Annotated in this window: 58 protein-coding genes, 1 tRNA gene and 1 pseudogene (1 of these 60 cut by a window edge); 23 read left to right on the top strand and 37 right to left on the bottom strand. The window is 62.2% G+C overall.

Annotation, left to right across the window (positions count from 1 at the left end; all coding sequences use genetic code 11):
* A protein-coding gene (tgt, locus tag A3736_RS09725; protein WP_067682367.1) for a tRNA guanosine(34) transglycosylase Tgt crosses the window boundary here: on the top strand, positions 1-7 show its end. 1,121 nt of this gene lie to the left of the window's left edge; only the last 7 of its 1,128 coding nucleotides appear in the window; its start codon lies off the left edge, out of view; its stop codon occupies positions 5-7.
* Between the two features lie 42 nt (positions 8-49).
* On the opposite strand, the gene A3736_RS09720 is transcribed toward tgt, so the two are convergent.
* Together A3736_RS09720 and rpsD are read right to left on the bottom strand one after the other, a co-directional pair.
* Entirely contained in the window at positions 50-1,534 is a 1,485-nt protein-coding gene (locus tag A3736_RS09720) for a diguanylate cyclase domain-containing protein (protein WP_067682340.1), read from the bottom strand.
* Between the two features lie 165 nt (positions 1,535-1,699).
* Positions 1,700-2,314, bottom strand: a complete 615-nt coding sequence (gene rpsD / locus A3736_RS09715) for a 30S ribosomal protein S4 (protein WP_067682337.1) — start codon at positions 2,312-2,314, stop codon at positions 1,700-1,702.
* A 209-nt stretch (positions 2,315-2,523) separates the two neighbouring features.
* On the opposite strand from rpsD, the gene A3736_RS09710 reads away from it, so the two are divergent.
* Positions 2,524-2,835: a chorismate mutase gene (locus A3736_RS09710; RefSeq protein WP_233999338.1), complete on the top strand. Its 312-nt coding sequence runs from the start codon at positions 2,524-2,526 to the stop codon at positions 2,833-2,835.
* Here A3736_RS09710 and A3736_RS09705 read toward each other — a convergent pair.
* The 12 genes from A3736_RS09705 to A3736_RS09650 all read right to left on the bottom strand — a co-directional run bounded on the left by A3736_RS09705 (position 2,825) and on the right by A3736_RS09650 (position 14,695).
* Positions 2,825-3,553, bottom strand: coding sequence for an RNA methyltransferase (locus tag A3736_RS09705; protein WP_067682334.1), 729 nt, complete (start codon positions 3,551-3,553; stop codon positions 2,825-2,827). The two genes, A3736_RS09710 and A3736_RS09705, sit on opposite strands and share 11 nt — an antisense overlap.
* Before the next feature lies 1 nt (position 3,554).
* Positions 3,555-4,043 (bottom strand): transcriptional regulator NrdR, encoded by a 489-nt coding sequence (nrdR, locus tag A3736_RS09700; RefSeq protein WP_067682331.1) that lies wholly within the window; start codon positions 4,041-4,043, stop codon positions 3,555-3,557.
* An 8-nt stretch (positions 4,044-4,051) separates the two neighbouring features.
* Positions 4,052-4,270: a hypothetical protein gene (locus tag A3736_RS09695; RefSeq protein ID WP_067682328.1), complete on the bottom strand. Its 219-nt coding sequence runs from the start codon at positions 4,268-4,270 to the stop codon at positions 4,052-4,054.
* Positions 4,271-4,281: 11 nt separating this feature from the next.
* On the bottom strand, positions 4,282-5,613 hold the full coding sequence (gene glyA, locus A3736_RS09690) for a serine hydroxymethyltransferase (protein ID WP_082851424.1): 1,332 nt from the start codon (positions 5,611-5,613) through the stop codon (positions 4,282-4,284).
* Position 5,614: 1 nt separating this feature from the next.
* On the bottom strand, positions 5,615-6,052 hold the full coding sequence (gene rpiB / locus A3736_RS09685; protein WP_067682325.1) for a ribose 5-phosphate isomerase B: 438 nt from the start codon (positions 6,050-6,052) through the stop codon (positions 5,615-5,617).
* Positions 6,053-6,101: 49 nt separating this feature from the next.
* Positions 6,102-6,452, bottom strand: coding sequence for a response regulator (locus tag A3736_RS09680; protein ID WP_197465574.1), 351 nt, complete (start codon positions 6,450-6,452; stop codon positions 6,102-6,104).
* Positions 6,449-7,864, bottom strand: a complete 1,416-nt coding sequence (locus A3736_RS09675) for a PAS domain-containing protein (protein WP_082851422.1) — start codon at positions 7,862-7,864, stop codon at positions 6,449-6,451. Before A3736_RS09675 ends, A3736_RS09680 begins: the two co-directional genes overlap by 4 nt.
* A gap of 128 nt (positions 7,865-7,992) precedes the next feature.
* Positions 7,993-8,940, bottom strand: coding sequence for a PAS domain-containing protein (locus A3736_RS09670; RefSeq protein ID WP_067682322.1), 948 nt, complete (start codon positions 8,938-8,940; stop codon positions 7,993-7,995).
* Positions 8,941-9,574: 634 nt separating this feature from the next.
* The gene (rpoD, locus tag A3736_RS09665; protein ID WP_067682319.1) at positions 9,575-11,596 is read right to left on the bottom strand and encodes an RNA polymerase sigma factor RpoD; all 2,022 of its coding nucleotides are present in this window, start codon (positions 11,594-11,596) and stop codon (positions 9,575-9,577) included.
* Positions 11,597-11,651: 55 nt separating this feature from the next.
* Positions 11,652-13,514, bottom strand: a complete 1,863-nt coding sequence (dnaG, locus tag A3736_RS09660) for a DNA primase (RefSeq protein ID WP_067682316.1) — start codon at positions 13,512-13,514, stop codon at positions 11,652-11,654.
* Positions 13,515-13,562: 48 nt separating this feature from the next.
* Positions 13,563-14,246 (bottom strand): hypothetical protein, encoded by a 684-nt coding sequence (locus tag A3736_RS09655; RefSeq protein WP_082851421.1) that lies wholly within the window; start codon positions 14,244-14,246, stop codon positions 13,563-13,565.
* Positions 14,243-14,695, bottom strand: a complete 453-nt coding sequence (locus tag A3736_RS09650) for a GatB/YqeY domain-containing protein (protein ID WP_067682345.1) — start codon at positions 14,693-14,695, stop codon at positions 14,243-14,245. The genes A3736_RS09655 and A3736_RS09650 overlap by 4 nt, the downstream gene beginning before the upstream one ends.
* A gap of 152 nt (positions 14,696-14,847) precedes the next feature.
* On the opposite strand from A3736_RS09650, the gene carA reads away from it, so the two are divergent.
* From carA to greA, 4 genes are all read left to right on the top strand, one after another.
* Complete coding sequence (gene carA / locus A3736_RS09645; RefSeq protein ID WP_067682313.1) at positions 14,848-16,026, top strand: glutamine-hydrolyzing carbamoyl-phosphate synthase small subunit; 1,179 nt, start codon at positions 14,848-14,850, stop codon at positions 16,024-16,026.
* Between the two features lie 77 nt (positions 16,027-16,103).
* Positions 16,104-16,649 carry a hypothetical protein gene (locus A3736_RS09640; protein WP_156502064.1) on the top strand — a complete coding sequence of 182 codons (546 nt, stop codon included), beginning with the start codon at positions 16,104-16,106 and terminating at the stop codon, positions 16,647-16,649.
* Complete coding sequence (gene carB, locus A3736_RS09635; RefSeq protein WP_067682307.1) at positions 16,650-19,988, top strand: carbamoyl-phosphate synthase large subunit; 3,339 nt, start codon at positions 16,650-16,652, stop codon at positions 19,986-19,988.
* A 112-nt stretch (positions 19,989-20,100) separates the two neighbouring features.
* A complete protein-coding gene (gene greA, locus A3736_RS09630; RefSeq protein WP_067682304.1) occupies positions 20,101-20,568 on the top strand; it encodes a transcription elongation factor GreA in 468 nt (155 codons plus the stop codon).
* On the opposite strand, the gene A3736_RS09625 is transcribed toward greA, so the two are convergent.
* The 6 genes from A3736_RS09625 to A3736_RS09600 form a co-directional block, all read right to left on the bottom strand.
* Entirely contained in the window at positions 20,561-20,998 is a 438-nt protein-coding gene (locus A3736_RS09625) for a GNAT family N-acetyltransferase (RefSeq protein ID WP_255362980.1), read from the bottom strand. The genes greA and A3736_RS09625 overlap by 8 nt on opposite strands.
* Before the next feature lie 82 nt (positions 20,999-21,080).
* Positions 21,081-21,311, bottom strand: a complete 231-nt coding sequence (locus tag A3736_RS09620) for a DUF4170 domain-containing protein (protein WP_067682301.1) — start codon at positions 21,309-21,311, stop codon at positions 21,081-21,083.
* Positions 21,312-21,439: 128 nt separating this feature from the next.
* A complete protein-coding gene (locus A3736_RS09615) occupies positions 21,440-21,970 on the bottom strand; it encodes a hypothetical protein (RefSeq protein ID WP_067682298.1) in 531 nt (176 codons plus the stop codon).
* Between the two features lie 39 nt (positions 21,971-22,009).
* The gene (locus tag A3736_RS09610) at positions 22,010-22,357 is read right to left on the bottom strand and encodes a hypothetical protein (protein ID WP_067682295.1); all 348 of its coding nucleotides are present in this window, start codon (positions 22,355-22,357) and stop codon (positions 22,010-22,012) included.
* Entirely contained in the window at positions 22,357-22,830 is a 474-nt protein-coding gene (locus A3736_RS09605) for a phage holin family protein (RefSeq protein ID WP_082851420.1), read from the bottom strand. The genes A3736_RS09610 and A3736_RS09605 overlap by 1 nt, the downstream gene beginning before the upstream one ends.
* 13 nt (positions 22,831-22,843) lie before the next feature.
* Positions 22,844-23,479 (bottom strand): hypothetical protein, encoded by a 636-nt coding sequence (locus A3736_RS09600; RefSeq protein WP_067682290.1) that lies wholly within the window; start codon positions 23,477-23,479, stop codon positions 22,844-22,846.
* A gap of 156 nt (positions 23,480-23,635) precedes the next feature.
* Between A3736_RS09600 and eno the strand changes: the two genes are divergently transcribed.
* Positions 23,636-24,925, top strand: a complete 1,290-nt coding sequence (eno, locus tag A3736_RS09595; protein WP_067682287.1) for a phosphopyruvate hydratase — start codon at positions 23,636-23,638, stop codon at positions 24,923-24,925.
* Positions 24,926-24,955: 30 nt separating this feature from the next.
* Here the strand turns inward: eno and ribH are convergent, their stop codons facing one another.
* From ribH to A3736_RS09580, 3 genes are all read right to left on the bottom strand, one after another.
* On the bottom strand, positions 24,956-25,378 hold the full coding sequence (ribH, locus tag A3736_RS09590) for a 6,7-dimethyl-8-ribityllumazine synthase (RefSeq protein WP_067682284.1): 423 nt from the start codon (positions 25,376-25,378) through the stop codon (positions 24,956-24,958).
* A 4-nt stretch (positions 25,379-25,382) separates the two neighbouring features.
* Positions 25,383-26,627 carry a 3,4-dihydroxy-2-butanone-4-phosphate synthase gene (gene ribB, locus A3736_RS09585; RefSeq protein ID WP_067682281.1) on the bottom strand — a complete coding sequence of 415 codons (1,245 nt, stop codon included), beginning with the start codon at positions 26,625-26,627 and terminating at the stop codon, positions 25,383-25,385.
* A 107-nt stretch (positions 26,628-26,734) separates the two neighbouring features.
* Positions 26,735-27,355 (bottom strand): TetR/AcrR family transcriptional regulator, encoded by a 621-nt coding sequence (locus A3736_RS09580; RefSeq protein ID WP_067682278.1) that lies wholly within the window; start codon positions 27,353-27,355, stop codon positions 26,735-26,737.
* 137 nt (positions 27,356-27,492) lie between these two features.
* Between A3736_RS09580 and A3736_RS09575 the strand changes: the two genes are divergently transcribed.
* The 4 genes from A3736_RS09575 (at position 27,493) to A3736_RS09560 (ending at position 34,844) form a co-directional block, all read left to right on the top strand.
* Positions 27,493-28,671, top strand: coding sequence for an efflux RND transporter periplasmic adaptor subunit (locus A3736_RS09575; RefSeq protein WP_067682275.1), 1,179 nt, complete (start codon positions 27,493-27,495; stop codon positions 28,669-28,671).
* A 3-nt stretch (positions 28,672-28,674) separates the two neighbouring features.
* Positions 28,675-31,947, top strand: a complete 3,273-nt coding sequence (locus tag A3736_RS09570; protein ID WP_067682272.1) for an efflux RND transporter permease subunit — start codon at positions 28,675-28,677, stop codon at positions 31,945-31,947.
* Positions 31,944-33,383 (top strand): efflux transporter outer membrane subunit, encoded by a 1,440-nt coding sequence (locus tag A3736_RS09565; protein ID WP_067682269.1) that lies wholly within the window; start codon positions 31,944-31,946, stop codon positions 33,381-33,383. The genes A3736_RS09570 and A3736_RS09565 overlap by 4 nt, the downstream gene beginning before the upstream one ends.
* Before the next feature lie 537 nt (positions 33,384-33,920).
* Entirely contained in the window at positions 33,921-34,844 is a 924-nt protein-coding gene (locus A3736_RS09560) for a CPBP family intramembrane glutamic endopeptidase (RefSeq protein WP_067682266.1), read from the top strand.
* A gap of 129 nt (positions 34,845-34,973) precedes the next feature.
* Here the strand turns inward: A3736_RS09560 and A3736_RS09555 are convergent, their stop codons facing one another.
* Together A3736_RS09555 and A3736_RS16730 are read right to left on the bottom strand one after the other, a co-directional pair.
* Entirely contained in the window at positions 34,974-35,333 is a 360-nt protein-coding gene (locus tag A3736_RS09555) for an EthD domain-containing protein (RefSeq protein WP_067682263.1), read from the bottom strand.
* A gap of 19 nt (positions 35,334-35,352) precedes the next feature.
* Positions 35,353-36,186 carry an antibiotic biosynthesis monooxygenase gene (locus tag A3736_RS16730; RefSeq protein WP_197465573.1) on the bottom strand — a complete coding sequence of 278 codons (834 nt, stop codon included), beginning with the start codon at positions 36,184-36,186 and terminating at the stop codon, positions 35,353-35,355.
* A gap of 122 nt (positions 36,187-36,308) precedes the next feature.
* Between A3736_RS16730 and A3736_RS09545 the strand changes: the two genes are divergently transcribed.
* Positions 36,309-37,019: an IclR family transcriptional regulator gene (locus tag A3736_RS09545; RefSeq protein ID WP_082851418.1), complete on the top strand. Its 711-nt coding sequence runs from the start codon at positions 36,309-36,311 to the stop codon at positions 37,017-37,019.
* Positions 37,020-37,153: 134 nt separating this feature from the next.
* Here A3736_RS09545 and A3736_RS09540 read toward each other — a convergent pair whose 3' ends face one another.
* Entirely contained in the window at positions 37,154-38,032 is an 879-nt protein-coding gene (locus tag A3736_RS09540; RefSeq protein WP_067682257.1) for an MBL fold metallo-hydrolase, read from the bottom strand.
* Between the two features lie 71 nt (positions 38,033-38,103).
* On the opposite strand from A3736_RS09540, the gene A3736_RS09535 reads away from it, so the two are divergent.
* From A3736_RS09535 to A3736_RS09505, 8 genes are all read left to right on the top strand, one after another.
* Positions 38,104-38,415 (top strand): helix-turn-helix transcriptional regulator, encoded by a 312-nt coding sequence (locus A3736_RS09535; protein WP_067682254.1) that lies wholly within the window; start codon positions 38,104-38,106, stop codon positions 38,413-38,415.
* Between the two features lie 4 nt (positions 38,416-38,419).
* Positions 38,420-38,938, top strand: a complete 519-nt coding sequence (locus A3736_RS09530) for a rhodanese family protein (protein ID WP_067682249.1) — start codon at positions 38,420-38,422, stop codon at positions 38,936-38,938.
* Between the two features lie 7 nt (positions 38,939-38,945).
* Positions 38,946-39,725 (top strand): sulfite exporter TauE/SafE family protein, encoded by a 780-nt coding sequence (locus A3736_RS09525; RefSeq protein WP_067682246.1) that lies wholly within the window; start codon positions 38,946-38,948, stop codon positions 39,723-39,725.
* A 181-nt stretch (positions 39,726-39,906) separates the two neighbouring features.
* On the top strand, positions 39,907-40,083 hold the full coding sequence (locus tag A3736_RS17105; RefSeq protein ID WP_156502062.1) for a hypothetical protein: 177 nt from the start codon (positions 39,907-39,909) through the stop codon (positions 40,081-40,083).
* A complete protein-coding gene (locus A3736_RS09520) occupies positions 40,065-40,529 on the top strand; it encodes a hypothetical protein (RefSeq protein WP_067682243.1) in 465 nt (154 codons plus the stop codon). The genes A3736_RS17105 and A3736_RS09520 overlap by 19 nt, the downstream gene beginning before the upstream one ends.
* Positions 40,526-40,741 carry a hypothetical protein gene (locus A3736_RS09515; RefSeq protein WP_067682240.1) on the top strand — a complete coding sequence of 72 codons (216 nt, stop codon included), beginning with the start codon at positions 40,526-40,528 and terminating at the stop codon, positions 40,739-40,741. Before A3736_RS09520 ends, A3736_RS09515 begins: the two co-directional genes overlap by 4 nt.
* A gap of 87 nt (positions 40,742-40,828) precedes the next feature.
* Positions 40,829-42,364 (top strand): hypothetical protein, encoded by a 1,536-nt coding sequence (locus A3736_RS09510; protein ID WP_067682233.1) that lies wholly within the window; start codon positions 40,829-40,831, stop codon positions 42,362-42,364.
* A 386-nt stretch (positions 42,365-42,750) separates the two neighbouring features.
* Positions 42,751-43,818: a tyrosine-type recombinase/integrase gene (locus A3736_RS09505; protein WP_067682230.1), complete on the top strand. Its 1,068-nt coding sequence runs from the start codon at positions 42,751-42,753 to the stop codon at positions 43,816-43,818.
* A 57-nt stretch (positions 43,819-43,875) separates the two neighbouring features.
* Here the strand turns inward: A3736_RS09505 and A3736_RS09500 are convergent.
* From A3736_RS09500 to A3736_RS09475, 6 genes are all read right to left on the bottom strand, one after another.
* Positions 43,876-43,951 (bottom strand) — tRNA-Lys (locus A3736_RS09500).
* A gap of 120 nt (positions 43,952-44,071) precedes the next feature.
* Positions 44,072-45,187, bottom strand: coding sequence for a rod shape-determining protein RodA (gene rodA, locus A3736_RS09495; protein WP_067682227.1), 1,116 nt, complete (start codon positions 45,185-45,187; stop codon positions 44,072-44,074).
* Positions 45,184-47,325, bottom strand: a complete 2,142-nt coding sequence (mrdA, locus tag A3736_RS09490; RefSeq protein WP_067682224.1) for a penicillin-binding protein 2 — start codon at positions 47,323-47,325, stop codon at positions 45,184-45,186. The genes rodA and mrdA overlap by 4 nt, the downstream gene beginning before the upstream one ends.
* An 8-nt stretch (positions 47,326-47,333) precedes the next feature.
* Complete coding sequence (gene mreD / locus A3736_RS09485) at positions 47,334-47,879, bottom strand: rod shape-determining protein MreD (RefSeq protein ID WP_369815442.1); 546 nt, start codon at positions 47,877-47,879, stop codon at positions 47,334-47,336.
* A gap of 8 nt (positions 47,880-47,887) precedes the next feature.
* Positions 47,888-48,778 carry a rod shape-determining protein MreC gene (gene mreC, locus A3736_RS09480; RefSeq protein ID WP_067682218.1) on the bottom strand — a complete coding sequence of 297 codons (891 nt, stop codon included), beginning with the start codon at positions 48,776-48,778 and terminating at the stop codon, positions 47,888-47,890.
* 34 nt (positions 48,779-48,812) lie between these two features.
* Complete coding sequence (locus A3736_RS09475; protein WP_067682215.1) at positions 48,813-49,856, bottom strand: rod shape-determining protein; 1,044 nt, start codon at positions 49,854-49,856, stop codon at positions 48,813-48,815.
* A gap of 196 nt (positions 49,857-50,052) precedes the next feature.
* Between A3736_RS09475 and mutL the strand changes: the two genes are divergently transcribed.
* Positions 50,053-51,882, top strand: coding sequence for a DNA mismatch repair endonuclease MutL (gene mutL / locus A3736_RS09470; RefSeq protein ID WP_067682212.1), 1,830 nt, complete (start codon positions 50,053-50,055; stop codon positions 51,880-51,882).
* A gap of 92 nt (positions 51,883-51,974) precedes the next feature.
* Here the strand turns inward: mutL and A3736_RS09465 are convergent, their stop codons facing one another.
* Complete coding sequence (locus tag A3736_RS09465; protein ID WP_067682209.1) at positions 51,975-52,409, bottom strand: hypothetical protein; 435 nt, start codon at positions 52,407-52,409, stop codon at positions 51,975-51,977.
* Between the two features lie 589 nt (positions 52,410-52,998).
* Here A3736_RS09465 and A3736_RS09460 point away from each other — a divergent pair.
* Entirely contained in the window at positions 52,999-53,493 is a 495-nt protein-coding gene (locus A3736_RS09460; protein WP_067682206.1) for a hypothetical protein, read from the top strand.
* 4 nt (positions 53,494-53,497) lie between these two features.
* On the opposite strand, the gene A3736_RS09455 is transcribed toward A3736_RS09460, so the two are convergent.
* Both A3736_RS09455 and A3736_RS09450 read right to left on the bottom strand, forming a co-directional pair.
* Positions 53,498-53,959 (bottom strand): MaoC family dehydratase, encoded by a 462-nt coding sequence (locus A3736_RS09455; protein WP_067682204.1) that lies wholly within the window; start codon positions 53,957-53,959, stop codon positions 53,498-53,500.
* Positions 53,960-54,004: 45 nt separating this feature from the next.
* A complete protein-coding gene (locus tag A3736_RS09450) occupies positions 54,005-55,003 on the bottom strand; it encodes an SDR family oxidoreductase (RefSeq protein WP_067682201.1) in 999 nt (332 codons plus the stop codon).
* A 77-nt stretch (positions 55,004-55,080) separates the two neighbouring features.
* Here A3736_RS09450 and A3736_RS09445 point away from each other — a divergent pair, with 77 nt between their 5' ends.
* Positions 55,081-55,308: a hypothetical protein gene (locus A3736_RS09445; protein WP_156502060.1), complete on the top strand. Its 228-nt coding sequence runs from the start codon at positions 55,081-55,083 to the stop codon at positions 55,306-55,308.
* Here A3736_RS09445 and pth read toward each other — a convergent pair.
* The gene (gene pth / locus A3736_RS09440) at positions 55,305-55,874 is read right to left on the bottom strand and encodes an aminoacyl-tRNA hydrolase (protein ID WP_067682194.1); all 570 of its coding nucleotides are present in this window, start codon (positions 55,872-55,874) and stop codon (positions 55,305-55,307) included. The genes A3736_RS09445 and pth overlap by 4 nt on opposite strands.
* Positions 55,875-55,888: 14 nt before the next feature.
* A pseudogene (locus A3736_RS17615) lies at positions 55,889-56,200 on the bottom strand (topology modulation protein); the annotation flags it as partial.

The following is a 56,200-nucleotide window of genomic DNA, read 5'->3' as shown; positions in this document are numbered from 1 at the left end:
CAAATAATCGGGTCCGTCGGAGCGACGCCCCGGGTGAATGCCGAAAGCGTCAGGCCGCTTGCGAGACTGAGTCCGTGGCCGCTTCACGCGGTAGCCAGATATCGCGTCCCCGGTCGCTGAGCACGGCGCTGCCGCGCCTGCGCTCCTTCGCCTTGTAAAGCGACTGATCGGCCATATGAGTCGCGCGTTCGCGATCGATCATGGTATCGCGAAGTCGGACCGCACCGATCGTCCCACTGACCATGAAGGTGGAATCGCCGCTCGGTGACAGGCGCAACTGATCGAGCAGACGCTGAATGACCGGTTCGAGGTCGGCAACGAGAGCGGGATCGGTGATGAGCAGCACGAATTCGTCACCACCCAGCCGCGCGGCGAAGCTGTCATTGAGCCACGGCGCGCTCAGCACCTGGGCGGTCTTGACCAGCAATTCGTCGCCGACGGCGTGGCCGAAACGATCGTTCGCTTCCTTGAAACGATCGAGATCGATCAGAAGCAACGCGACGTCGCTTCCCGATGCGAGCGGCGCATAGGTTTTGGCATCGAAGCTTTCATTGAATCGGCGTCGGCTCGCAAGTCCGGTCAACTCGTCGGTGTTGGCCTTATGGATCAACGCCTGTTCGAGGCGATAGCGTTCCGTGACATCCTGAAACACTCCGATCAGCGCGACGGTCCTGCCCTGATCGAGCTCCACCTCGCCCATGGCACGAACGCGGCGCTGACGCCCGCGCGCGGTAATGAAATCGACCTCGAGATCGTAGGGGCGGCCCGTCGCGATCGCTTGATCCACCGCTGCCGACAGGATCGCCCGGTCCGAAGGAGGGTAGAAGCTGAGTGCATCCTCCAGCATCTCCTCCTGCCCCTTGGGCACCTCGTGGATGGCATAGACCTGGTCCGACCATTCCACGCGATTGTCCGCAAGGCACAGGCGCCAGGTTCCGAAGCCCGCAATCTTTTCACCTTGCCGCAGCTGCCGGTGCGAACGCTGCTGTTCGGCCAATAACTCGGTCAGGCGCTCCGCCGATCGTTCCGCGAGTGCTGCGTCAATTGCCGCCTGGACCAGCGATTGCGCCGCCAGGCCGAGCTGTTCGAGGGTTTGACGCTCCTGAGCGGAAAAGCTTCGCGGCACGAAATCGACCATGCACAACGCGCCGATCGGTACCAGATCACTATCTGGGCCGATCCTGACCCAGATCGGGCGACCGGCGTAAAACCGCATTCCGCCATCCGTCACCAATGGATTGGCGGAAAAGCGTGCGTCCTTCGTCAGATCCTCGACCACCAGAAGATCTGTTCCATCGAAGGCGTGGCGGCATATCGATTGCTCGACGGGCATTTCGCAGATGGAAGGGTCGGTAACCGCCTTGAACCATTGGCGATCGCATTCCACCACACTGATCGCGCCGATCGGGCAGCCGAACATGGTTGCCGTGGCGCTGGCGAGGCCGTCGAACTGGGCCTGCCGTGTCTCGCCGAGAAGTTCGGCAACGGCCTGAGCGTGAGATGCGCAAAACGCGGTCGGGTCGGAAACGGTCATGGCGCCGCTATATCCTCTGCAGGGTTGAACTTGGCCTGAAAGCTTTGCCGTAAAACTACGTAGTTCGAGTAGCGCTCCGGGCGGCTGCTTGAGAGGGAAACCGGAAACGGAAAAGGGCGGCCCCGAAGGACCGCCCTTTCGATGTTGCGATAAGGCTGGAAGCGATCAGCGCGAGTAGAACTCGACGACCAGATTCGGTTCCATCGTGACCGGGTAGGGCACTTCGTCGAGCTTGGGCACGCGAGTGAAGGTCACCTTGTCGTTGCCGTCTGGCGCGACATAGTCGGGGATTTCACGCTCGGGCAGGCTCTGCGCTTCGATCACCAGCGCCATGTCCTTGGCCTTGCTGCCGAGGCTGACGACATCGCCGACCTTCACGCGGGCCGAGGCGATGTTGGTCTTCTTGCCGTTCAGATAGATGTGGCCGTGCGAAACGATCTGGCGTGCGGCGAAGATCGTCGGCGCGAACTTGGCGCGATAGACCACCATGTCGAGGCGCTGTTCGAGCAGGCCGATCAGGTTCTGGCCGGTATCGCCCTTGATACGCGCGGCTTCCTGGTAGGTGCGCTTGAACTGCTTCTCGGTCACGTCGCCGTAATAGCCCTTGAGCTTCTGCTTGGCGCGCAGCTGGAGGCCGAAGTCCGACATCTTGCTCTTGCGGCGCTGACCGTGCTGGCCGGGGCCGTAGGAGCGCTTGTTGACCGGGGAATTGGGACGACCCCAGATGTTTTCACCCATCCGGCGGTCGAGTTTGTACTTGGCGCTCTTGCGCTTCGACATAAGTCGTATCCTTCGATTTGCTGTCGCCACCCCATTGGTGGCGCTTGAACCCGGTTTCGCACCGCATGGGCTGTTCCCATGCGCGGCCACCGCTTCACCGGGGTGCGGAGCCAATTCGCGAAGCGCGGCCCTTAGCAAATATCGCGGATGGGTCAAGCGGGGCGTTCCGCACTCGACAATCCGGGCGCGCGCGGGCAGGGCGCTGGACCATGGAAACCGATTATATCCTGCCCGACGATTGCACCTCCATGCTCGAGGTACGCCGCGGCGTCGATGCGACCGATCGCGAATTGATGGCGCTTCTCGACCGCCGGTTCGGATACATGCGCGCCGCCGCGCGGATCAAGACCGACCGGAGCGTGGTGCGTGACGAGGCCCGCAAGGCCGAGGTCGTCGCGAACGCCACTAAGGACGCCGACAATCGCGGATTGCCTGCGGATAAAATCGAACAGATCTGGGACCTTCTGGTCGAAGCTTCGATCGCCTACGAACTGGCCGAGTGGGACCGCATCAGGGCTTAGCGTCGGGTTTCGATCCACGCTGCAGGCTCGACAGGACGCCGCGCAGCGTGCGCACTTCAAGATGGTTCCAGCCTGGCTTCGTCAGCACGCCGCGCAGCGTCCGGCGTGTGGCGTCGGTGCGGGATTCGGGCAGGAAATAGCCCTTCGGCTCCAGCATCTCCTCCAGATGCGCGACCAGACCGTCCAGCTCTTCCTGCGGCGCGGGTGGCAAAAGGTCTTCCCGCGTCGGTTGGACCAGCGCCTCATGCTTGGACCATTCGTAAGCGCACAGGATTACGGCCTGAGCGAGGTTCAGCGATCCGAATTCGGGATTGATCGGCACGGTCAGGATTGCGCGGGCGAGCGCAACATCCTCGGTCTCTAGGCCTGAACGCTCCGGTCCGAACAGGATCGCGCTGCGCCCTTGCGCCTGCGCCATCGCGCTCGCCGCTTCCTCGGGCGTCACGACAGGCTTGGTCACCCCGCGCTTTCGCACGGTGGTGGCATAGACATGTGCGCAATCGGCCACGGCTTCGGCAGCGGTCTCGAACACGCGCGCCTGTTCCAGCACCGCGCTCGCCCCAGCCGCTGCAGGACCGGCGGACGGATTGGGCCATCCGTCGCGCGGAGATACGAGGCGCATTTCGACGAGGCCGAAATTCAGCATCGCCCGCGCCGCCTTGCCGATGTTTTCGCCCAATTGGGGACGGACGAGAACGATGACGGGTTTGTCAGCCATTCTATTCGGCCCGGCGTCCATCGGCCGCTTCCTGCACTGTGCTGGCGAATTCCTCGAAGTCGCGCGCCTCGCTGAAATCGCGATAGACGCTCGCGAAGCGGATATACGCCACGCTGTCCAATTGGCGCAGACCGTTCATCACCATTTCGCCGATGCGTTTCGACGGAATTTCCGCCTCGCCCGCAGTTTCCACCTGGCGCTGGATTCCGGACACGAGCTGGTCGATCCGTTCTTGTTCGACGCTCCGCTTGCGGCAGGCGAGGGCGATCGACTGTTCCAGCTTGCCGCGATCGAAGGGCTGGCGGCGGGCTTCTTTGCCTTCGCCGCCCGATTTCACCACCGTCACTTCGCGCAATTGCACGCGTTCGAACGTGGTGAAACGCGCGCCGCAACTAGCGCATTGCCGCCGCCGCCGAATAGCGGAATTGTCTTCCGTCGGGCGGCTGTCTTTGACCTGGCTATCTTCGTTGGCGCAAAATGGGCAGCGCATTCAGAGGTTTACTTTTTGATCCTGTTGTAGAATGCGAAGCCGGCTCCGACCACGGCACCCACCGGGAGCGATATGACCGGCAGCAGCGCACCGGCCAGAGCGCCGATCGCGGCACCGGCCAGAACAGGCTTGGTCGATGGGTGGTCCATTCCGCCCTTGGCCATGCCGGAGACTTCCGACTTGGCGTCTTCGACCCAATCGTTGCGGCGCGGATCACGATTATCCATGTTCGTACTCCTCAGCGGCCCGGATAGACCGGGAAACGATCGCACAGCTCGCTCACGCGATCGCGCACGCTCTGTTCCACGGCGGCATCGCCCTCGGCGCCGTTCTTCGACAGACCATCGACCACTTCGGCGATCAGTTTGCCGATCGTGCGGAATTCTTCCGTGCCGAAGCCACGGGTCGTGCCCGCAGGCGTGCCGAGGCGCACGCCGCTGGTCACGAAGGGGCTGCGCGTATCGTAGGGAATGCCGTTCTTGTTGCAGGTCAGCCACGCGCGATCGAGGCCCTTTTCGGCATCCTTGCCGGTCACGTCCTTCGCGGTAAGATCGACCAGCATCGAATGATTGTCCGTACCGCCGGAGACCACGCGAAGTCCGTTCTCTTCGAGGCTTGCGGCAAGGGCGCGGGCATTGTCCACCACGGCGCTGGCATAGTCCTTGAAATCGGGTCGCAACGCCTCTGCAAAGGCCACGGCCTTGGCCGCCACGATATGCATCAGCGGGCCGCCCTGCATGCCGGGGAACACCGCCATGTTGATCGGCTTGGACAGTTCGGGATCGTTCCACAGGATCACGCCCGAACGCGGACCGCGCAGGCTCTTATGCGTGGTGCTCGTCACGACATGGGCATGCGGCATGGGCGAGGGGTGGGCACCGCCGGCGACCAGGCCGGAAATGTGGCTCATATCGACCATCAGATAGGCGCCGACTTCGTCTGCGATGCGGCGGAAGCCCTCCCAGTCCCAGGTGCGCGAATAGGCGGTTCCACCGGCAATGATCAGCTTGGGCTTGTGCGCCTTGGCCGTAGCCATGACCGCGTCCATGTCGATCAGTTCGTCTTCCTGGCGCACGCCGTAGCTGACCGGGTTGAACCACTTGCCGCTCATATTGACGGGCGATCCGTGCGTCAGGTGACCGCCCGAATTGAGGTCGAGCCCCATGAAGGTGTCGCCGGGCTGGAGCAGGCCGAGGAACACCGCCTGATTCATCTGGCTGCCGCTGTTGGGCTGCACGTTGGCGAATTCGCATCCGAAGAGCTTTTTCGCCCGCTCGATCGCCAGCGTTTCGACCACGTCCGCGTAATCGCAGCCGCCGTAATAGCGCTTGCCCGGATAGCCTTCCGCGTATTTGTTGGTGAAGACGCTACCCGCGGCTTCCAGAACGGCGGAGGACGCGATGTTCTCGCTCGCGATCAGCTCGATCTTGTCCTGCTGGCGCTTCAGCTCGTTGCGGATCGCGCCATAAATTTCGGGATCGGCTTCCGACAGGCTGTCATGCCAAAACCGGTCGGTCGGGCTACGGTCTTGCGAGGCTGGCGCGTGCGTGGGGGCGGGCTGGGTGGCCAAGTCAGATCTCCGGATTGGACAGTTTGTCGACGCGGCGCTGGTGCCGGTCGCCGAGAAAATCGGTCGAAAGAAAGGCTTCGAGGCAGGCCTTCGCCATGTCGGGCCCGGTCAGCCGCGCGCCCATGGCGATGACGTTCGCATCATTGTGCGAGCGTGCAAGTTCGGCGCTCAGCGGTTCCGAGACCAGCGCGCTGCGGCAGGCCGGATTGCGATTGATCGCGATCGAGATCCCTATGCCGCTGCCGCACAGCGCCACGCCGCGCTCGGCCGTTCCATCGGCGATGACACCGGCGAGCTTGTAACCGTAATCGGGATAATCGACGCTGTCGGTCGTGTCCGGACCGAGGTCGGCGACTTCATGGCCCTGTTCGATCAACCAGTCGCGCAATTGGGACTTGAGATCGATGGCGGCATGGTCGGAGGCAATGGCGATACGCATGGCTGCAGCGCATAGAGGCGATGCGGCGATGTTTCCACCTTCTTCGCGTTCAATTTCCGCATTCGAGCGTTTCGCGGATGTCGGCAAGGCGATAGGGTTTCGCAATGGTCGGGCATTGGGCGAACTGGCCCGGATGCTCGGCATTCCCGTAACCGGTCGCGAAGACGAAGGAGATGCCCAATTCGCTCAGGCGGGCGGCCACCGGATAGCTTTTCGCGCCGTGCAGATTGACATCGAGCACCGCGCAGTCGGGCGGAGCTTTTTCGATCGCTTCCAGCGCGTCGGTGACGGTGCCGACGAGCACGACTTCGGCACCTAGGTCGAGCATCATGTCTTCCAGACCCATCGCAATAATGGGTTCGTCCTCCAGAAGCAGAACCGTCTTCCCGATCCAGCTCACAAGACCGCCTCGATCCTGCATTCGAAGCCGTCGGACGAATATTCGAGTTGGGCGCTGCCCTGGCCGACGCCGAAACCGCGCTGGATCAGGCGCGATCCGAAACCACGTGTGACCGGTTTTTCAACCTTCGGCCCATTGCGTTCCTTCCACAGGAAGCTCACTTTCGTGCCATCATGCGTGACGGCAGCATCCCATTCGATGGAGATACGGCCCTCTTCAGTCGACAATGATCCGTATTTGATTGCATTGGTGGCCAATTCATGGACGACCATCGCCAGGGCGACCGCAGGCTGCGGCATGATCGCCAGCTTCGGACCCGAAATGCTGACCCTGGGATCGTCGTCGGCAATCGTCGCGTCGAGAGTGCGGCGTACGACCGATCCGAGATCGGCCGTTTCCCAATGGCGTTCCGTCAACAGATTATGTGCGCTTGCCAAAGCGGCAAGACGCGCTCCGAACACTTCCAGCGAGGAATCGCATTCGACGCTGCGAAAGGATTGCTGCGCGAGGCCCTGGACGACAGCGAGGGTGTTTTTCACCCGATGGTTGAGCTCATTGACAAGCAGCCTTTGATGATCCTCGGCCTGCACCTCTTCGGTGGCGTCGTGCCCCTGGATAAAGATTCCTTGGACGGCGCCACTCTCGTTGAAGATCGGCTGAAAGATGAATTCGAGAAACATCTGCTCCAGCTCACCATCGGGCGAGGTTTGCATCATCACCTCTTCACGGTCGCCGAAATAGGGCTCTCCCGTCGCGAAGACCCGGTCGAGCGTATCGACGAAGCCCTGCGCGATGATCTCCGGCAAGGCTTCCCCAACCGTCTTACCGATCAGATCCCGCCCGCCCACAAGCTTGCGATAGGCGGCGTTCGCCATGACGAACCGATGCTCGCGCGTTCCCAGCACGGCGACGAAGCCGGGTGCCTGCTCCAGCAGGGCGCGCAACTGCGTCAATTCCTTGTTCGCATCGGCGTAGCGTTCTTCCACCGCCTGAGCCCGCTTGAGCACGCCCATCGCCTCGCGCATGCGCCGCAACTGCTCCACTTCGGTGATGTCGACCGTATGCTGGAGGATCAGGTCGACCTTGCCGTTCTCGTCCAAAATCGGGGTATGCGTGGCGCTCCAGAAATGGGTATCGAAGCTGCCGTGCTGGTCGGGAATATCGTAGCGGATATGCGCGATTTCGTCGATTTCGCCGGTTTCGCGCACGCGGTCCAATGAAGCACGCAATTGCCGGTAACTTTCCCCTTCGCTCGGAAACGCTTCGAACAGGTTCTTACCGGATATTTCCTCCAGATCGCGCATCGTGACCTTGAGGTATTCCTTGTTCGCCCAGACGATCGAGAGGTCACGGTCGAGAAGCACGTATGGATTGGGGGACGCGTCCAGAAGGCGTCCGAAATCTGGAGTCACGCGGCGTGTTCCCTCTCAGTGCCTTGCATCGCAAGAGGGCGGAGCGGCAAAATTCGCCGCGCATCCCTCTCACTCACAAAGACTGGCCGAAGAGGCGGTTCCAGCAAAATTATTAAATTTGTTAATGCTCAGCCATTCTGCGAGCGGCTTGGCGGCTCGCCACAACGTGCGCAGTCCTGAATTATGAATGCGGTGCAGTTCTGAAAGCGCCCGCTTGAAAATGGTGAGCAGATCATGCGCGCGGGCGCGAGTTCGGCTCCGTCGGTAAGATATTCGATTTCGATGGTCTCGGTTTCGAGCCCTCGCCGCTCGAGACATTTCTCGACCTTCTCGCGAGATCCGGGTGAAAGGACGCGATAGATCGAAGCGTCGTTCAGTAATCGACGTTTCACTCCGAGCAGGACTGCAAGACCGAGACTCGCCCGCAGGATGGTGCCGTTTGAATCGACGATGCCCGAACCCACGCCCCCGAGTTCCTTCGATGCCTGATCCCTTGCGAGCTCCTGCATGATGTTTTCGGTCGCGCGAGTCTGTTCGGTGACGTCATCCGCGAAGATCGCCACGCCGCCTGGCCACGGGCGGATCACATAGCGGAAGAACCGCCCTTCGCGGTGCGATGAAGGAAGTTCAAACCGTTTTTCCTGACCGCTTTCCAAGACCTGCTGGGCGCATATCAGAATAAAGCTGTCATTGGCCGTCTTCGCGATATTGCCGAACTGATGCCCGATGACGTCGCCGCTAGAGTAACCGAAATAATCGAGAAAAGGCTTGTTCGCGCGTCGAACCCGCAGCGTATTGTCCATGATCATGATGAAGGTGCTGACAGTGTCCAGTACCAGCCGTAATTTCTCGTCGATGTCATGGACTTCGACGTTGGAAAGAGACGACATTCGATCGAAATCCGACTGCGGGACCATCACGAATTCGTTTCGCTTGTGCGAAGTGATCTGGACCGGGCCATGTTCGAGCATTGCGCGGACACGAGGCATATCGCGCACCACGTCCGTCAGAGTGGCCGTGCTCGGAGCTGAATTGGCGGAAGCGGTGTCTTCGTCGGAAAAGGACTCTTGAGGCATGGTCAATTCTGCGCTTCTGTTCCGGCATCGCTGGTCAGTTATGCGCGACCATACGCGAATCTAATTGGAAAAAAAGAGGATTTCTATGAAGCTGGCGTGGTCTTTTCCGACCAGAGAATGACGTAAATTGCGAATTTCACGAATCTTCCAAGTAATGCCAGGATTTTGAACTGGATAGTACAAATGAAGTTGTCGTAAATCTCAACTTTGACGTTAAAAAAGTCATGATCCACTGCTCATATTCGGATGCCGCTGTGAGCGTTTTTGAATTGACAAGTTTTTTTCCGGCAATCGATATCAAGCAGCGCGGTCAGGAAAGTGGCAGCATGCCGCGCAGCTTCGATGAAAGTCGAGAAATAACATAATCACGCGTCGCTGCAGCGCACCATAATACGAACCGGTTACATTTGCGTCCGTGCCGCCTTTCTATCCGCGAACCCACATCGATTTCTGCATGGCCGCGATTGTGGCAAAGCGCAGGCCTAGGGGCGGATCGCGACGCTTACAGTCGCTGTTCGATCTGGCGAGTCGGGGAGAAGGGCCAACGGGATCAAATGGCGAGCTGCGCCTGCCCGACGACGCATAGGTGTAAAAAAGGCCGGAGATCGCTCGATCTCCGGCCTTTTTTGTTCGCCTACTGGTCGAGGAAGCTTCGCATCTTGCGGCTGCGGCTCGGATGCTTGAGCTTGCGCAAGGCCTTGGCCTCGATCTGACGGATGCGTTCGCGCGTGACCGAGAACTGCTGGCCGACTTCTTCCAGCGTATGATCGGTATTCATCCCGATCCCGAAGCGCATGCGCAGCACACGCTCTTCACGCGGCGTAAGCGAGGCGAGGACGCGGGTGACAGTTTCCTTGAGGTTTGCCTGGATCGCGGCATCGACGGGAATGATCGCGTTCTTGTCCTCGATGAAGTCGCCCAGATGCGAATCCTCCTCGTCCCCGATCGGGGTTTCGAGAGAGATCGGCTCCTTGGCGATCTTCATCACCTTGCGCACTTTTTCGAGCGGCATGGAGAGGCGTGCGGCCATCTCTTCCGGTGTCGGTTCGCGGCCTTCCTCGTGGAGGAACTGGCGACTGGTCCGCACCAGCTTGTTGATCGTCTCGATCATGTGGACCGGGATGCGGATCGTGCGCGCCTGATCGGCAATCGAGCGCGTGATCGCCTGCCGGATCCACCAGGTGGCGTAGGTGCTGAACTTGTAGCCGCGACGGTATTCGAACTTATCGACCGCCTTCATCAGGCCGATATTCCCTTCCTGGATCAGGTCGAGGAATTGCAGGCCGCGATTGGTGTATTTCTTGGCGATGGAAATCACGAGGCGCAGATTGGCCTCGACCATTTCCTTCTTGGCGATGCGCGCCTCGCGCTCGCCCTTCTGGACCATGTTCACGATCCGGCGGAATTCGGGCAGCGCCATGCCGGTCTGGCTGGCGATGTCGGAAATCTCGGTGCGGATGCGATCGATCGCGGACTCTTCCTTCTCGGCGAAGGCGGCCCATTTCTTGTCCTTCTTCGCGCGGTCGGTCAGCCAGGTATCGTCCAGCTCGTTGCCGATATAGGCGTCAAGGAAGTCGATCCGCTTGACCTTGTGGCGTTCCGCCAGGCGCAGCATCTGGCCGCCCAGAGCGGTCAGGCGACGGTTGAAGGCGTAGAGATTGTCGACCAGAAATTCGATCTTGGTCGCGTGGAACTGCACGCTTTCGACTTCGGCGGTGAGCTGTTCGCTCAGCGCTTCGTATTTCTTCTCTTTCGCCGCCGGGAAGGCATCGCCACGGCCGAACACGTCCATGCGCTCGCCCTGCAGCTTCTCGAACTTACGGAACAGGTCGGCGATTCGGGCGAAACGCTCGATGGCGTCGGGCTTGAGCGCGGCCTCCATCTGGGCGAGCGACATGGTGTTGTCCTCGTCCTCGTCGTCATCCTTCTTGGACGAGCCTTCTTCGCCGTCTTCGTCGTCGCTGGAATCGTCATCGTCCGAATCGTCGTCGTCGCGGATCGTGGGGCCGGCGGTCTCTTCCGAGATTTCGCCATCGTCCTCGTCCTCGCCTTCCTCCATCTTCTCGGGCGGAGGCTCCTTCGACAGCATCGCGTCGAGATCGAGGATCTCGCGCAGCTGCATCTCTTCGTTGTTGAGCGCTTCGGACCAATGGATGATGGCGTGGAAGGTGATCGGGCTCTGGCACAGGCCCATGATCATCATGTCGCGCCCGGCCTCGATCCGCTTGGCGATGGCGATCTCGCCCTCGCGGCTGAGCAGTTCGACAGCGCCCATTTCGCGCAGATACATGCGGACCGGATCGTCCGTCCGCTCACCCGCGGCGAGCTTCTTTTCGACAGGCTTGGTGCCGGCGGAGGACTTGGCTTTCTTGCCGTCCTCGTCGACCTGCATTTCCTCGACTTCGGAGTCCTTTTCGGCCTCGGCCTCGGCATCCTCGTCGCTTTCGACGATCTGGACGCCCATGTCGGACAGGGCCGACTGGATATCCTCGATCTGGTCCGAGCTCATCTCCCCTTGTGGCAAAGCGGCGTTGAGCTCGTCATAGGTGACGTAGCCCTTCTTCTTCGCCTTGGTAATGAGCTTCTTGATCGAAGCCTCGTTGAGGTCGATCAGCGGAGCATCTTCGGTCTCGGGTTTCTTCGACTTGGTTGCCATGAAGGTGGGTCAGTCCGTTTTTGCGTGCCGGGCGGGAGAAGCCCCACACGATCGATCAATTCCTGATGTCGGCGGCCGCGGCGCGCATGCGCCCGAAACGCTTCAACCGGTCGTTCAGTGCCAGCAACCGTTCGCGGTAACTGGCCTGCTCGGCGATCGAGCCTTCCGGGTCCTGCTCGAAACGCGCCGTCGCTGCCGAAAGGGCAGCCTCCAGCGCAGGTCTTTCGACCAGCAGCGACACGGCTTCGGCCAAATCCTCGCGCGCATGAACCGGGTCGGTGCCTTCATCGAGAAAGGCGAAGCGGGTTTTTTCCGGTGGGGCAGGAAGGCCGTTATCGAATGATATGGATGATTCGCCGCGCAAATCAAGCGTCTCGGCGGCTTCGATCAACGAATCGATGGCAGGTCCGACATTTCGATCACTCGCGGCGAGGCCCATCAAGGCCTCTTCGTGGATGATGATCTGATCCGGGAACCGAGCCAGACCGGCGAGGACGGCCGCAGTGAAAGCATCGCGCGCACCGCCGGAAATCGCGCGCTCGAGCCGGACCTTCGCGTCCTGCGACAGAATGGGATGGGCAGATTTGCCCTGCCAGAAGGCCCCGCCCGAACCGCGCGCCTGTCGCGGTTGCCATTCCCGCTGGGGTTTCGGCGGAAACGCGAAGGCGGAGAAACGCTCCAGCAATTCGCGCTTATAGAGCGCGCGGATATCGGGGTGCTGGATGGTCTCGACATGATCGAGCAGGCGCGCCTTCAATCCGGCCTTGTCTTCGGGCGAAGCCAGCGGCGCGGCGGCCTTTTCGAACTCCCACAGCGTATCGAGCAATCCGGCGGGTTCGGAGAGAAGGCGCTCCATCGCCTCCGTGCCGTGCTGCCGCAGCAGATCGTCGGGATCGAGCCCGGACGGAAGGCGCACGATTGCGAGCGAGTGGGCGGGTCGCAAAAGCGGCAGGGCGCGCGCCACGGCGCGCATCGCTGCCTTCTGGCCGGCCTTGTCCCCATCGAAACACAGGATCGGTCGCTCGACCTGGCGCCAGAGCATTTCGATCTGCGTTTCGGTCAGCGCGGTGCCGAGCGGAGCGACGGCCTCTTCGAACCCGGCCTGGGCGAGGGCGATCGCGTCCATATAGCCTTCGACCACGATCATCCGCCCCGATTTGCGAGAGGCCGGGGCGGCGCGGTGGAGGTTGTAGAGCGTGCGACCCTTGTCGAAGAGCGGCGTGTCGGGCGAGTTCAGATATTTCGGCGCGTTCGGATTGGCATCGCCATCGAGGATACGTCCCCCGAAACCGATCACCCGCCCGCGCGCATCCTGAATCGGCAGCATCAACCGGCCACGGAAGCGGTCGTACGGCTCCTTGCCCTCCACATCGATGCGCAGGCCCGTTTCGAGCAGCATCGGCTCGTCGAACTGCGAGAGGGCGCGCGGAATCGCCTGGCGTTCTTCCGGCGCGAAACCGAATCCAAACGCCTCGATCACGCTCTGTGAAAACCCGCGCCGCGCCAGATAGGCTCGCGCGGCGGCCCCATCGGGGGATCGCAGCCGGTCGACATAAAACGCCTGCGCCGCCGCCGTCACATCGTGAAGGCTGGCGCGCTTTTCCGCTCGCTCGGCTGAACGGGGGTCGGGTGCGGGGACTTCCATCCCCGCTTCCGCCGCTAGCTCCTTCACCGCATCCATGAAGGGCAGGCCGTTCTGATCCGTCATCCAGCGGATCGCGTCGCCATGCGCCTCGCAGCCGAAGCAATGATAGAAGCCCTTCTCGTCGTTGACGTAGAAGCTGGGCGTCTTCTCGTTATGGAACGGACAGCAGGCCTTGAACTCGCGCCCCGCCTTGGTCAGCCGTACCGTGCGCCCGACGATCGCGGACAGCGTGATCCGCGCGCGCAATTCGTCGAGCCATTGGGGGGTCAGCATGATCGAGCCTTACCCCTTCAGACGAGGGCAAGTCCAGCAAGCTCGAAGCTACTCGCCAGAAGGCGGAAACGGCCCCTTCGCGCTTGCGGTCATGCCGTTCACTTCGAGGCTGTAGGCGTCTGCCGGGCCATCGGGCGGGGTGGTCGATTGCCACCAGAACGTGACCGGCATGCCCGGTTTCCATCCCGATCCGGCGGTTACGCGCCAGATGATTTCGCCCGAGTCGCTGCTGACCTGGATCGCGTCGCCCGCGCCCAGTGCCGCTTCGGCCTGCGAGCGGGAATAGCCGACCGAGCGGTTGAACCCGGCGGCGGCCTGCGTCATGCGGAACAGCGAAGCCGGCACTTCCAGCGCGGCCCCTTCGGTTTCCGGCGTTTCGATCACTTGCGGCGTCAGGTCGTCGGCCAGCGTGATTTCATGCACATAGGTGTAGACGGTGCCTTCGGGCATCTCTGCCGGGACGCATTCGGCCGTGTCTCTGGGGCAGGCGACGAAGCTCTTGATCCGGGCGATCTCACGCCCATCGGCCATGATCGCGGCTTCGGGTTCGGGGCCTTGCGGGCCGACGATCTTGGCACCGAGGCTTTCGGGATCGAAATCCGCCGCCACGAGCGTGCGCGGCGCGGCGACGGTGGGCGTGGCGCTGGGCGTCGGTTCGGGTGCGGGCGCTTCGCCGCATGCGGCAAGGGCCAGCGGCGCGGCGAGCCAGAGCGGTATGCGGATCGAATTCACGACAGCGCCTCCTTCACCCAGCCGCTTGCGCGCGTCATGTCGAGCGTGGCGCCGTGGCGCGCTTTCAGCTCGCCCATCACCTTGCCCATGTCCTTCATACCCTCGGCACCTGTTTCCGCCTTGATGTCGGCGATGGCGGCCTTGGTTTCTTCCTCGCTCATCTGCTTGGGCAGGAATTCCTCGATCGTGGCGAGTTCGGCCTTTTCCTTGTCGGCCAGCTCCTGTCGTCCGCCCGCCTCGTACATTTCGATCGATTCGCGGCGCTGCTTCGCCATCTTGAGCAGCACGTCCGTCACCATCGCATCGTCTTCCGGCTTTTTGTCCGACGTGCGCAATTCGATGTCGCGATCCTTGATCTTGGCGCCGATCAGGCGGAGGGCGGCAATCCGCTCCTTGTCCTTCGCCTTCATGGCAGTGACGATTTCGGCCTGGATCTTTTCGCGCAGCATGGTGCCTCGTTTGACGGTATCTGTGGATGAATTGGCGTCCATTTAGAGCAAGCTGTCGCAAAGCCAAGCGTTCCGCTTGACGGGTGGGCGGCCTGCCCCTAGCGGCTGGGTCTTAGCACACATCGTCGGCAATTTCTTGAAACGGAGCGCCCATGGCCCTGTCCGCATCTTCGCACGCGCAACCATCAGGCGCGACCGGCGTCCTCGTGCTGGCGGATGGGACCGCTGTCTGGGGCAAGGGCTTCGGCGCCACGGGATCGGCGGTGGGCGAGGTCTGCTTCAACACCGCGATGACCGGCTATCAGGAAGTGCTGACCGATCCGAGCTATGACAGCCAGATCGTCACCTTCACTTTCCCGCATATCGGCAATGTCGGCGCGAACGAGGAAGACCACGAGAGCCGCGGCCTCGGCGCGTTGGGCTGCATCGTGCGGCAGGAAATCACCGCGCATTCCAATTTCCGCGCCCGCGACGAATTCGTCGACTGGTGTCGCGCGCATGGGAAGATCGGCCTGTCGGGCGTGGACACGCGCGCGCTGACGCGCCGTATCCGCTTGAACGGCGCGCCCAACGCCGTGATCGCGCACAGCCCGCGCGGCGAATTCGATCTCGACGCCTTGCGGCAGCAGGCCGCGGAATGGAGCGGGCTCGAAGGCCTGGACCTCGTCCCCGGCGTGACGCGCGGCGTGCTGGAGGATTGGCGCGGCGGGCCCTGGCAATTGGGCCATGGCTATGCCGAGCACGGAAACGAGAAGCCGCATGTCGTCGCGATCGATTACGGGGCGAAGGACAATATTTTCCGCAATCTCGCACAGGCCGGCGCGAAGGTGACGGTGGTGCCTGCGCGCACCTCGCTGGACGAGATCATGCGGTTGGAGCCCGATGGCGTGTTCCTGTCGAACGGCCCCGGCGATCCGGCGGCGACGGGCGAGTATGCCGTGCCGGTGATCAAGGGGTTGCTGGAGCGCGACGTGCCGCTGTTCGGCATCTGCCTCGGCCACCAGATGCTCGGCCTGGCGGCAGGTGCGAAGACCGCCAAGATGTTCCAGGGCCATCGCGGCGCCAACCACCCGGTCCAGCGCGTCGGCTCGGACTGGGGCGAGAGCGAGGGTCTGGTCGAGATCACCAGCATGAACCACGGCTTCGCGGTCGATGGCGAAAGCCTGCCCGAGGGGGTCGAGGAGACCCATGTCTCCCTGTTCGACGGCACCAATTGCGGGATTTCGATCCGGGGCAAGAAGGCGTTCGGCGTCCAGTACCACCCCGAGGCGAGCCCGGGGCCGCAGGACAGCTTCTACCTGTTCGAAAAGTTCGTGGGGATGTTGGGGTGATTAGGCAAGCAGAACTAGAAGCACTGATACTCTATGCATTTCATGAGTATTATCAATCTGGGAGTGAGAGACTCGAGTTGCACCAGGTCAGCTCCCTTCTGTCGGTCGATGTTACGGATGCCCGGATTGAACTTGCCTTGAAAGCCCTGAGCGTTAACAGTTGGATACACATCGACAATCCTTTTGTCTCAACTCAACCGACGCGATATTCTCTGACAGACGAGGGTTATAAGTACGCGGAGGAGTTGCTTGAGCGGGGGGAAGGCAGGGTGGATTCGGACGACACAACCCTCAAAGCGCCAGCGTCTGATCGGATCGTCGGTTTCGATCATAATAGTTCTGAATTTCGGCAAATCGCGGAAGCTTCTGATGCTCTTAGGACTGGTCTGATCAACGCGAACGATACAGGAGATCTTTCTCCCAGAGCGGTTGAAGTGGCCGTTCAGGAGGTCGAGTCCTTAAATGAAGCACTCCGACGTGATTTCATTAGGCCAAGTCATGTTTGGCAAATGGCGAAAAGCAGTTTGCGGTGGATCGCCGACCACGCTGCTGGAGCCGCTGTCGGACAGGCGGCTCTCGCATTACTCGCACTTATTGCTGCCTTTTTCGGAATAGTTTTCTAAATGCCCAAACGCACTGACATCTCCTCGATCCTCGTCATCGGCGCTGGTCCGATCATCATCGGCCAGGCCTGCGAGTTCGACTATTCCGGCACGCAGGCGATCAAGGCTTTGAAGGAGGAGGGCTACCGCGTGGTCCTCGTCAACTCCAACCCCGCCACGATCATGACCGACCCGGAAATGGCCGACGCGACCTATATCGAGCCGATCACGCCCGAAATCGTCGCCAAGATCATCGAGAAGGAGCGGCCCGATGCGGTGCTGCCCACGATGGGCGGGCAGACGGCGCTGAATTGCGCGCTGGCCTTGTTCAACGATGGCACGCTGGAAAAATACGGCGTCCAGATGATCGGCGCGGATGCCGATGCCATCGACAAGGCGGAAAACCGCCAGCGCTTCCGCGAGGCGATGGATGCGATCGGCTTGGAGAGCGCGCGCAGCGGCGTTGCAAACACGGTGCAGGAGGCTTTCGATGTGCTCGAACGCACCGGCCTGCCATCCATCATCCGGCCCAGCTTCACGCTTGGCGGCACGGGCGGCGGCATCGCTTACAACAAGACCGAGTTCGAGCGGATCGTGCGCGAAGGCCTCGACGCCTCGCCCACAACCGAAGTCCTGATCGAGGAATCGCTCCTCGGCTGGAAGGAATACGAGATGGAAGTGGTCCGCGACCGGGCGGACAATTGCATCATCATCTGCGCGATCGAGAATGTCGATCCGATGGGCGTGCACACCGGGGATTCAATCACCGTTGCCCCGGCGCTGACGCTGACCGACAAGGAATACCAGATCATGCGCAGCGCCAGCATCGCTGTGCTGCGTGAAGTTGGCGTGGAAACAGGCGGTTCGAACGTACAGTTCGCAGTCGATCCGAAGTCCGGTCGCCTGATCGTGATCGAAATGAACCCGCGCGTCTCGCGCTCTTCCGCGCTGGCATCCAAGGCCACCGGTTTCCCGATCGCACGCGTCGCCGCGAAGCTCGCCGTCGGATACACGCTGGACGAGCTGACCAACGAAATTACCGGGGCGACGCCCGCCAGTTTCGAGCCGACGATCGATTACGTCGTCACCAAGATCCCGCGCTTCGCCTTCGAGAAGTTCAAGGGCGCCAAGCAGGAATTGTCCACCGCGATGAAGTCGGTGGGCGAGGTCATGGCGATCGGCCGCTGTTTCGCGGAATCGATGCAGAAGGCGCTACGCGGCCTCGAAACCGGGCTCGACGGGTTCAACCGCGTGCCCGAACTGGAAGGCAAGAGCCGCGAAGTCATCACCGCCGCGATCAGCCAGCGCACGCCGGACCGCATTCTCAGGATCGCGCAGGCCTTCCGCGAAGGCTTCGAAATGGGCGAGATACAGGCGCTCACCGGGTTCGATCCATGGTTCCTGCGCCAGATCGAAGCGATCATCTACGAAGAGAACATGATCGCGCATAACGGCCTGCCGCGCGATGCCGCCGAAATGCGCCGCCTGAAAGCGATGGGCTTTTCGGACAAGCGGCTCGCCACGCTCGCCGTGCGCTCCGTGGGTGTCGCCGGAGGCCTCGCGGAAACGCAGGCGCGCCGTTCGGGCCTGTTGCACGATGCCTTGCGCGCCATGGCAGGCGCGACCAGCGAGGAAGAGGTGCGCAAGCTACGCCAGAAACTTGGCGTCTTCCCGGTCTTCAAGCGCATCGACAGCTGCGCTGCAGAATTCGAAGCGACCACGCCGTACATGTATTCGACCTACGAAGCGCCCAGCTTCGGAGAGCCGGAGGACGAGGCCGATCCCAGCGATCGCCGCAAGATCGTGATCCTGGGCGGCGGGCCCAACCGGATCGGGCAGGGCATCGAGTTCGACTATTGCTGCGTCCATGCCTGTTTCGCGCTCGGCGACGAAGCGCAGGGCGGGGCCGGGTTCGAGACCATCATGGTCAATTGCAATCCCGAGACGGTCAGCACCGATTACGACACCTCCGACCGGCTCTATTTCGAGCCGCTGACCGAAGAAGACGTGCTGGAAATCCTGCGCGTCGAAATGTCGCGCGGCGAAGTCGTGGGCGTGATCGTCCAGTTCGGCGGGCAGACGCCGCTGAAACTGGCCGCCGCGCTGGAGCGGGAAGGGGTGCCGATCCTGGGCACCAGCCCCGATGCGATCGACCTTGCCGAAGATCGCGAACGCTTCGCGCGCCTCGTCAACAAGCTCGATCTGAAGCAGCCGCAGAACGGCATCGCGCGCGATCGGGACGAGGCCGCCGCCTGGGCAGCCCGCATCGGCTATCCCGTGCTGCTGCGCCCCAGTTATGTGCTGGGCGGGCGCGCGATGGAGGTCGTGGACAGCGAAGCGCAGCTCGACGATTATATCGCCACTGCGGTAAACGTGTCGGGCGACAGCCCGGTGCTGGTCGACCAGTATCTGCGCGATGCGATCGAATGCGATGTCGACGTGATCTGCGACGGCAACGAGGTCCGCATTGCGGGCGTCATGCAGCATATCGAGGAAGCGGGTGTCCATTCGGGCGATTCCGCCTGCACGATCCCGCCCTACAGCCTCTCGGACGAAATCGTCGCCGAGATGGAACGCCAGGCCGAAGCCCTGGCCCACGCGCTGCAGGTGCGCGGCCTGATGAACGTCCAGTTCGCGATCAAGGACGACGAGGTCTATCTGATCGAGGTCAATCCGCGTGCCAGCCGCACCGTGCCCTTCGTCGCCAAGGCGATCGGACGTCCGGTTGCCAAGATTGCGGCACGGGTGATGGCGGGCGAACCGCTGTCCAATTTCGAACCCTTCGACATCCGGCCCAAGCACATGGCTGTTAAGGAGGCGGTGTTCCCCTTCGCGCGCTTCCCCGGCGCCGATCCGATCCTTTCGCCGGAAATGAAGAGCACGGGCGAAGTAATGGGAATAGACTCCACGTTCCCTGCCGCCTTCCTCAAGTCGCAGATCGGGGCGGGTATGCATCTGCCGCGTTCGGGCACGCTGTTCGTTTCGGTCAAGGATAGCGACAAGCAGGTGATCCTGCCCGCCGTGAAGACTTTGCTCGATCAGGGCTTCCGCGTCATCGCCACGGGCGGCACGCAGCGTTATCTGGCCGAACAGGGCCTGGCGGTGGAGCCGGTCAACAAGGTGGCCGAAGGGCGCCCCCATATCGTCGACGCGATCGTGGACGGGGAGGTCGATCTGATCTTCAACACCACCGAAGGCTGGCAATCGCTGCTGGATTCGCAATCGATCCGGGCAGGCGCCCTCGAACGCAAGGTGCCGTATTACACCACGGCGAGCGCGGCCTTGGCCACGGCGCGGGCGATCGCGGAAGTTTCGACCGGTGAGCTTGAAGTACGCTCGTTGCAGGACTATTATAGCTGACGACTATTCAGCGATTGCCCCCCACACATTCGATGCAGTGACATTCCGCAACCGTGCGGAAGGCTCCTCGAATTGCCTGTGCGGGGGCCACAGGAAGGTGGGACCCGAGTCCATGGAAAAGGTACCGATGCTCGCCGAAGGCTATGAAAAGCTGACGGCCGACCTCAAGGCTTTGCGGGCGGAGCGTCCGCTGGTGGTGGACGCGATAGAGGAAGCGCGTGCCCATGGCGACCTTTCGGAAAACGCCGAATATCACGCCGCCAAGGAACGCCAGGGCCAGATCGAAGCGCAGATTGCCGAGATCGAGGACAAGGTGACGCGCGCGCAGATCATCGATCCCAAGACGCTGTCGGGTGACAAGGTGGTGTTCGGTGCCACCGTCACTCTGCTCGACGAGGACGACAAGCCGATCAAGTACCAGATCGTCGGCCAGACCGAAGCGGATGCCAGCAAGGGCCGGATCAGCTACAATTCGCCGATCGCCCGCGCGTTGATCGGCAAGCAGGTCGAAGACGAGATCGAAGTCACCGTGCCGAGCGGGGACAAGTTCTACCTCGTCGAGAAGATCGAATTCATTTGACCGGTTGATGGGCAGAGGGCGCGTGGCCGGTCGATGTCACCGCCTTCTCCATAGCCCAGTTGTGAATGGCGACGCCGTCGATCGCGAAATCGCGTCGGTGGGTCACGCTGTAGCCCGCCCGCTCGAAAGCCGGGCGGGCCAGATCGCTCGCTTCTGTGAAGAGCCGCTGGCTTCCGATCTGGCGCGCATGGCGTTCCGCATCGGCAAGCAAACGATCTCCGAGGCCCGATCGGGTGTGATCCGGGGCGATGTAGAGGTGGTCGAGATGGCCATCTTGCTGCAACAGCGCATATCCGCAAGGGCGCGATCCCGCGTCCACGGCTACGAGGATGATGTCGCCCTGAGAGGGACGTAAGCAGTAACGCTGGGCGTTGTCGTGCCGGGCGGCCCAGACTGCGATCTGATCGCACGAATAAGCGCGCGGACCGATCGAGAGGATCGCAGTCCGCGCGATAGTCAGAAGCTGTTCGGCATCGTCCTCGCGAAAGAATTACATCGAATGCCGTCCGGCTTCAGGCACTCGGTTCGAGCAATTTGTGCAGGTGCACGATGACGTACTTCATTTCGGCATCGTCCACGGTGCGCTGGGCGTTGGCGCGCCAGGCTTCTTCAGCACTTTCGTAATCGGAATAGACGCCGGTGACGTGGATGCTTTCCGGATCCTGAAATTCGGTGCTGCGCGGATCTTTCACGCGGCCGCCCATGACAAGATAGAGCGTCTGATTGGCAGTGGTTTCTTCCATGGGGAGGGGCCTTGGTCTGGAGGGAGTTCGGGATTGAAGAATTCGCGTGCCCCATACCGCAAGCGGCGCGCCAGGCAAACCCGGCGCGCCGCTATTGGGCGACCCTTGAGGATCGGATATTCGTCAGATCAATGCGACAGGCGCGACTTCAGACTGCGGAACCGACGGCTCGCCTTGCGACCGGCACGGCGGCGCGAACTGGCCAGCGCATCGCTCGTCGCATCGGCGCGATAGGCGGCATCGCGGCGCAGACGGCGCGCAGTCGAACCGACGCTGTCGCCGAGATCTTCGATTGCGTCCGAGCTAGACCGCAACGCCGCAGCGCCCGCCGTTTCGGCGCGGTCCATCAGACCCATAGCGTAACCGAGAACGGTATCACCCGCCATCGCGGCCATCGTGCCAGTACGGCGACCAAGACGCCGACCCGGACGGGTCATCGCGCCGATCAGCAGGCCGACACCGATCGCTCCGCCGACGACTGCGAGCGGGTGCTTCTTCGCAAAGTCCGTCGCACTGTCGAGCACGTCCTTCGCCTGATCGGCAAAGCTGCGTTCGGCATTGCGCTGCTCGCTCGCCTCGATGCGCTGGCGAAGGGCCTCGCGGCGCTCTTCATCCGTTTGCGGCTTGGTGTCGGTGTTGAGAGTGGCGACGTTATTCATATCATGCTCCGGAATTGGGTGTCTGATTAACCAACGGTATCAGCGGCCGAATTGTTCCGAATGGAGCCACTCGTCGTCATATTCCTCGTCCGTTTCGTCGTCCTCGACCCAATCCTCGCCGAACAACGCCTTGAGAACCGGGTTGCGAGCGAACCAGAGGATCGCGGCAGCCGCAATCGCGGCCAGCGCACCCTTGTGATCGCTCGCGACGTCGAGCGCCTCGTCATACACGTCGCTCGCGCCCTCCGCGATCCGGTCCGCGATGCGCGCGCCGGGTCCGCGCGTGGCGAGATCGGATTTCAGATTTTCGATATCGGCATCGACAAGCGCGCGCGCCGCATCGCGCAATCGTTTGTCTTCCATCATCTTGGCACGACGCGGACCCATCACTTATCCCCTTTGAAAGCGTCTCGGATGTCGTCGATCTTGCCCTTGAGCATGCGAACGCAGATCAATCCGAGTGCGATCAGCGCACCACCGACGATCGCCGTGGCGATCCACGGTCCGACGAGAGGCGCGAGGGCGATCACCGTTCCGACGGTCAGCGCGATGAGCGCGAGGTGTAGAACGCCGAATGCCGCCGCGCCGTATGCCACTGCGAGCTTTGCGCGGTTGGCGACGAAGGATGAGCGGCTTTTCTGAAAGGCGATTTCGGCTTCGACATACGTCTTGCCGTCGTCGAACAGCGCGAAAATATCGTCGGTCAGCGAGTGCCTGATTTCGGCTTCGGCATCGTCCTGCTCGGCAGCCTCTTCGAACACCTCGGCGGCTTCGCGAGCGCTGTGCGTGGAAGCGGGAGCGGACGTTGCCCGCTCCCCTTCCAATTCGTCGCGCTCTATGGGCTCTTCTAGAGTGCTCACTCCGAACCGGCGATCAGCGACGGCTGAACAGGCGCGAGAGCATGAAGCCGGCGACGGCGGCGATGCCGACTGCGGTCGCCGGGCTGCGACGGACCATCGCGCGGCCTTCGTCCGCCAGTTCGTCGACGGTCTTCGCGTCGAGCTTGGCTGCGGTATCGTTCAGCGAACGCGACGCGCTGCGGGCGTAATCGCCGTATTTCGCGCCGACCTTTTCATCGACGTAATGCGCATTGTCGTTCACCATCTGGCCGAGCGTGGCGATCCCTTCGGATAGCTTCGACTTGCCCTGCGTGGCCAGTTCGTGACCCTTGACCTTCGCTTCCTCGCCATAGGCGTGGGCATCGCTCTTGAGGTTCGACTTCTTGCCTTCGGCCTGAGCCTTGTACCCCTTGGCGCGCTCGCCCGCCTCGGCGCGAAGCGCGGCTGCGCCGGCCTTGGCTTCCTGCACCGCATTGCTGAAGCGCGATTTGGCTTCTTCGCGATGCGGATTGGTCTGCGGAGCGGTAGCGGCAGTGTCGGTGGTAGTGGTGGCGGTGTTGGTCACGGGAACGGTCTCCTTGGCTGCGCCCTTCTTGGCCACGGTCTTTCGCGGCTTGGGGGCGGTTTTGGTCTTTTTCGCGGAAGTCTTGGTTTCTTTCGGGTCGGCCATCGGTTCGTCCTTGCCTTTTCTGCGGTCTCTAATTCGAAGCGAATCCGAAGCACGTTCATGCCCGGTCTATGTTGTTGCAACGCAACTTGCGCGGCAATGTTCCGACGCATAGAGGAACCGCGTTCGAACCATTCCCCTACACGGAGCCGCCAAGCCATGACCGCGATCATCGATCTGCACGCCCGCGAAATTCTCGACAGTCGCGGCAATCCAACAGTGGAGGTCGACGTTCTGCTCGAAGATGGCAGCTTCGGGCGCGCCGCCGTGCCCTCGGGCGCATCGACCGGCGCGCACGAGGCGGTCGAACTGCGCGATGGCGACAAGGATCGCTATCTCGGCAAGGGCGTCCTCAAATCGATCGAGGCGGTGAACACCGAATTGCGCGATCTGCTGATCGACGCCTTCGATGCCGAGGACCAGCGCGATATCGATCAGGCGATGATCGATCTGGACGGCACCGACAATAAGGGCCGCATCGGCGCAAACGGCATTCTGGGTGTCAGCATGGCAGTCGCCAAGGCGGCGGCGAATGCACGCGGCCTGCCGCTCTATTCCTATATCGGCGGCGTCTCCGCCCATGTCCTGCCGGTACCGATGATGAACATCATCAATGGCGGCGAACATGCCGACAATCCGATCGACATCCAGGAATTCATGGTCATGCCGGTGGGCGCGGGCAGCCTTGCCGAAGCGGTGCGCTGGGGCGCGGAAATCTTCCACACGTTGAAGAAGGGCCTCTCGCAGAAGGGGCTGGCGACGGCCGTGGGCGACGAAGGCGGGTTCGCTCCCGATCTGGCCAGCACGCGCGCCGCGCTCGATTTCATCATGGATTCGATCGGCCAGGCCGGATTTACGCCGGGTGAGGATGTGGTGCTTGCGCTCGATTGCGCCTCGACCGAGTTCTATCGTGACGGCAAATACGAGATTTCGGGCGAAGGGCTTTCGCTCGATGGCGAAGGCATGGCCGAATATCTCGACAAATTGTGCCGCGATTACCCGATCCGCTCGATCGAGGACGGGATGGCGGAAGACGATTTCGCCGGTTGGAAGGCGCTAACCGATCGGATCGGCAACACCATCCAGCTGGTCGGCGACGATCTGTTCGTGACCAATCCAACCCGTCTGCGCGACGGGATCGGCCAGGGACTCGCCAATTCGCTGCTGGTAAAGGTCAACCAGATCGGCACGCTGAGCGAGACGATGCAAGCCGTCGATATCGCCCACCGCGCGGGCTACACCGCCGTGATGAGCCACCGTTCGGGCGAGACTGAGGACGCGACCATCGCCGATCTCGCAGTCGCGACCAATTGCGGGCAGATCAAGACCGGCTCGCTCGCGCGTTCCGACCGGCTCGCGAAATACAATCAGCTCATCCGCATCGAGGAAGAGCTCGGCGACAGCGCGGTCTATGCCGGTGCGGACTGTTTCGGACGGCTGCGCGACTGAACCAGCGCTTAGCCGCCACGCCTTCCGGCGCTAGGCGGCGAAACGTTCCGACAGAGCGAGGAGGGCGAGCGCGGCCTTTGCCGCCTCGCCGCCCTTGTCCTTCTGCGCTGGATCGGCACGGACGAGCGCCTGCTCTTCGTTTTCGACTGTCAGAATGCCGTTGCCGATGGCGATCCCATCCATCGTCAGCGCCATGATCCCGCGCGCGCTTTCGCCCGCGACGATCTCGAAATGGTAGGTTTCGCCCCGGATCACGACGCCGATTGCGACGTAGCCGTCATACCGACCGCTCTCGGTCGCCAAAGAGATGGCGCCGGGGATTTCGAGGGCACCGGGGACGGTCAGAACCTCGACTTCGTGTCCGTCCGCCTCGAGCGCCGAGCGCGCACCGGCGATCAGCTGATCGTTGAGATGGTCGTAGAAGCGCGCTTCGACGATGAGGAAACGGGCCATGGGCTTACTCCGGAATTTTGTGGTGGCCGACGATATTGAGGCCATAGCCTTCGATCGCGACGAGGTTGGGGGTCGAATTGGTCAGCAGGATCATCTCGTTGACGTCGAGATCGGCTAGGATCTGCGAACCGATTCCAACATTGCGATATTCCTCGCTTTCGCCACCGGCGACCGGGGGAGGGGGCTGGGTGATGATCACGATGATGCCCGAGCCATGTTCGCCCACGGCTTCCATCGCGCGCTGCAAAGTGCGCTTGCGCGGGCCGGGCTGGCCGAGCAGATCGTCGAACAGCGAGATCGGATGCACGCGCGCCAGCGTGGGCTCGCCTTCGATCACATGGCCTTTCTGCAGCACGTAGCTTTCGGTCCCGTCCACCGTGTTGCGATAGGTCAGGAGCCGCCACTGGCCGCCGTAATCGGACGTGAAGCTGCGTTCGCCCGTCCGCTCGACCAGATGATCCTTGCGCATCCGGTATTCGATCAGGTCGCGGATCGTCCCGATCTTGAGTTCGTGCTTGCGCGCGAAGGCCATAAGATCGTCGAGCCGGGCCATGGTCCCGTCTTCGTTCATGATCTCGCAGATCACGCCTGAAGGATTGAGGCCGGCAAGGCGCGAGATGTCGACGGCCGCTTCGGTATGCCCGGCGCGCACCAGCACGCCGCCGTCGCGCGCTGTCAGGGGGAAGACATGACCCGGCTTGACGATGTCCGCAGGGCCCTTGCCCGCATCGATGGCGACCGAGACGGTGCGCGCCCGATCGGCCGCGCTGATGCCGGTGGTGACACCCTCCTTCGCTTCGATCGAAGTGGTGAAGGCGGTCTGCATGCTCTCGCGGTTGTCGCGGCTCATCGGTTCGAGGCCGAGCGCGTCGACGCGCTTGCGATCGAGCGCGAGACAGATCAGCCCGCGGCCATGCGTCGCCATGAAATTGATCGCAACCGGCGTGGCCATCTGGGCGGGGATGATCAGATCGCCCTCGTTCTCGCGGTCCTCATCATCGACGAGGATATACATCCGGCCATTGCGCGCTTCCTCGATGATCTCCTCCGCGCCGACGAGAACGGGCGTCTCGTCATTGTCGGAAAGGAAGGCGGCGAGCTTGCGCAGGGTTTCGGAGGTTGGGTTCCAATCCTCCTCGGTGCAGTCGCGAAGTGTGTTCGCGTGCAGACCTGCGGCCCGCGCCAGACCGGCCTTGCTCATGCCGCCATCGTTTACGAGGCGCCGGACTTGGGAAATGATGTCGCTCATGCCGCGCCCTAATCACACGGGAATGTGATTGTAAAGCGCAGCCTCACAGAGGGATGTGCAGGAGAGCCTTCAGTCGGGGTGGATAAACCTTATGGATTCGTATGGGCTCAGGGGGACTCGCCCAGTCCCGCACCCGCAATGAAGAAATCCGTTCGAGCCTTCAAACGTTCCGGGCTTCGCGAAATTCCGAGGCCGTGGCTGATCGCTTCGGAATGAACGTCGCTGACGAACTGGCCCATGAAGAGCTCGGCAAGCAGTTCGGGTGTGCCGTTCATCGCCACGCCTTCATGCTCCCAAGTGCGAAAGACATGCTCCAGCGCCGCGCGCGTGCGCGTGGCAGTCCGCTCGAAGAAGCGGCGGGCGAATTCGCGGTCGCTCATGCTGCGTGCGATCACGATACGCACCAGGGCGACCGTTTCGGCATCGAGGAAATGCGCGTCGAAGGCGCCGGCGATGCGATGAAGGATGGCTGCGCGGTCGCCTCCCGCTTCCATTGCCTCGCGCACGATTTCATCGCCGGAGGAGGCGTGTTCGAAGACCGCCGCTTCGAGCAGGCCGTCCTTGTTGCCGAAGAGTTTATAGACCGTCGCCAGCGAGCCGCCGGCACGCTCCACGATGTCGCCGAGCGTGGCGTTCTCGTACCCCCGCTCGACGAAGAGGGTTCGCGCCGCTTCGATGATCGCGCGGCGGCGGCGATCGAGGCGGCAGCATTCGGATACGCTCATCATGCGGATACGCTCATAATACGATTGGGCCTCTAGCAAAGCGGGTTGCGGGGCAAGGGTGTAATGCCTATTACACCTTCGCACCTGCACAATGAACAGGGTCCGAACCTGTTTCCCGATTCGTTCGAAAGAGTGTCCGTATGAAGCCCATTCTCGCCGGCCTGGTCGCCTGTCTCCTGCTTGGCGCGTGCTCCGGAAACGAAGCGCCGCCCGAACCGCAGCCAGTGCCCGTCCGCATCGTGACTGTGGCGAGCCAGGCGGTGCCCAATGTCATCGAATTGCCCGGCAGGGTCGAGCCTGTACGCGTCGCCGAAGTGCGCGCGCGTGTCACCGGGATCGTCCAGCAGCGGTTGTACGAAGAGGGGACGGACGTTCGCGCCGGACAGCCGCTGTTCCGCATCGATCCGCGCGAATTGCGCGCCAGCTATGCCCAGACGCAGGCCGCCCTGCAGCGCGCACAGGCCACCGCCGCCAATGCCCGCGCGGTGGTCGAACGCTATCGCCCGCTGGTGGAAGAAAATGCGATTAGCGGTCAGGAATATGACGCGGCGCTTGCCGCTTCGCGCGAAGCGCAGGCCAATGTCGCGCAGATCCGTGCCCAGTTGGAAGCATCCTCGCTGCAGCTGGGATACACCACCGTGCGCGCGCCGATCGGCGGCCGGGTGGGCCGCGCACAAGTCACCGAAGGCGCACTGGTCAGCCAGGCGGAAGGCACACTGATGACGCGGATCGAGCAGATTTCGCCCGTCTATGTCAGCTTCGCCCAGGCCGCGAGCGAGGTGATCCGCATCCGCCGCGCCATTGCCGCAGGGGAAATCGATCTGGACGAAAACGATCGGGTCGAAGTGCGGCTGACCTTCAGCGACGGCACCGAATATCCGGTTTCGGGCTTTATCGATTTCCTCGCCTATTCCGTCGATCAGGAAACCGGCACGGTCGAATTGCGCGCCGAATTTCCCAATCCGCAGAATTTGCTGCTTCCGGGCGAATTCGTCCGCGCCCGGATTTTCGCAGGTCAGGTGCAGAACGGTCTGACCGTGCCGCAAAGGGCCGTCTCCCTGACGGAAACGGGCGGAACCGTGTTCGTGGTCGATCGCGAGGGCAAGGCTGCCGTCCGGCCGGTGGAACTGGGTGCGATGGTCGAGGGGCGCTGGATCGTCGAAAGCGGCATCCGCGCAGGCGATCGGGTGATCGTCAGCAATCTCCAGAAGCTCCGCCCGGGCGCTCCGGTAAAGGTAGTGGACGGGCCGACCGGGCGCTCTCCGGCGAAACGGACCGCGCAACCGCCCCGGTCTGCGAGCACCGGCGGAGTGGAGTAAATCATGGCCCGCTTCTTCATCGACAGGCCGATCTTCGCCTGGGTGGTTTCGCTCGGCATCCTGCTCGCAGGAATTATCGCTCTGCGCGCGCTTCCCATCGAACAATATCCCGAAGTCGCTCCGCCTTCCCTGGCGATCAACGTCGTCTATCCCGGCGCCGACGCCGAGACGCTTGAGCAGAACGTCACTCAGGTGATCGAGCAGCAGCTCAACGGGGTCGAGGGCTTCCTCTACATGGCCTCGTCCAGCGCTTCCAACGGTACGGCGACCATCACGCTGACCTTCGAGGCAGGGACCGATATCGACATCGCGCAGACCGAGGTTCAGAACCGCCTCAGCACGGTCGAAGCGCGACTGCCCGAAGAAGTCCGCAGGCAGGGCATCACCGTGCGCCAGGCCAATGCCGGCTTCCTGATGATCGTGGCCCTGACGTCGCAGAGCGGCGCGCTCGACACCACCGATCTCGGCAATATCGCCGCCACCCAGGTCGTGGATGAATTGCGCCGCGTTGCCGGGGTGGGCGATGTCACGCTGTTCGGATCGCAATATGCCATGCGCATCTGGCTCGATCCCGATGCGCTGGCGTCCTACAATCTTTCGCCCGGCGCGGTGCTTGCCGCAATCCGCGAACAGAACGCGCAGACCGCAGGCGGTTCGATCGGGGCACAGCCGATCGCGGACGGACAGCAGATAACCGCCACCATCACGACGGACGGGCGCTTCACCAGCGTCGAGGAGTTCGAGAACATCATCCTGCGCGCCAGCACCGGCGCGGCGGTTGTGCGATTGGGCGAAGTGGCGCGGGTCGAGATCGGCGCACAGACCTACGCAACCTCGACCACGCTCAATGGCAAGCCCATGGCGGGCATGGCGGTCCAGCTCGCCACCGGGGCCAACGCTCTGGCCACGGCGGAAGGCGTAAAGGCGCGGATGGCGGAATTGTCGTCCGGCCTGCCGGGGGATGTCGCCTGGTCGATCCCTTACGACACGACGCCCTTCGTCCAGGCTTCGGTCGAAGAAGTGGTCAAGACGCTGGTCGAAGCGATGGTGCTCGTCTTCCTCGTCATGTTCCTGTTCCTCCAGAACTGGCGCGCCACTCTGATCCCCACGCTCGTCGTTCCGATCGCGCTAGCGGGTGCCTGTCTTGGCCTCTGGCTGTTCGGTTTTTCGATCAATGTCCTCTCGCTGTTCGGCATGGTGCTGGCGATCGGCATTCTGGTCGACGATGCGATCGTGGTGATCGAGAATGTAGAGCGGATCATGCGCGAAGAAGGGCTGCCCCCGCTCGCAGCCACGCGAAAGGCGATGGGCCAGATCAGCGGCGCGATCATCGGCATTACGCTGGTCTTGATCGCGGTGTTCGTGCCGATGGCCTTCTTCCCCGGATCGACGGGCGGAATCTATCGCCAGTTCTCGGTCACGCTGGCGATCTCGATCTTCTTTTCCGCCTTCCTCGCTCTGTCGCTGACGCCTGCTTTGTGCGCGACCTTCCTGAAGCCGATCGAGCAGGGCCATGACCACACCGACGATCCCGTGACAGACGAAGCGGCCGAGGCTCAACCGGGCTGGCGCGGGAAATTGGCGCGCGCTCGCGGCGCTGTCGCTCGCTTCTTCGGGCGCTTCAATCGCTGGTTCGCGCGGATGCAGGAGAAATACGGCCGCGCCAACGACCGTATCCTGTCGCGCCCGTGGCGGGCCTTCGCAGTGTTCCTGGCGCTCGGCCTCGTCACCGTCCTGTTGTTCGCTCGGCTCCCTTCCGCCTTCCTGCCGACCGAGGATCAGGGCTATCTGATCACTGCCGTCCAGGCGCCTCCCGGTGCCACGCAGGAGCGGACCGACGAGGCGTTGGAGCCGATCGAGGACTGGTGGCTGGCACGCGATGAGGTCGAAAACCTCGTCGTTGTGCGCGGCTTCAGCTTCTTCGGACAGGGCCAGAACAACGCTCTGATGTTCGCATCCTTCAAGCCCTGGGACGAGCGGACCGCCGAAGGCAGTGCCGCCGGCGAGATCCTGGGGCAGGGCATGGCAGTGTTCAGCCAGATTGAAGGCGCGATCGCCTTCGTTATCCAACCCCCCGCGATCCAGTCGCTGGGGCAGGCGAGCGGCTTTACCCTGAAACTGCAGGATCGCGGCGGGGTCGGGCGCGAAGCTCTGACGGCGGCCCGCGACCAATTGCTTGGCATGGCATCGCAGAGCCCGCTGATCGCCAATCTCAGGCCCGAGGATCAGGGGCCGAGCCCGGAAGTGTCGATCGATATCGACCGGGTGCAGGCACGGGCGCTGGGCCTGTCCCTGACGGACGTCAACGCCGCACTCTCGATCGCTTTCGGGTCCGCCTATGCCAACGACTTCAACCGCGAAGGGCGCGTGTTGCAGGTGCTCGTGCAGGCGGATGCGCCCTATCGCATGACGCCCGACGATGTGCTGGCGCTGCGCATTCCCAACGCGCAGGGAGAGCTGGTGCCGTTCAGTGCCTTTGCCAGCGCCGAATGGTCCGCCGCGCCCGCCAGTCTGGCGCGCTATAATGGCTATCCCGCCATGACTCTGTCCGGGATGGCCGCTCCGGGCGAATCCTCGGGAGCAGCACTGGCCGAGATGGAACAGCTCGCCAGCCAATTGCCGCCGGGCATCGGCTTTGAATGGACCGGCATCTCCTATGAGGAGAAGCAGGCAGGCGGCCAGATCGGGCTCCTGCTCGCTTTGTCTGTTGTGGTCGTGTTCCTGGTGCTCGCTGCGCTGTACGAAAGCTGGGCCGTGCCGCTGGCCGTGCTGCTGATCGTGCCGATGGGCGTGCTGGGCGCGGTCGTTTTCTCGATGCTGCGCGGCCTGTCTGCGGACGTCTATTTCAATGTCGGGCTGATCACCATCATCGGCCTCGCCGCCAAGAATGCCATCCTGATCGTCGAATTCGCGATCGAGGAAGAGGATCGGGGCCTCAGGCGTATCGACGCTGTGAAGGCCGCCGCGCGCCTGCGTCTGCGCCCGATCATCATGACCTCGCTCGCTTTCACCATGGGCATGGTCCCGCTCGTCCTCGCCAGCGGGGCAGGCGCTGCCAGCCGGATCGCCGTCGGCACGGGCGTGGCAGGGGGCATGATCGCGGCGACCGTGCTCGGCATCTTCCTGATCCCAATGCTTTATCTGCTGGTGCGCCGGAATATCAGCCGCAAGCAGCCCTCGGCAGCCGGCCATATCGAAGAGGGAGACATACACCCCTCCGCTGACGAAAAGGGTGATGCCGAACGTTCCGCTCCTGAAGGAGACACCGCGCGATGATCCGCTCCATCAAGACCATCGCGGCGCTCGCGCTGGCATCAACAGGGCTCGCCGGATGCGCCAGCATGGCGCCCGAGCATGTCCGCCCGCCCGCCGCGACCGCGCCTGCCTTCGATCCGGACTATCGCCCCGATGGCGAGGTCGTGGCATCGCAGCTTTCCTATCGGGACTGGTTCCCCGATCCGCGCCTGACCGCGCTGATCGCCAGCGCGCTGGAGAACAATCGCGACCTCCTCGCCGCCACGGCGCGGATCGAGCAGGCGCGGGCGCGCTATCGCATTCAGGACAGCCGCGAATTGCCCAGCGTTGTTGCGAGCGGTGGGGCGACCCGCACGCGACAGCCGCTCGGCGTCAATCCCGCCCTCGACACCGGCGATGTGGAAGGCGCTCCGGCCTCGGTCACTTTCAATCGTTTCGAAGTTGGCGTCGGCGTCAGCAGTTTCGAACTCGATTTCTGGGGCCGGGTCGCCAGCCTGTCGCAAGCCGCGCGGGCCGAATATCTCGCCACCGTCGCCGCTCAGCGCGCGTTCTATCTCTCCCTGATCGCGGACACGGCGACGACCTATTTCGAGATCGTCGAGACCGAAGAGCAGATCGCGCTGGCCCAGGCGACCGCCGAAAGTCGGCGAGAGGGGCTCAGGATCGCCCGGCTTCGCCTCGACAACGGCGTGACCTCCGCGCTACCCTACCGCCAGGCCGAGACGCTGTTGACCCAGGCCGAACAGCAGGTGGCGAGCGAGAAGCTGGTACTGGCTCGCTTGCGCAACCAGCTTGCCGTGCTTGTAGGCGGGACCGTTCCTGAAGCCCTTCCCGAAGGTCTAGCGCTGGCTGCGCAGGGCGATGACCGCCGCCTCGCCGCAGGATTGCCGTCCGACCTGTTGCTGGTGCGCCCCGATATCGTTGCAGCCGAAGAGCAGTTGCGTTCCGCCCGCGCGAATATCGGCGCTGCGCGTGCGGCGTTCTTTCCCACCATCTCGCTGACCGGTAATGCCGGCCTGTCGTCCGGCAGCCTGGACGGACTGTTTTCGGGCGATAGCCTGGGCTGGAGCTTCGGCCCCAGCATCTCGCTCCCGATCTTCGACTGGGGCGGGCGCGAGGCCAGTCTGGACCTCGCACAGGCGCTGGAGGTGGAACAGGTCGCGAATTACGATCGCACCGTGCAAACCGCTTTTCGCGAGGTATCGGACGCACTGGCCGGACGGGAGTATCTCGCCGAGCAACTCGATACGCTGCGCCGGGCCGTGACTGCGCAAGAGCGGATCGCCCGCATCGCCCGGCTACGTTACCGCGAAGGCGTGGGAAGCTACCTCGAAGTCCTCGATGCCGAGCGCAATCTTTTCAGCGCGCAGCAGCAATTGCTCACCACGCAACGCGCCTGGCTGCAAAACCGCGCGACCCTGTTCGTGGCGCTCGGCGGCGGTTTCCCGCAGCCATAGCGAACGATCTGAGTTCGAAAAGACCGCTCGAATGATGTGATGAGAGAAGGTGGTGGACGCACTAGGGCTCGAACCTAGGACCCGCTGATTAAGAGCTGGCCATAAGCTCTGGATATATATCTCTATTCCCCGTCATTTCGCGTCTTGGGGAACACGAAAGCGTATCTTCGGCCCGCTGATTCCGAGGCGTATTGCTTCAGGTCCAAGGAGGCAAGTTCAGGCGTCCGGGACCCTCTTGATACCCACACGGAAGAGCGCCGAATTTCTGGGCATCAGAGCGGGGAAGGGGCAAGGCGCATGATTTTCCAGCGGCTTCGCCACAACGTGATATCGATCAGCACTGCCCGCGTCAGGAAAAATCTCACGCACGCCTCATATGAAACTGTGACTCGGCAGTGATGGATGGAGTACGTTACTAACAGGAAGCGCAAGTCACAAGATCGTTACTTAGGACCAGCTTTCGTCCCGATCTACTCACGGATTCGCCTGCTTAAGTGCGGCTGATGCGGTGGATGTCAGCATGAACAAGCGTCCGGGGTGCAACGGAAAGGGAATGAAACCGAACGACTGGTAAAACTCCGACGCCTTTTCGTTCTTGCCGCCTGGGCGGCCCGTGTCGCGACCTTTCTCGCGCTCGCTTTCGGCTTCAGCTGGCTTGTCTGGCTGGGCGTCTGGTCGGCGACCGGACGGCCGGATTCGCTCACCGCCACGCCGATGCTGATCGCGGTCTATGTCGGCTCCTTCGGCCCGGGCCTGGCGGGAGCGGTGCTGAGCGCGCGCGAGGGGCGGCTGGGCGAATGGGCGGCCGGCTTCCTGCGCTGGCGCATAGGCTGGGCGGGAGTCGCGGCCATCGCCCTGCCGCTGCCGCTCGCGGTGCTCGGCCTGACCGCGGCGCTCGGCTACACGCCGGTGCCGATGGACGGCGTGCCGCCTGTGCTGTCCTATCTCACCCTGTTCCCGGCGGTGATCTTCAACGGCGTGGTCACCGCCGTGCTGGGCGCGGGTCCGCTGGGCGAGGAAGGCGGCTGGCGCGGCTATCTGCTCCCGCGCCTGCTCGACCGGCTTGGTGAAGTGCCGGCCTCGCTCCTGCTCGGGCTGATCTGGTCGCTCTGGCATTTGCCGATCATGGCGATCCTGCCCGAATGGCGCGGCGGCCTCGGTTTCAGTTTCTACCTGCCCTCCTATACGGTGACGGTTATGGGCCTGTCGCTGCTGATGACCCGGGTCTGGCTGCTGGCGCGGCGGAGCACGCTCGCGGCGGTGTGGATGCATGGCGTGATCAACGCCCTTGGCGCCATCGCCTTCAGCGCGCAGCTGTGGGACGGGGGCTGGTCGGCCAAGGCCAACTTGTTGCATTTCACCCTGGCGATCTGGCTTGCAGTCTTGGTCCTCCACCTGATGCGAGGAATCCCTCAGCATCGCTGCATCGCTGACATCGTTCTCAAAAGCGAAAACGCTTAAAATACCTAATAGAAAACGCGGAAGGCCGGCACATCGGCACGCAGCTGAACGACGACCTTCCGCCCAAGATTAATGAAACCGGACGGCTCGCACATGGCCCAAATTGAGCCTATGCCTTCCGTTCGACGATCATCCCTCGCGAAAATCGCCGATGATCTCGACCTGTTCGCCGATGAGGATTAGGGTGTTGTCGTGATCGAGAAAAGTCTTCTCGTCTGGGAAGACGACGTTGTTGTAAGTCTCGGACGTCAGAACCTCTTCCATCCCGGCCTCGCTATCGAACCACAGCTCTGCGGTCCCATCGAAATCGGCATTTTGCGCCACATCGGTTTTCAGCTCCACGGGATGGGTTTGGATATAGCGCAGGCAATGGGTCTGGGCCTCCGGGATGGAGCGGAATTGGGGGCCGTGCACCTCGATATGGTGCTTCACGAAGTCGTCGTGGCTCATACCAGCCTTGCGCTTCAGGAACATGGTCATCTTGATCATTAGCCGGTCTCCTTGAAAGTCAGCTGTTGTGTTGGGGTTTCCAGCGCGGCATCGGGCAATCGGCGGGGTAGTCTATCCCGTCCGGAGTAGAGATCAGCTCGATCAGCATACCCCATGGCGCACGGGCATAGACGCCGGAATTGCGCTCGCCCGCTTCAACGCTGGCTAACGGATGCGGGTCCGAAAGAAGGGTTCCGCCCGCCCGCACTAGTCGGTCGGCAGCGGCCTTCATGTTTTCGACGTAAATGGCAATGTGCTGCAACCCGAAATCGACCAGTCCCGCAGCATCGGCCTGATCGGTATTGGCGATGCGGAACATCTCGATATTCGCGGACGCGCCGATACGCATCAGCCGCATATGCTCGATCCGCGCGCCTTCGGGAATGCCGAGCTGATGCTCCACCTCGTCACCCGCCATCGGGTCCGCATCGGCGGGTAGAACATCGTAGAGCGTGCGTGCGCCGAAAGCGCGGGTGAGAAAGTCCGATGCCGCATCCATATCGGGCACGGTCACGCCGACGTGATCGATGCCGCGAATGCCGGGTGCGGCGTCGTCCGCCTGACAGGCCGGTGCAAGCTCAGTCACGTCGGACGCGCCACCTTCGACCAGGCTTTCCAAGGCTTCGTTGAACGCCTTGGTGTGCGACTGCTCCAGATGCGTCTCGAAAGCATCGCGGTTTCGGTAGCGCTCGATCACAGTCCAGCCGCGCTCGACTTCGGGCCTCTGGAACACTTCGAACCCTTCATTTTCCGCTTCTTGGCGAACAGCTGCGGCAAGTTCCGCGATGTGGCGAGCGAGCGCATCTTCGCGGCCCGGCAAGGCCGTGCATTGCGCCATGAGGATTTGGGGCATTGGCTGGTTTCCTTTGCTGTTCATCTGCACTGGCAATGGAGTTTGGCGCGCAGGTGTTCCGTTGTTCTGGCCATCGACGAACACAAAACGCATAAGTTCAGCATGGTTGAATGGAGAGCGGAATGAGCAAGCCGATCCAGTCGGTCGAGCGCGCGATGCGGATGCTGGAATTTCTCGCACGGGAACAGGGAGCCGCCCCGCTTGGCGCAATCGCCAGAGCCGCCGGGGTGCAGTCGTCCACCGCGCACAACATCCTCGCGACGCTGGTCGCGCTGGGTTACGTCCGTCGTCCCGCAACAGGATCGGAATACCGACTTGGTGGCCGCATTCTCAATCTCGCCCGGATCGCGGGCGACGACGATGCACTAAGGCGGCGCTTTAGGCCGCTGATTGAGGAGACGGCCCAGCGTTTTAATGAATCGACCTATCTGATTGTGCCAAGCGGCGACGAACTCTATTATCTCGACGGGATCGAATTACCGAACAATCCCGCCACTTACAGCCGCTTGAGCTGCCGCGAGCCGCTGTCCGGCTCGGCGATCGGCCTCGTGCTCGCTGCGTTCATGCCCGGCGTCGCGCGATCATTGGCCGCGACGGACGAGGCAGCGGATTTGAGCGAAGAGCTTCAAGCGGTGCGCCAACGCGGCTTCGCCATTGAGCAGGGGCAATACCAATCAGGCCTCAACTGCGTCGCGATCCCCCTGCGCGTGCGCGGCGAGCCGGTTGCCGGATTATGTCTGAACGGTGCGAAGCAGCGGCTACCACAAGACCGGCTAGTCAGGATTGCTAATGCAATGGCGGATATTGCGGTGTCGTCGCTTCCTGCGGAATGAGCAGATCAACTTGCGCAAACTCGATGTCGGCATCGAAATCCAGCCTGCATGATCCGAACGTCCGCTTCAGTGCTTCGCAGCGCCATTACCGGACAGTCTCTTGCCGGCCCAGAAGCCGACCCTGTGCACTCCGATCACGCCGGATTGCCGGAGTTCCATTTCACCGGGATGCGCAGATAGCTGACGCCGTTGGCCTCCGCCTCCTCGAAGCGTCCGGCACGGATATTGACCTGGATCGATGGCAGGAGAAGTTTGGGGACCGACAGGCCTGCATCGCGCTTTTCGCGCATGGCGACGAATTCGTCCTCGCTCATACCTTCGTGGATGTGAACGCTGGTGCGCTTCTGTTCGTCGACAGTGGTTTCCCAGCGATACTCGTCGCGTCCCGGGGCCTTGTAATCGTGGCACAGGAAGAGGCGTGTGTCGTCGGGTAGTTCCAGCAGGCGCCGGATCGAACGATAGAGCGTTCGTGCGTCACCGCCGGGAAAATCGGCGCGCGCGGTGCCGTAATCGGGCATGAAGAGGGTGTCGCCGACGAAGGCGGCATCGCCAATGAGATAAGCGACATCCGCCGGCGTATGGCCGGGGACATGCATGACCCCGACTTCCAGCTCGCCGATGCGGAAGCGTTCTTCGTCTTCGAACAGGCGATCGAAATCCGACCCGTCGACCGCGAGATCGTCCATCGCGAAGACCGGGCGGAAAATCTTTTGCACGTCGCGAATATGGGCGCCGATCCCGATCGAGGCACCGGTCTGCGCCTTGATGAAGGGCGCGGCCGACAGGTGATCCGCATGGGCATGCGTTTCCAGCACCATCGCGATCTCCCACGCCCGGTCCTTCGCGAATGCGAGGATCCGCTCCGCACTGCGCGTGTCGGCGTCGCCGCTCGCGAGATCGAAGTCGAGCACCGGGTCGATCACGGCAGCGATACGGGTGGCGGGATCGCCGACGAGGTAGCTGATCGTGTTAGTCGGTTCGTCGAAGAATGCCTCGATGACAGGTCGGCTCATAATCTGACTCCATTAGCTCTTGCTAATATAGAGCGCCTTGCTATATTAGCAAGAGCTAAAGGAGTGAAGCGATGCTCGAACCGATGGATCTCGAAACCTTCGAAGCGAAAGCCAGCGGGGTGGCCGATACGCTGAAGGCGCTTGGCAATGCGCGCAGGCTGATGCTGCTGTGCAAGATGGTCGAACATGGAGAGGTGACCGTCGGCGATCTGGCACGCGATGTCGGACTGTCCCAATCGGCCTGTTCGCAGCACCTTGCGCGGATGCGGGACGAGGGGCTCGTCGCCTACAGGCGCGAAAGTCAGACGCTCTGGTATTCGATTGCCGATGCAAGGGTCGAGACGCTCCTCGCCACTCTCTATCAACTCTACTGCAAGGATTGATGCGATGACCTGCCTTCCTCTCGACCCGTCCGAAGCCCGTGCCGCGATTGCGACAGGTGCACGCCTGATCGATATTCGCGGGACAGACGAATACGCGCGCGAACACATTCCGGGCGCCACGAACGTCCCGCTCGATCGGATCGACGAGCTCGCCAACGGCCCCTCACCGGTCATCTTTCACTGCCGTTCGGGGATGCGGACCGAAGCGAATGCCGAGCGCCTCGCAGCCGCGACGGGAGATGCCCCCGCTTACATCCTGACAGGCGGGATCGATGCCTGGCGCGTGGCGGGGCAGCCGACCGTGCTCGACAGAGGGCAACCGATCGAGATCATGCGCCAGGTGCAGATCGCGGCAGGAGCGCTTGTCCTGATCAGCGTTCTGCTCGGTTTCCTGTGGTCGCCCGCCCTATTCGGGCTGTCCGCCTTCGTCGGCGCGGGACTTGTCGTGGCCGGCGCGACCGGATGGTGCGGGATGGCCGAGATGCTGCGCGCGCTTCCCTGGAACCGGCGCGCGAACGTCTGACCCGGCCATGGACCTCGCCACCATCTTCGCCACGCTGATATCCGGCGGCGCCATCGGCCTCATTCTCGGGCTGGTGGGCGGTGGCGGGTCCATTCTGGCAGTGCCCCTGCTGGTTTATGTGGTCGGGATCGGATCGACTCACGCGGCAATCGGGACGGCGGCGGTCGCGGTCAGCGCCAATGCCCTCGTCAGCTTGGTCGGACACGCCCGTGCCGGAAATGTGAAATGGCGCTGCGCGAGCGTATTCGCACTGGCGGGAGTCGTCGGCGCCGCGATCGGCGCGGAACTCGGCAAGGCGTTCGACGGCCAGCGCCTCTTGGCGCTGTTCGGACTGCTGATGATCGGTGTCGGCATCTCCATGCTTCGCAAGCGCCGCACGGCATTGGCGCCCAATGTCCGCCTGACCCGCGAAAGTGCAGGAGCCCTGCTGCCTCGCCTGATCCCGATCGGCCTCGCTACGGGACTTGCGGCCGGGTTCTTCGGGATCGGCGGCGGTTTTCTTATCGTGCCGGGACTGATGCTCGCCGCCGCCATGCCGCTTCGATACGCCGTAGGCAGCTCGTTGATGGTTGTTACCGCGCTAGGGCTGACGACTGCCGGGTCCTACGCAATTTCCGGCCTGGTCGACTGGCCGATCACCGGCTTGCTGATCGCCGGAGGTATCTTCGGCACGGTATCGGGCATCGTCATCGGCAAGAAGCTTGGCGCGTGCGGAGGGTTGCTAGAGCGGGGATTCGCCATGCTCGTCATCGCGATCGGGGCCTATGTTGCGGTCGGTGCGATCTGAACGAGAAATCCCGGCGGCAGTTCTTCGCGCTTTGACAGTTAAAACCCGATTGTCTGCTCTCGGCCCAATGTCAGCCACCGACAAGAAAAATAGAATTCTTATATCGGCAAATCTCGAAAGGTGAGAAGTCACGGGGGGTAGGTGACAGCCATTGCGGCTCTGCGTGTGCAATGCGCATAGAATGGATTACGCCCTATTTCCTGATCTTATTGAAAAACTGGCTAAAATTGAGGCGCTAGGAAGATCGGTGCTGACCCCCGCCAGTGAAAACCTGGCTGAACTGAAGCGGCAGGCAGCGGCGGCCGGAAACGCCGTGCGCGTGACGAGAAGCGCTACGAATTGGGCGGTCTACTTCTGACAATCGGTTTCGAAAACATTGATTACTACGCGCTTTATGGTCTTATGGCCCATCCCGATCATCTGCTGAAATGGGCTATTGAAGCCCGACAGAGAAGCGCATCGCAGGACTTGGCGCGACTTATCGAGCAAATTTTCGATGACGATAGACGCGCTGAAAGATGCGCGGAGTGGGGCCGGTATCTATCATGGATACGCGTGCGCACCCTGTATGAGGCCGAGGTCACATCCTTCATCGCATCTGGAAAGACGGGCGAGAAACAGCTTTGGAGGCGCGATCCCGTTTCGTCCAAACAGCTTTATCTGATCGCGCAGATCTGCAGGCTGGAGGGTGTCGCAAACCCGAATTTCGCGAAGAAGGGAAACGCTTTCGACTGGCTGTATGCGAGAGGCGGCAATCCACGATACTTAAATCGCCCCGCTCCGTTACCGCTCGAGCTCTCATGATCGCAAGACCCGACAACTTCGCAGAAGCGATGGCGATGCTCCATCTTAAAGAAAGCGAATTCGAGCAAGCAGTCAAAGCGGTCGAAAATGCGTTGGCTCATGGGAAAACAGGCGAACAGGAGTTGAGCACCATGAACGAGATTGCGAGTGATCTCGCCGAACTCGCGGAACAAATCTCAGATCAAATCCAGAAAAAATTAGGATCTTTGTAGGCCGCGGACGCGATTGCTAGATTCTATGTTTACCCTGCAACGGCGAAATCCGAAGCCGAGCTGGAACATCAAAGGACCACCGACCAGATGCCGAAGAAAGAAATTCGCAGGACCAAGGCCGACCTGGCGCGGGAAGGGCACTATCACAACCGGGCGGCGACAGCGGACAAAAAGCATCCTGTCAAACCTCGATCGGACAAAGAGAAGGCCACAAAAAAAGCGAGCTCAAAAAAATCGCGAAAGAACGCTGTTTCTTTGGCGATCGATCATAGTCTTCTCAGCTCAGGTCTGAAGATACCGACGGATGTTTCGCAAACCATCGTTAACCTCGTCGATAAATTCAACCACGGATCGCAGAATACGTCGAGCCACTGTTCTTCGCTCTTTGATCAATCGATAACCTCGCTACGCAAGCTCCCTATCGGCCTCCTTGGGGAGAAAGAATGCATTCTTCCGGATGAACTTCTTCCGACGGGAGAGACAGAGATTGTGGCTCACTGCCGGTGGATGATCTCCGCTCAGGAATCAGACGACTACATCAATTTCGTTGTTTCTGGCTGGCCGTCCACCAGCGTCAAAAGACACGAAGTTCGAAAACGCTTCGGAACTGATCCGAAGGTAGGTTCTTCCCATCTTCACAAGCATGCATCCAATTTGGCGCGATTGGCGATCATTTCCGGTCGGCATCGGAGTGCGATGCAAATTCTACAAAACGCCGAAGCGGGATCAGAATTGGCAGCGGAGGATAGGCGGTTTCTGATCGCTGAGCACGGTCTTCTTTGGTGCGCGCACGACGTGCAGTTAATCGCAGCGCGGTCCGCGAAAGCAGAGCAAAACCCTCTGGAAGCGTTAGCCAGCACGAGCATGACCCAATTGAAGCCGGAGAACATCGCTAACCAGGCCCGTCGGCTTTTTATCATCCTCAAAAAGATCGTCGCCAACTACGCAACTTCGCTAGAGCATACGGGGGGTAAGCCTTTGGCAACGATCGACGAAATGCCAGAAACCATGCTTCCGCTGTATCGACAGATTGAAGCTGCAGCGAAATTCTACCGCATCAATCTGGCAAACTCGATCGGTCCACTCGACAGATTGATGGAATACATTCGAATAACGCCAATCCCGGGACACGAAATTTGGCGTCAAACGCTCGACAGCTCGGTTAGCGAAAACGGCCTCCCGAGTAGTTTCAATGCCTTATGGTTCTCTGGCCTCTCGATGACCCAAGCGGTTTCCGTTTCAATTCTTCGATATCTCAAAAGCGAACGGGAAATCTTGAATCTTCTTGATGAGGGCGATGGAGGGCATCCTCGAAGGCTGAGGAAGGATACCGCAATGTCTCCTTTCGATGCAGAAGAATTGGGCGCAAACTGGTTTACCGCGGCAAAGGATATGCTGTTCATGCTGCGGCGTGACATCTTGCAAGATAAGGATTTCAAGGACGAGGGTTATGATTACCCGGACCGTGAGCCAGCTGCAGGCCGGAATCCGATCCAAATTGCGAAAGCTTTCGTAGCCGAGAGAGGCCAACGCGCCATGACCGACCACGAGAGCGAGTTCGGAGATCCTAAGCGCACATTTTATCTGCTGGACGTCATCCCGGAACACCGGCTGGCTCTCTAATTAGCTCCCTACCTCGTAAGCAATTTCGGGAAGAGCGAATGCCGCAAGGGGGTAGGTGGCGCCTGCATTCCTTGGACACCGTCTAGCGCCGTCAGAATGAGACAGCGTCCTTTTGACAAACGAAAAGCAGTTCGACGATCATTTGGCCGAGTGATCGACGACGATCCTGCTTTTTCTTGTTTTCCTGAATTCGGCCGAAGCTGAAATGACAATAACCAGCTCGACAATTCGTCAAGCCAACCTTGCACGCGCTATTCGCGCAGTTCAAGCTTGCGGGCTTGAGATACAACGAGTGGAAATTAGCTCGAATGGCTCGGTCAGCCTCATAACCAGTTAAAATACTGTGGCAGAAATTTCTCCTTTTGATCAATGGAAGGAGAAGAAAAATGCGCGTTCGTCTTAAAGGTATTAACCGCGTCAAAAAGCGATTAGCCAATGGATCACAGGTCGTATACTATTACGCCTGGAAGGGAGGACCGAGACTGAAAGGGACTCCGGGATCGCCCGAATTTATCGACAGTTATAATTTGGCTTTAGAAAACCGCCGTGTCAAACCCGATGGACTTCTTCAGAGCGTGTTGAATAAATATCTTGCGTCTCCGATTTTTCTCGGACTAGCTGATAAAACACGGAGGGATTACAGCCGTCACATTCGCGCCATTGAAGATGACTTTGGAGATTTTCCGATTGCTGCGCTGAGCGATGACCAAGCCCGAGGAGAGTTTCTTGAGTGGCGCGATAAGATTGGTCTGAAAAATCCTCGTCAGGCAGACTACCGTTTCAGCGTCCTAGCGCGTATTCTCTCTTGGGCCGTCGATCGCGGGGTTGCCCCGGCGAACCCATGCAAGAATCCGGGCCGTCTTTATCACTCAGAACGCGTGGATAGCGTCTGGACAACCCAAGACGAAGCCGCTTTTTACGAGCGAGCTCCTAAGCACCTTCATCTGGCCCTCATGCTGGCGCTTTGGACCGGGCAGCGGCAAGGGGATTTACTCGCCCTAACATGGGCAGGCTATGATGGGAGGCGCATTCGCCTCAGGCAGAAGAAAACAAACAGGCGCGTAGTCATCCCCGTTGGCGCCCCACTTCGGCGTTCACTGGATGCTTTGAAATCGACGGTGAGCAGCCACATTAGTAACGCTTCGGATTTGAGCTCATCGACAGTCCTAACAACACAAAAGGGAAAGGCTTGGACTGAGGATGGTTTCAGAACGTCATGGAGCAAAGCATGCGCTAAGGCTGGCGTCGCTGATGTAACTTTCCATGACCTTAGAGGCACTGCGGTCACCAGGCTCGCATTGGCAGGGTGCACGTCGCCAGAGATCGCCACAGTCACTGGCCATTCGCTCAAGGACGTGAACGCCATCCTGGATGCCCACTATCTGAGCCGCGATTCGCAGCTCGCTGAAAGTGCCATCAAGAAGCTGGAGAAGAGGGTGGAATCTCCCAACTGAGCTCCCAACCGGCGGATTTGCTCCAACCGGAGAATGGATATTTTCTAGGAAAAACAATGGTGGACGCACTAGGGCTCGAACCTAGGACCCGCTGATTAAGAGTCAGCTGCTCTACCAACTGAGCTATGCGTCCACTGCAGACCATCCGGCTGCGATCCCCGAGTCGGGGAGGCGCTCATATAGCCGGGATTTCTCCGATGAAAAGGGGCTGCGCGCCGGTTTTGCGAAAAAGTTCGCATTCGCAGCGCCGCATTCAGCCCAGCATTCCCTTGCGGCCCTGCTGCCGGTTCCAGCGATAGACCATCATCAGCGTACCGATGCAGATCATGTTCGTCAGCATGGAGGATCCGCCATGGCTCATGAAGGGCAGGGGAATGCCGACGACGGGCGCAAGGCCCATCACCATCATCAGGTTGATCGCGACGTAGAAGAAGATCGTCGCCCCCATGCCTGCCGCCAGAAGCTTGGCGAACCGGTCGTTGGAATTGCGTGCGACCGACAGCGCCCAATACAGGATCAGCGCGAAGCAGCCGATTACCACGACGCCGCCGATGAAGCCCCATTCCTCGGCCATGGTAGCGAAGATAAAATCGGTGTGGGGCTCGGGCAGATAGTGGAGGTGGCTCTGCGTGCCTTCGTTGAAGCCCTTGCCGCTGAAACCGCCCGATCCGATCGCGATCTTGGACTGGGTGATGTGATAGCCATCACCCAGAGGATCGTTCTCGGGATCGAGGAAGGTGAAGACGCGGCGTTGCTGATAGGGCTGGAGCCCGAAGAAAAAGGCGAGCGGGGCGATCACGGCTGCGGCGGCCCCGGCCATCAGGAACCAGCGCAATGGCAATCCGGCCAGGAACATCACCACGCCCCCTCCGAAGGCGATGGCAAGCGAGGTGCCGAGATCGGGCTGGGCGAGGACGAGCATGATCGGGAGCCCAATGAGGATCCCGGCCGGTACGAGAGCGCGCCAGGTCCCGATCATTCCGACTGGAAGATCGCCGTAGAAGCGCGCCAGCACCAGCACGAGCGCGGGTTTCATCAGTTCGGACGGCTGCAACTGCATGAAGCCGAGATTGAGCCACCTCTGGCTTCCCCCGCCGACGAACCCGATCGCCTCGACGACGACCAGCAGGATCAGAACCAGCACATAGACCGGATAGGCGGCCAGCTTGACGATGTCGGGCGGGAACAGCGACAGCACGATCGCCATCACCAGAAACACGCCAAAGCGCAGCAGGTGCGATCCGGCATAGGGGTCGAGCGAGCCACCCGCGGCGGAATAAAGCACCAGCCCGCCGAACCCGATCAGGATGAAGAGCGGGAACAGCATCATCCAGGGCTGGCGTGCGACGGGTGTGGGTATCACGCTCATTGCGGGCGCGGCGTACCGGCTGTGGCAGGAGCGGGCGTGGGCGCATCGCTCGCCGCGGGCTGCGGAGCGGCAGGCGTGCCAGGCGCGGCGACCGAATCGGGAGGAGGCGTGTTGCTGCTGGGATTCGCCTCGTCACGCGGCGTGATCGGCGTATTCGCGATCTCTTCGCTCTGGCGCGCGGCGACGCGTGCTTCGGCTTCGACGAGGTCGAAAATCTCTTCATCGCGGCTCGGCGCGGGCGGCACGGCTTCGCCGGCGGCGGTGGCATAGGCGATGTATTTGCGGGTCAGCCGCTCCTGCGCGGTACCGCCCCATTGTTCTTCCAGAGCGCGCAGAGCGTCCATCCCCTTCTGCGGATCGAACATGAAGGTCATCACGTCGCGCGCGATCGGATAGGCTGCGCCGGACCCGCCGCCATGCTCGATCACGACTGCGCCCGCATATTTCGGTTTGTCGAAGGGGGCGAAGAATACGAACAGGCCGTGGTCGCGATATTTCCACGGGCCGGATTTACCGTCCGACTTGCTGAGCGAAACCACCTGCGCCGTGCCGGTCTTGCCCGCCATCAAAATGTCGTCGAACGGCAAGCGCCCGCGCCCGGCGGTGCCGGGGCCGTTGACGACGTCGCTCATCGCCTGGCGGACATAGGCGACGTGATCTTCGGGGAAATCGATCTGGTCGGCTCCGGTGCTCTTGTTCGAGCGGGTGAGGCGCGGATTGAGGTGGCGACCGGTCGCGAGACGCGCCGTCATCACGGCGAGCTGGAGCGGATTTGCAAGGTAATAGCCCTGTCCGATCGAGGCATTGGCCGTGTCGTAGGCCTGCCATTCTCGATCGTATTTTTCTTCCAGCCATGAAGGCGAAGGCACGGTACCGTAGAACTGGCTGATGACAGGCAGATCGAACTGCTTGCCCATGCCGATCGACTTGGCAAAATCGGCCACCTTGTCGAAGCCGACTTCCAGCGCCATGCGATAGAAATAGCTGTCGCAGGATTGGTAGATGCCCTTGGCCATGTCGACCTGGCCGTGATTGCCCCAGCAATTGAAGAAGCGATTGCCGATCCGAACGCCGCCCCCGCAGGTGATGGTGCGGTTGGGATCGATTCCGGCCTTCAGGAAGGCCATGCAATGCATCGGCTTGACGGTGGACCCGGGCGGATAGAGGCCTTTCAGCACCTTGTTGCGCAGCGGAACGCGATCGTCGTCGCGCAGCATGGCGTATTCCACGCGCCCGATCCCTTGCGAAAAGCTGTTGGGATCGAAGCTCGGCATGGAGGACATGCACAGGATGTCGCCGTTCTCGCAATCCATGACGACGCACGATCCGCTTTCAAGCCCGATGCGGCGCGCGGCATAATCCTGCAACGGCCCATCGATGGTGAGGCGGATGGGATCGCCCTGAATATCTTCGCGCGTTTCCAATTCCTGCACGATGCGGCCGGACGCGGTCACTTCGACCCGTCGCGCGCCCGGCACACCGCGCAGATCCTGCTCGAACTGACGCTCCAGCGCGTCCTTGCCGATCTTGAAGCCGGGCGTGATCAGGAGGGGATTGCCCTCTTCCTCGTATTCCTCGGCATTGGCGGGGCCGACATAGCCGATCAGATGGCCGACAGCCGGGCCGGTCGGATAGTGTCGGGAAAAGCCCCGCTGGGGGACGACGCCGGGCAGGTCGGGCAGGCGCACGCTGACGGCGGCGAAATCCTCGTAATCGAGGCCGCTCGCGATCTCGACGGGCTGGAATCCGGCGGCGTCCTCCACGCGCTTCGTCACGTCGGCCATGGCCGCTTCGTCGAGGCGCAGGATGCGGCCCAGCGCGCTCAGCGTACCGGAGGCATCCACCAGCTGGTCGGGGATGACATCGACCCGGAAATCCGCGCGGTTGGAGGCGAGGGGCGCACCGTTGCGATCGAGGATCCACCCGCGGCGCGGCGGGATCAGCGACAGATTGACGCGGTTGCTCTCGCTTTCGAGCTCGTACCGCTCGTTCTCCGCAATCGCGATATAGCCCATGCGTGCGGCGAGCAGCGTGCCAATCCCGCCCATCGCCCCGGCGACCAGGAAGCTGCGTCGCTTGAACGCATTGTCCAGCATCGAAGCGGTGGTGGGCTGTCCCTTGCGCGATCCGAGTTTCATACCGCCGCTCAGCCCAGCTTGCGCCAGCGCGTCAGGCGCTTGCGATCGAGGAAGGCCACGAACAGCGCGACCAGGGGAAAAAGGAGGATCGAAAGAACGATTTGGGGCACAAGCGCAATCAACATGGGAAGAGAGGGTTCGCCGCCGGAAAACAGCATGGCCGCCAACAGATACACGGGCAGGATTAAACCGGCGGTGAACCAATCCTGCGCGAAGCTGCGCCAGGGGAAGCGCGTTTCGATCACTTCGACTGCGATCATGGCGAGCGACCAGAGCAGGGCGGCGCTGCCGAGAGGCTGGCCGCTGAACAGATCGTCGAACAGGCCAAGCGGGAAGCCCGCCCATACCGGCAGCAGGCCTGGCCGTACGAGGCGCCAGCCGATGAGCATGAGAAATCCCAGCGGCGGCACGATCGGCAGCGCGCTGGCGATCACGATCAGCGGCAGGACCGAAGCCAGCATGATCGAGAGATACGGTACGCCATTTGCCAGGACGGTCGAATGCGAGCGATTGATGCGGCTGCCATAGGCATCGCTGCGGGAGCGGGGGTTCATCCGCTCCATTATTCGCCCAGTTCGCGTTCGATCGGCGTCCGCGATCCGCGCAGCGCGGCAGGCTCGAATATCGGCAGGACCGACACGAAATCGGCGGCCGCGGGATCGGTCACGATGCGGGCGAGTGCGCCGTCGTCGGTGATTTCGGTCGCGATGGCGACGGCGATGCCGGGCTGATAATACCCGCCCGCGCCGCTGGTGACGAAGAGGTCACCCTTCTCGATCGGATTGATGCCGAGATTGATCAGCCGGATACGGATCAGGCCGTCGCCGCGTCCTTCGGCGAAGGCCACGACTTCGTCTTGCGCGCGGCGCACCGGCAGCACGCTTTCGCTGTCGGTGAGGAGAAGAACGCGCGAGCTGCGATCGCCGACCTCGAGGATGCGGCCGACCACCCCGCGCGGGGACCGCACCGGCATACCCACGCGCACCCCATCCTCGGCACCCGCGCCGAGATAGGCGAAGCGCCGCGTGCTGGCGGATGTGGCGCCGATCAGCCGGGCGGTGGCGACCGGCTTCGTGTCGGTGTTCTGCAGGGACAGCAGCGATTTCAGCCTGCGGTTCTCCTGCTCGACCGCCTGCGCTTCCTTCAGGCGAATGCGCGCGATTTCCACCTCGCGCTTCAATTGCGCATTCTGCGATCCGGCGCGCAGATAGCCGCGCACGGCCTGGTAGAAGCTTTTGCTTTCCGTTCGCCCGGTGGCGACCGTGCGGGTGGCGGGCGCCACCGCGTCGTTCGCCTCGCCCCGCAGGCCGGAAAGGAATTGCGGCTGCCAAAGCGACAGGCCGAGCAGGATCGCACCCACCAGCGCGCCAGCGCCGGCAGCGATATAGCCCGTGAAGAGGCCGTATTGCGCCCTTCGCGAATAGCTCGAACGCCGTTGCCCGGTCGGCGCCATCGCGGCCGTGCTCCCCTACTACTTCAAGCGCGGCCTAAGCCGTCATCAAAACGCCGCGATAGATTTCGTCTTCCATCGCACGGCCTGTGCCCAGCGCCACGCAGGAGAGCGGATCTTCTGCAATGGTGACGGGAAGGCCGGTCTCTTCGCGCAGATATTCGTCGAGACCCTGGATGAGCGCGCCACCGCCGGTCAGGACGATACCCTGATCGACGATATCGGCGGCGAGTTCGGGCGCGGTGTTTTCCAGCGCGATACGGACGCCTTCAACGATGGCCCCGATCGGTTCCGACAGGGCTTCTGCGATATGGCCCTGATTGATCGTGATTTCCTTGGGCACGCCGTTGACGAGGTCGCGCCCCTTGATGGTGATCGCTTCGCCGATGCCGTCTTCCGGCGCCACGGCGATGCCGTAATCCTTCTTGATCCGTTCCGCCGTAGCATCGCCGATCAGGAGATTGTGGTGGCGGCGGACATAGCTGACGATCGCTTCGTCCATCTTGTCGCCCCCGGTTCGCACCGAAGTGGTGTAGGCGAGACCGCGCAGGCTGAGCACCGCGACTTCGGTCGTGCCGCCGCCGATATCGACGACCATCGATCCGACGGGCTCGGTCACCGGCATGTCCGCGCCAATCGCGGCGGCCATGGGTTCGAGAATCAGGAAGACCTGGCTTGCGCCTGCGTTCGATGCGGCGTCGCGGATCGCGCGGCGTTCGACGCTGGTCGAGCCCGACGGAACGCAGATCGTGATTTCGGGATAGCGCATCAGGCTCTTGCGGCCATGCACCTTGCGGATGAAGTGCTTGATCATCTCTTCGGCGATTTCGATGTCGGCGATGACGCCGTCGCGCAAGGGACGGATCGCTTCGATGCTGTCCGGGGTCTTGCCCATCATCATCTTCGCATCGTCACCCACCGCCTTCACGCGCTTGACGCCGTTCAGCGTTTCGATCGCGACGACCGACGGTTCGTTGAGAACGATGCCCTGATCCTGAACATAAACCAGCGTGTTGGCGGTGCCGAGATCGATCGCCATGTTCTGCGAGCCGAACTTGAAGAGATTGTTCCAGAAGCTCATTCTAACCCGATTCCATAAGTGGATAAGGGCCTTACGCCTCGATTCTACGAGAGTTCCGACCCGATTGTGACAGCGGAGCGGTGGCCTTAGCGAAGGTGTGGCGAAAATGCCAAAACATTCACGGGCTCCTGCCGGGGAAATCTGCGCGCCCGGCCTCGAAATCGCGGCGCTTCGTCGCTAGCTTGCGCGGCTCGCCATGCCGATCATACGCCGCCTCCCCGAAACGCTCGTCAATCGCATCGCTGCGGGCGAGGTTGTGGAACGCCCCGCAGCGGCGCTTAAGGAGCTGGTCGAGAACGCCATCGATGCGGGCGCGACGCGGATCGCGATCAAGCTGGTCGAAGGCGGGCTTGGCTCGCTGGAAGTGACCGATGACGGGTGCGGCATGACACCCGACGAGATGGCGCTGGCGCTCGAACGCCACGCGACCTCGAAATTGCCCGACGAAGCTATCGAACAAGTTGCCACTCTAGGCTTCCGGGGCGAGGCGCTGCCGTCGATCGCCAGCGTGTCGCGCTTCACGTTGGAAAGCCGCCCGCGCGCCTCGGAGCAGGCCTGGCGCAAGGTGGTCGATCACGGCGCCATCGTGGCGGACGAGCCCGCTGCGCTGCCGCCGGGTACGCGCGTGCGGGTCGAACAGGTCTTCGCCAAAGTGCCCGCGCGGCGCAAATTCCTGCGGACGCCGCGCAGCGAATATGCCGCCTGCCTCGACGTCGTGCGCCGTCTCGCCATGGCGCGGCCCGATATCGGCTTCACGCTGGAACACGGAGAACGGCGCATCCTGGCACTCCAGCCGGACGAGGCGATTGCCGATCGCGTGGCGCAGGTCGTCGCCCGTGAACTCAAGGACAATGGCGTCGCCATCGAGCTGGAGCGGCCGGGCGAGGCGGGGCCGATCCGCCTGTCCGGGATAGCGGGCCTGCCGACCTACAATCGCGGTATCGCTGATCATCAATATCTGTTCGTCAATGGGCGCCCGGTGAAGGACCGGCTGCTGACCGGCGCGGTGCGCGGGGCCTATGCCGACATGCTTGCGCGCGATCGGCACGCAGTGCTGGCCCTGTTCTTCGACCTGCCGCCGGAAGATGTCGATGTGAACGTCCACCCGGCCAAAACCGAAGTGCGGTTCCGCGACGCGAACGCGGTTCGCGGCTTCATCGTGTCGGGCCTGCGGCAGGCCTTGGCGAGCGAGGATCGGCGCAGCGCGCAGACGCCCGATCGCGGCGCGATGGCGCGCTGGACGAGCGAGCCGGGACAGGGGGAGGCAATGCGCGACGAACCGTCGCCTGCGCTTGCATCGATCTTCGGCGGCCGCGACTGGTCCGCGCCCTCCCGTTCGGTGGCGGAGGCGGGTGCACCGTGGCGCGGGGTAGAGAACGATACCATCGCGGCGCCGTATGGGCGCGCTGAGGAAGCAGCGCCGATCGCGGAGAAAGACCGCGACTTTCCGCTGGGCGTGGCGCGCGGCCAGGTGGCCAATACCTACATCGTCGCCGAGGCGAAGGATGGGCTGGTCCTCGTCGATCAGCACGCCGCGCACGAGCGCCTGGTGCTGGAGCGTCTGCGCGCGGCGGGCGCGGAAGACGCCGTTTCGCGCAGCCAGGCGCTGTTGATGCCCGACGTGGTCGAACTGGACGAGACCGCCTGCGACCGGCTCGAAGATGCCGCCGACGGTCTTGCGCGCTACGGCCTCGTGATCGAACGCTTCGGCCCCTCGGCCATGCTGGTGCGCGCGGTCCCCCATTCGCTGAAGCAGGGCGATCCCGAAAAGCTGCTGCGCGATATCGACGACGATCTGGTCAAACACGGCGAAGCGCTGCTGCTCGGCGAAAAGATCGACCTCGTCCTCGCCAACATGGCCTGCCACGGATCGGTCCGCGCGGGCCGCGTCATGCGTGTCGACGAGATGAACGCCCTCCTGCGCGAAATGGAACGCACCCCGCGCTCGGGCCAGTGCAATCACGGGCGGCCCACCTGGGTCAAGCTGTCGATGGAGGATGTGGAGAAGCTGTTCGGGAGGAAGTGAGGCGCTGAACTTTCTTCGTCGAATTGCGACTTGCAGAGTTTTCTAGTCAAAAGCGGACGGTCGGCAAACGACCCCATTGCGGACACTCCAATTCACTTGGCTGATTGGTCCAGTTGGCTGTCAAAATACTGTGCCAGCATCTCTTCCCGACGACTGACAGCCGAGATGTGGAGGATGATTGTTTCGCTCAATTCGAGGTCGGGATGGTCTGCACAGAAACCGGCGAACCAGAAGGCTTCTGAAAGTGGCTCCTTGGCGTGCCATGTTGTCATGATGTGGTCTTTATCCGGCACCTTACCGAAATCGAACGCTTCTAAATTGGCCCAATCCACACTGTCGTGCCATTCTTCGCACGAGCAACCCCAAGCGATGACGTAGCGCGCTCCGATAGACCAAATCCAGTTGGCAACTCGGTTGCGCCATTCATCTGGCACTTCTTCCTCTGCAACAATAACCAGCCGATAGGACTTCGCTTCGAGCGAAGGGGGCTGTTGGCCCTGTTCAAGTTGTAGGTATTTTGGAGCCATCGCTCTGTCATATCAGAGGATTGGGTAGCGGCAATGTCCGCTTCCCACCCCAAACCGGCCATTCGGAAGCTCTGCTGCGATGTTAGAAGCAGACAGGCGGCTATTGTTCGCAATGCTATAAAAGCGGTCTAACTGCTTACGACCCCATTGTAGCCATAGCGCGGCTGTGAGACCGGACTTCATGACAAAACACTGCTGTGAAATGATGCGCACCAATGTCGAGAACATATGCGACGAGCATTCGGACCGATTTGAGTGCCCGGACTGCCTCATCCATCACTCGAAAACGCGGGATAGTTACGGACTCATCATCCATGATGGTGGGGCATCCGTCATCACGATTTCGCACTGCCCCTGGTGTGCCACCAAGCTTCCAAACGGCTTGGACTAATTGTCCGCTTTCCACCCCAAATCGGACGTACAGTTCTCAGCTCGGCTAGCCGGTAAGCCGACATTCGCCCCGGCTCACCTTTCTTTCCTTACGAGCTTTCTTCCTTGCTCCGGTCGATTCAAAATGGTCTCTGCATTCGGACCACCGATCGCTGCTTACTTCGATGGCAGACTCGGAATAATCGCTCGGGAGACAATCATGCGCGCACCGATTCTCTTGCTGGCTCTGGCCGTTGCAGCCTGCGGGGCGGAACAGAGTCCGGAGGAGAAAGCGGCCAGCGATGCGGCGGCTTCGGCGGAGATCCGCGCGGCGAACGTGCCGCCGCCCATTCCTGTGACGCTGGAGCCGATCGCCTATTCCGATATCGAGGCGAACGATCTGATCGGGATCGGGTGCAGCTTCGCCCTGGCGCGCGAGGCCGATGCGGCGATGGCGGTGACGATGGTGGAGGCGGCTTACGTGAAGCAGGATAACGAAATCCAGCGCCTGGCCCCCGACATGGGCAGCGCCGAAATGCCCTTCGGTACGCGTGCCCATTACGATGGAACCGCATTCGGGCTCGAAATAACGATGCGCGGGGATGGCGAACCGATCGGGGGCGAGACCACGCTTTACGATGCCGCGCTGACCTTGCGCGACGGGCGGGACCGGATCGTCTATCAGCGGGAAGGTGTGGCGCGCTGCGGCAGTTGAGCCGTCACTCCACTGGTGTATCGGGATCGCGCACCCGGATAAGGCCATTGCTGACCATTTCGAGCACCAGGACATCGTCCTGATTGAAAGTGCTCACCCGGCTCTTGAAAAGGCCCATATCGGGGCGTGACTTGCTGCGGCGCTTCTCGATCACTTCCGTCTCGCAGCGCAGCACGTCGCCCGGATAGACCGGTTTCACCCAGCGCAGCTGATCGATCCCGGGCGAGCCGAGACCTGCCTGTTCGACCACGGACATGTTTTCGACCAGCATCCGCATGGTCATGGCGCAGGTATGCCATCCGCTGGCGGATATGCGCCCGAAATGCGTCTTCGCCGCCGCCTCGTCGCTGAGGTGGAAGGGCTGGGGGTCGAACTTCTCGGCGAAGTCGCGCACCGCATCGGCCTCGACCTCGTAGCGGCCGAAGCTCTGCCGGGTGCCCACTTCGATTTCTTCGTAATACAGCATGGTTCGGGAAATGCCCCGGAATGCGGGCCGGGGCAATATCCAAACTTAACGTAGGTGTATCGCGCGCATCACCGGGCCGAGCCGTTCGGAGCGTCCGAGCCATTCGAGCTGGGTGCGCGCGGTCACCTCATTGATTGCCGTCTGGGGAATGGCGCCGCCGCTGACCGGCACTCTCAAGGGCCGGGTGCCCGGCGCCAAGGCCATGGTGCCCGCGATCGCGCGCGGCACATCCATCGGGTCGGCGCTTCGGCCCGAACCGTCCTCGGTCCCCATATTCGCGACCACTTCGGGATAGCCGCTCGTGTGGATGTCCTCGGCGCGGTTCTTCAGGGCGCCGGTATAGATGTTGCGGTTGACCCAGACCTCGGTCGGATAGCCGCCGGGTTCGATGATGGTGACATCGATATTGTGAGGCACGAGTTCGTAGGCGAGCTGCTGGCCCATCGCTTCCAGCGCGAATTTGGTGGCGCTGTAATGGCCGCCATGGGGCACGATCACGCGGCCTAATTGGCTGGAAATCTGGAAGATCTGCCCCGCACCCTTCGCGCGCATTCCCGGCAGCACGGCGCGGGCCATGCGGTGGCAGCCGAAGACATTGGTATCGAAGGCGAGCATGGTCGCCGCCATGTCCTGAACCTCGACCGGGCCGGAAATGCCGATTCCGGCATTGTTGATCAGCACGTCGATCGGACCGCCATTGATCCGCTCCGCCTCGGCGACGCCCGCGGCGACTTGATCGTCCGATAGAACGTCGATCTCGATCACCTGCAGGTCGAGATTTTCTTCGCGCGCGAGCTTTATCAATTCCTCTGCTTCGGGACGCGGCAGGTTGCGCATGGTGGCGAATACCCTCGCGCCGAGGCGGGCGTAATGTTCCGCGCCCAGCCGCCCGAAGCCGGAGGAGCAGCCGGTGATCAGGATCGACTTGCCCGATAGCTCGGCAGGAATCTGCACCGCGTCGGACTGCGCGCGTGAAGACGTGGCGGCGAGGGCGGTGGTAGCGGCTGCTCCGGCAAGCAGAGTACGGCGGGTGAGGGCGGTCATGGTCGGGTCTCCTTCGCGCGGGAATCTATCGGATTATCGCTTGCATGTCAGCGCGATGGGGCGAAAGCATGGCGGCGATGATGCGAACCGTTCTTCTTTCGACCGCCTTGCTCGGTGTGGTGCTGGCTCTTTCAGGGTGCGAAACCACGAATGAGGATGAGTGGGCGGGTGGGGCGCGCAAGCCCTTCCATCAGGCGGAACAGACCTGCGAGGCGCAGGCCGCTCGGATCGCGGAAGAAAGCGCCCGGCCCGCTTTCTTCACCGGATGCATGCAGGCGTTCGGATGGACCCGGCGCGCGGGCTAGCCCTGCATCCGCATTGCGACGTCGCTCATGAAGCGAACGTCCTCGCCCGCCGCCAGCCGATCCGCTTCGCTGCCGATCGCGGCGAGCATCTGGACCAGATCGTCCTGCTCGGCCTTGGCGTAATTTCCGAGGACGTGCCCGGTCACCCGGTCCTTGTGACCCGGATGGCCGATCCCGATCCGGACACGCCGGAAATCGGGGCCGAGATGCTTGTCGATGCTGCGAAGGCCGTTGTGGCCCGCCAGCCCGCCGCCGGTGCGGACCTTGACCTTGAAGGGCGCGAGGTCGAGCTCGTCATGGAACACGGTCAGCGCATCGGTGTCCAACTTGTAAAAGCGCAACGCTTCGCCGACGGCGCGACCGCTCTCGTTCATAAACGTCGCCGGTTTCAGGAGCAGCACCTTTGCAGTGCCGATGCGACCCTCTTGCACCCAGCCGGAGAACTTCTTCTGCGCCGGGCCGAACCCGTGCATTTCCGCGATCACGTCGCAGGCCATGAAGCCGATATTGTGCCGGTGCATCGCATATTGCGGTCCGGGATTGCCGAGGCCGGTCCAGATTTGCATGCAGGGCTGCTACATCAAGCGAGCGCGTCGAGAAAGTCCTGCGCGACACGCGGTTGTTCGAACCGGTGGACTGTGCCGGCAAAGGCGGCGAGGCGGCGTTTTATGGCAGGGGTCTTGCGACGGCGAAAGCGCGCGACATAGTGGAAAAAGGCCGGATCGAACCGCTCTGGACAGCCGGGCGGGGCATCGGGCCGCACGGTGCCGTGCAGCGTGGCGATGCGGCGAAACAGGCGGCTCAGGCAGACCAGCGTCGGATAGTCGAGCAGGATGGCCGTGTCGGCCCGCGCCAGCCTCCGGTCCAGGCTGCTGCCGAAATTTCCGTCGAT

The sequence above is a fragment of the Erythrobacter sp. HI0063 genome (assembly GCF_001635685.1).
Taxonomy (GTDB): Bacteria; Pseudomonadota; Alphaproteobacteria; order Sphingomonadales; family Sphingomonadaceae; genus Qipengyuania.
Note: the sequence above shows the minus strand (reverse complement) of the source record. Positions and strands in the feature narration are given on the sequence as shown.

Coding starts and splice junctions, on each gene's coding strand:
- A3736_RS09505 (WP_067682230.1), top strand. CDS start 42,751: ATGCGCGTTCGTCTTAAAGGTATTAACCGCGTCAAAAAGCGATTAGCC.
- A3736_RS09460 (WP_067682206.1), top strand. CDS start 52,999: ATGCGCGCACCGATTCTCTTGCTGGCTCTGGCCGTTGCAGCCTGCGGG.
- rpoD (WP_067682319.1), bottom strand. CDS start 11,596: ATGGCAACCAAGTCGAAGAAACCCGAGACCGAAGATGCTCCGCTGATC.
- A3736_RS09465 (WP_067682209.1), bottom strand. CDS start 52,409: ATGGCTCCAAAATACCTACAACTTGAACAGGGCCAACAGCCCCCTTCG.
- ribH (WP_067682284.1), bottom strand. CDS start 25,378: ATGGCCCGTTTCCTCATCGTCGAAGCGCGCTTCTACGACCATCTCAAC.
- mrdA (WP_067682224.1), bottom strand. CDS start 47,325: ATGAAACTCGGATCGCGCAAGGGACAGCCCACCACCGCTTCGATGCTG.
- A3736_RS09600 (WP_067682290.1), bottom strand. CDS start 23,479: ATGGCCGACCCGAAAGAAACCAAGACTTCCGCGAAAAAGACCAAAACC.
- A3736_RS09570 (WP_067682272.1), top strand. CDS start 28,675: ATGGCCCGCTTCTTCATCGACAGGCCGATCTTCGCCTGGGTGGTTTCG.
- A3736_RS09535 (WP_067682254.1), top strand. CDS start 38,104: ATGCTCGAACCGATGGATCTCGAAACCTTCGAAGCGAAAGCCAGCGGG.
- A3736_RS09555 (WP_067682263.1), bottom strand. CDS start 35,333: ATGATCAAGATGACCATGTTCCTGAAGCGCAAGGCTGGTATGAGCCAC.
- A3736_RS09615 (WP_067682298.1), bottom strand. CDS start 21,970: ATGAATAACGTCGCCACTCTCAACACCGACACCAAGCCGCAAACGGAT.
- carB (WP_067682307.1), top strand. CDS start 16,650: ATGCCCAAACGCACTGACATCTCCTCGATCCTCGTCATCGGCGCTGGT.
- mutL (WP_067682212.1), top strand. CDS start 50,053: ATGCCGATCATACGCCGCCTCCCCGAAACGCTCGTCAATCGCATCGCT.
- A3736_RS09515 (WP_067682240.1), top strand. CDS start 40,526: ATGATCGCAAGACCCGACAACTTCGCAGAAGCGATGGCGATGCTCCAT.
- eno (WP_067682287.1), top strand. CDS start 23,636: ATGACCGCGATCATCGATCTGCACGCCCGCGAAATTCTCGACAGTCGC.
- A3736_RS09445 (WP_156502060.1), top strand. CDS start 55,081: ATGATGCGAACCGTTCTTCTTTCGACCGCCTTGCTCGGTGTGGTGCTG.
- A3736_RS09720 (WP_067682340.1), bottom strand. CDS start 1,534: ATGACCGTTTCCGACCCGACCGCGTTTTGCGCATCTCACGCTCAGGCC.
- A3736_RS09580 (WP_067682278.1), bottom strand. CDS start 27,355: ATGATGAGCGTATCCGAATGCTGCCGCCTCGATCGCCGCCGCCGCGCG.
- rodA (WP_067682227.1), bottom strand. CDS start 45,187: ATGAGCGTGATACCCACACCCGTCGCACGCCAGCCCTGGATGATGCTG.
- mreD (WP_369815442.1), bottom strand. CDS start 47,879: ATGAACCCCCGCTCCCGCAGCGATGCCTATGGCAGCCGCATCAATCGC.
- A3736_RS09475 (WP_067682215.1), bottom strand. CDS start 49,856: ATGAGCTTCTGGAACAATCTCTTCAAGTTCGGCTCGCAGAACATGGCG.
- A3736_RS09610 (WP_067682295.1), bottom strand. CDS start 22,357: ATGGGTCCGCGTCGTGCCAAGATGATGGAAGACAAACGATTGCGCGAT.
- pth (WP_067682194.1), bottom strand. CDS start 55,874: ATGCAAATCTGGACCGGCCTCGGCAATCCCGGACCGCAATATGCGATG.
- A3736_RS09545 (WP_082851418.1), top strand. CDS start 36,309: ATGAGCAAGCCGATCCAGTCGGTCGAGCGCGCGATGCGGATGCTGGAA.
- A3736_RS09575 (WP_067682275.1), top strand. CDS start 27,493: ATGAAGCCCATTCTCGCCGGCCTGGTCGCCTGTCTCCTGCTTGGCGCG.
- dnaG (WP_067682316.1), bottom strand. CDS start 13,514: ATGCTGACCCCCCAATGGCTCGACGAATTGCGCGCGCGGATCACGCTG.
- A3736_RS09670 (WP_067682322.1), bottom strand. CDS start 8,940: ATGCCTCAAGAGTCCTTTTCCGACGAAGACACCGCTTCCGCCAATTCA.
- carA (WP_067682313.1), top strand. CDS start 14,848: ATGGCCCTGTCCGCATCTTCGCACGCGCAACCATCAGGCGCGACCGGC.
- A3736_RS09540 (WP_067682257.1), bottom strand. CDS start 38,032: ATGAGCCGACCTGTCATCGAGGCATTCTTCGACGAACCGACTAACACG.
- A3736_RS09705 (WP_067682334.1), bottom strand. CDS start 3,553: ATGGCTGACAAACCCGTCATCGTTCTCGTCCGTCCCCAATTGGGCGAA.
- rpiB (WP_067682325.1), bottom strand. CDS start 6,052: ATGCGTATCGCCATTGCCTCCGACCATGCCGCCATCGATCTCAAGTCC.
- A3736_RS16730 (WP_197465573.1), bottom strand. CDS start 36,186: ATGCCCCAAATCCTCATGGCGCAATGCACGGCCTTGCCGGGCCGCGAA.
- mreC (WP_067682218.1), bottom strand. CDS start 48,778: ATGGCGCCGACCGGGCAACGGCGTTCGAGCTATTCGCGAAGGGCGCAA.
- nrdR (WP_067682331.1), bottom strand. CDS start 4,043: ATGCGCTGCCCATTTTGCGCCAACGAAGATAGCCAGGTCAAAGACAGC.
- A3736_RS09695 (WP_067682328.1), bottom strand. CDS start 4,270: ATGGATAATCGTGATCCGCGCCGCAACGATTGGGTCGAAGACGCCAAG.
- ribB (WP_067682281.1), bottom strand. CDS start 26,627: ATGAGCGACATCATTTCCCAAGTCCGGCGCCTCGTAAACGATGGCGGC.
- A3736_RS09455 (WP_067682204.1), bottom strand. CDS start 53,959: ATGCTGTATTACGAAGAAATCGAAGTGGGCACCCGGCAGAGCTTCGGC.
- A3736_RS09710 (WP_233999338.1), top strand. CDS start 2,524: ATGGAAACCGATTATATCCTGCCCGACGATTGCACCTCCATGCTCGAG.
- greA (WP_067682304.1), top strand. CDS start 20,101: ATGGAAAAGGTACCGATGCTCGCCGAAGGCTATGAAAAGCTGACGGCC.
- A3736_RS09510 (WP_067682233.1), top strand. CDS start 40,829: ATGCCGAAGAAAGAAATTCGCAGGACCAAGGCCGACCTGGCGCGGGAA.
- A3736_RS17105 (WP_156502062.1), top strand. CDS start 39,907: ATGGATTACGCCCTATTTCCTGATCTTATTGAAAAACTGGCTAAAATT.
- A3736_RS09530 (WP_067682249.1), top strand. CDS start 38,420: ATGACCTGCCTTCCTCTCGACCCGTCCGAAGCCCGTGCCGCGATTGCG.
- A3736_RS09650 (WP_067682345.1), bottom strand. CDS start 14,695: ATGCTGCGCGAAAAGATCCAGGCCGAAATCGTCACTGCCATGAAGGCG.
- A3736_RS09450 (WP_067682201.1), bottom strand. CDS start 55,003: ATGACCGCCCTCACCCGCCGTACTCTGCTTGCCGGAGCAGCCGCTACC.
- A3736_RS09525 (WP_067682246.1), top strand. CDS start 38,946: ATGGACCTCGCCACCATCTTCGCCACGCTGATATCCGGCGGCGCCATC.
- A3736_RS09620 (WP_067682301.1), bottom strand. CDS start 21,311: ATGGAAGAAACCACTGCCAATCAGACGCTCTATCTTGTCATGGGCGGC.
- A3736_RS09565 (WP_067682269.1), top strand. CDS start 31,944: ATGATCCGCTCCATCAAGACCATCGCGGCGCTCGCGCTGGCATCAACA.
- rpsD (WP_067682337.1), bottom strand. CDS start 2,314: ATGTCGAAGCGCAAGAGCGCCAAGTACAAACTCGACCGCCGGATGGGT.